The 49,131-nt window shown below is 72.2% G+C and carries 28 protein-coding genes and 1 pseudogene; 5 read left to right on the top strand and 24 right to left on the bottom strand.

The genetic code is table 11. From position 1 onward, the window contains the following. Positions 1 to 487: 487 nt before the first annotated feature. Entirely contained in the window at positions 488 to 742 is a 255-nt protein-coding gene (locus ACLQ2V_RS17045; protein ID WP_425719460.1) for an SCO4848 family membrane protein, read from the bottom strand. Positions 743 to 873: 131 nt separating this feature from the next. Between ACLQ2V_RS17045 and ACLQ2V_RS17040 the strand changes: the two genes are divergently transcribed. Continuing rightward, the gene (locus tag ACLQ2V_RS17040; RefSeq protein WP_425719475.1) at positions 874 to 1,401 is read left to right on the top strand and encodes a DUF6244 family protein; all 528 of its coding nucleotides are present in this window, start codon (positions 874 to 876) and stop codon (positions 1,399 to 1,401) included. On the opposite strand, the gene ACLQ2V_RS17035 is transcribed toward ACLQ2V_RS17040, so the two are convergent. Both ACLQ2V_RS17035 and ACLQ2V_RS17030 read right to left on the bottom strand, forming a co-directional pair. After that, a complete protein-coding gene (locus tag ACLQ2V_RS17035; RefSeq protein WP_425719459.1) occupies positions 1,298 to 1,513 on the bottom strand; it encodes an NAD(P)H-dependent oxidoreductase in 216 nt (71 codons plus the stop codon). The two genes, ACLQ2V_RS17040 and ACLQ2V_RS17035, sit on opposite strands and share 104 nt — an antisense overlap. A gap of 70 nt (positions 1,514 to 1,583) precedes the next feature. Further along, positions 1,584 to 1,682 (bottom strand): annotated as a pseudogene (locus tag ACLQ2V_RS17030) (NADPH-dependent FMN reductase); the annotation flags it as partial. Between the two features lie 37 nt (positions 1,683 to 1,719). Here ACLQ2V_RS17030 and ACLQ2V_RS17025 point away from each other — a divergent pair. Then, positions 1,720 to 1,923: a hypothetical protein gene (locus ACLQ2V_RS17025; protein WP_425719458.1), complete on the top strand. Its 204-nt coding sequence runs from the start codon at positions 1,720 to 1,722 to the stop codon at positions 1,921 to 1,923. Between the two features lie 114 nt (positions 1,924 to 2,037). After that, the gene (locus ACLQ2V_RS17020; RefSeq protein ID WP_425719457.1) at positions 2,038 to 2,499 is read left to right on the top strand and encodes a PaaI family thioesterase; all 462 of its coding nucleotides are present in this window, start codon (positions 2,038 to 2,040) and stop codon (positions 2,497 to 2,499) included. Here the strand turns inward: ACLQ2V_RS17020 and ACLQ2V_RS17015 are convergent. The 17 genes from ACLQ2V_RS17015 to ACLQ2V_RS16935 form a co-directional block, all read right to left on the bottom strand. Continuing rightward, positions 2,475 to 4,091, bottom strand: a complete 1,617-nt coding sequence (locus ACLQ2V_RS17015) for a polyketide synthase (protein WP_425719456.1) — start codon at positions 4,089 to 4,091, stop codon at positions 2,475 to 2,477. The two genes, ACLQ2V_RS17020 and ACLQ2V_RS17015, sit on opposite strands and share 25 nt — an antisense overlap. Then, a complete protein-coding gene (locus ACLQ2V_RS17010; RefSeq protein WP_425719455.1) occupies positions 4,091 to 5,176 on the bottom strand; it encodes a branched-chain amino acid aminotransferase in 1,086 nt (361 codons plus the stop codon). The genes ACLQ2V_RS17015 and ACLQ2V_RS17010 overlap by 1 nt, the downstream gene beginning before the upstream one ends. Further along, positions 5,173 to 6,432, bottom strand: a complete 1,260-nt coding sequence (fabF, locus tag ACLQ2V_RS17005) for a beta-ketoacyl-ACP synthase II (protein WP_425719454.1) — start codon at positions 6,430 to 6,432, stop codon at positions 5,173 to 5,175. Before fabF ends, ACLQ2V_RS17010 begins: the two co-directional genes overlap by 4 nt. A 103-nt stretch (positions 6,433 to 6,535) precedes the next feature. After that, a complete protein-coding gene (locus tag ACLQ2V_RS17000) occupies positions 6,536 to 8,368 on the bottom strand; it encodes a condensation domain-containing protein (protein ID WP_425719453.1) in 1,833 nt (610 codons plus the stop codon). Next, positions 8,361 to 9,656, bottom strand: a complete 1,296-nt coding sequence (locus tag ACLQ2V_RS16995) for a cytochrome P450 (RefSeq protein ID WP_425719452.1) — start codon at positions 9,654 to 9,656, stop codon at positions 8,361 to 8,363. Before ACLQ2V_RS16995 ends, ACLQ2V_RS17000 begins: the two co-directional genes overlap by 8 nt. A gap of 58 nt (positions 9,657 to 9,714) precedes the next feature. Beyond that, entirely contained in the window at positions 9,715 to 11,508 is a 1,794-nt protein-coding gene (locus ACLQ2V_RS16990; protein WP_425719451.1) for an ABC transporter ATP-binding protein, read from the bottom strand. Further along, entirely contained in the window at positions 11,505 to 13,610 is a 2,106-nt protein-coding gene (locus ACLQ2V_RS16985; RefSeq protein WP_425719450.1) for an ATP-binding cassette domain-containing protein, read from the bottom strand. Before ACLQ2V_RS16985 ends, ACLQ2V_RS16990 begins: the two co-directional genes overlap by 4 nt. Beyond that, the gene (locus ACLQ2V_RS16980; RefSeq protein WP_425719449.1) at positions 13,607 to 15,682 is read right to left on the bottom strand and encodes an FAD-dependent oxidoreductase; all 2,076 of its coding nucleotides are present in this window, start codon (positions 15,680 to 15,682) and stop codon (positions 13,607 to 13,609) included. The genes ACLQ2V_RS16985 and ACLQ2V_RS16980 overlap by 4 nt, the downstream gene beginning before the upstream one ends. Next, positions 15,679 to 16,473 carry an SDR family oxidoreductase gene (locus tag ACLQ2V_RS16975; RefSeq protein ID WP_425719448.1) on the bottom strand — a complete coding sequence of 265 codons (795 nt, stop codon included), beginning with the start codon at positions 16,471 to 16,473 and terminating at the stop codon, positions 15,679 to 15,681. Before ACLQ2V_RS16975 ends, ACLQ2V_RS16980 begins: the two co-directional genes overlap by 4 nt. Next, positions 16,470 to 17,618 carry an acyl-CoA dehydrogenase family protein gene (locus ACLQ2V_RS16970; protein ID WP_425719447.1) on the bottom strand — a complete coding sequence of 383 codons (1,149 nt, stop codon included), beginning with the start codon at positions 17,616 to 17,618 and terminating at the stop codon, positions 16,470 to 16,472. The genes ACLQ2V_RS16975 and ACLQ2V_RS16970 overlap by 4 nt, the downstream gene beginning before the upstream one ends. Next, positions 17,615 to 20,563, bottom strand: a complete 2,949-nt coding sequence (aroA, locus tag ACLQ2V_RS16965; protein WP_425719446.1) for a 3-phosphoshikimate 1-carboxyvinyltransferase — start codon at positions 20,561 to 20,563, stop codon at positions 17,615 to 17,617. The genes ACLQ2V_RS16970 and aroA overlap by 4 nt, the downstream gene beginning before the upstream one ends. Before the next feature lie 40 nt (positions 20,564 to 20,603). Then, positions 20,604 to 21,485: an SDR family oxidoreductase gene (locus ACLQ2V_RS16960; protein ID WP_425719445.1), complete on the bottom strand. Its 882-nt coding sequence runs from the start codon at positions 21,483 to 21,485 to the stop codon at positions 20,604 to 20,606. Then, a complete protein-coding gene (locus ACLQ2V_RS16955; protein ID WP_425719444.1) occupies positions 21,482 to 21,739 on the bottom strand; it encodes an acyl carrier protein in 258 nt (85 codons plus the stop codon). Before ACLQ2V_RS16955 ends, ACLQ2V_RS16960 begins: the two co-directional genes overlap by 4 nt. A 31-nt stretch (positions 21,740 to 21,770) precedes the next feature. Next, on the bottom strand, positions 21,771 to 22,901 hold the full coding sequence (locus ACLQ2V_RS16950; RefSeq protein WP_425719443.1) for a radical SAM protein: 1,131 nt from the start codon (positions 22,899 to 22,901) through the stop codon (positions 21,771 to 21,773). A 23-nt stretch (positions 22,902 to 22,924) separates the two neighbouring features. Further along, positions 22,925 to 23,647 (bottom strand): Phenylacetic acid catabolic protein, encoded by a 723-nt coding sequence (locus ACLQ2V_RS16945; RefSeq protein ID WP_425719442.1) that lies wholly within the window; start codon positions 23,645 to 23,647, stop codon positions 22,925 to 22,927. A gap of 65 nt (positions 23,648 to 23,712) precedes the next feature. Then, a complete protein-coding gene (locus ACLQ2V_RS16940) occupies positions 23,713 to 25,335 on the bottom strand; it encodes a class I adenylate-forming enzyme family protein (RefSeq protein ID WP_425719441.1) in 1,623 nt (540 codons plus the stop codon). Continuing rightward, on the bottom strand, positions 25,328 to 25,549 hold the full coding sequence (locus ACLQ2V_RS16935; protein WP_425719440.1) for an acyl carrier protein: 222 nt from the start codon (positions 25,547 to 25,549) through the stop codon (positions 25,328 to 25,330). The genes ACLQ2V_RS16940 and ACLQ2V_RS16935 overlap by 8 nt, the downstream gene beginning before the upstream one ends. Before the next feature lie 246 nt (positions 25,550 to 25,795). Here ACLQ2V_RS16935 and ACLQ2V_RS16930 point away from each other — a divergent pair, with 246 nt between their 5' ends. Further along, a complete protein-coding gene (locus tag ACLQ2V_RS16930) occupies positions 25,796 to 26,833 on the top strand; it encodes an IS630 family transposase (RefSeq protein ID WP_425719439.1) in 1,038 nt (345 codons plus the stop codon). 118 nt (positions 26,834 to 26,951) lie between these two features. Here the strand turns inward: ACLQ2V_RS16930 and ACLQ2V_RS16925 are convergent, their stop codons facing one another. Then, positions 26,952 to 27,842: a zf-HC2 domain-containing protein gene (locus ACLQ2V_RS16925; protein WP_425719438.1), complete on the bottom strand. Its 891-nt coding sequence runs from the start codon at positions 27,840 to 27,842 to the stop codon at positions 26,952 to 26,954. A gap of 275 nt (positions 27,843 to 28,117) precedes the next feature. On the opposite strand from ACLQ2V_RS16925, the gene ACLQ2V_RS16920 reads away from it, so the two are divergent. Then, entirely contained in the window at positions 28,118 to 28,774 is a 657-nt protein-coding gene (locus tag ACLQ2V_RS16920; protein WP_425719437.1) for a response regulator transcription factor, read from the top strand. Positions 28,775 to 28,813: 39 nt separating this feature from the next. Here ACLQ2V_RS16920 and ACLQ2V_RS16915 read toward each other — a convergent pair whose 3' ends face one another. The 3 genes from ACLQ2V_RS16915 to ACLQ2V_RS16905 form a co-directional block, all read right to left on the bottom strand. Further along, the gene (locus ACLQ2V_RS16915) at positions 28,814 to 30,874 is read right to left on the bottom strand and encodes a hypothetical protein (protein WP_425719436.1); all 2,061 of its coding nucleotides are present in this window, start codon (positions 30,872 to 30,874) and stop codon (positions 28,814 to 28,816) included. 55 nt (positions 30,875 to 30,929) lie between these two features. Further along, the gene (locus ACLQ2V_RS16910; protein ID WP_425719435.1) at positions 30,930 to 46,343 is read right to left on the bottom strand and encodes a hypothetical protein; all 15,414 of its coding nucleotides are present in this window, start codon (positions 46,341 to 46,343) and stop codon (positions 30,930 to 30,932) included. A gap of 99 nt (positions 46,344 to 46,442) precedes the next feature. After that, positions 46,443 to 48,800, bottom strand: a complete 2,358-nt coding sequence (locus ACLQ2V_RS16905) for a hypothetical protein (RefSeq protein WP_425719434.1) — start codon at positions 48,798 to 48,800, stop codon at positions 46,443 to 46,445. Positions 48,801 to 49,131 lie beyond the last annotated feature (331 nt).

Here is a 49,131-nt window from a genome sequence, read left to right as displayed (position 1 = left end):
CCTCAGCAGGAGCCCGTCCGGGGCTTTTCCGTACCCGCACCCGGCGCTTCCGCGCCGGGCACTTTTACTACGTTACCTCACCGTCTCGGCCGTGTCAAACCGAATGTTCCGGTCTGTCATGCTTCGTACGGTTGGTGCGCCGACGACCACGCAGCGGCGAACCGCTGTGCTTGTCGTCGGATTTGGCAGGCCGGCCGTCGTGGTCTCCCACGATCCCGCCCGGTTCCCTGCCGGTCGCCAACCCTACCCGGTCGGTTGCGCCGCTCCAAATCCGCCTCGCGGCGAATCGGTGGCCCCGCCCGTCCGTGCTCCGAGGTGCACAACCCTCGACGCCCGGCAGTTGTTCCGGCGCTCCGGCCTCCGGGGCTTTCACCCTGTTCGTCCGTTCCGCGCTGGCAGAGAGAAAGTTACGCGTCCGTGGGTTTGATCGTCAAATCGGCGGGTAGCGGTCCGCGTCACATCATCCGCGACGAAGAATACGCCCAGGTCAGGGGCGTCCCTTCCGACGCGCCGCCCGCCAACCCCGAACGCCCAGGACGCCGACCACCGTGCCGATCGCCAACGACGCCCCGATCAACAGGGCGTGCACCCAGAGGAAGCCGGTCGGCGCACCCTGCGCCACCGTCCCGCTCGCCCAGGCGCGCGGGTCGTTCCAGATGGCGACGGCAAACCGGGGCCAGATCACCCAGGTCCAGACGCCGACCCCGACGAGGAAGAGGGCCCAGCCGCGCGACAACACCATGGTTGGCGAGTATGCCAGCGCGAGGAGGCACACCGTCCGTCTTCGCGCCCGTGGGTCGGGCCTGTCCCATCGGCACGGGCCTCGATAGGTTGAGCTCCTCAGGAGTCTTCGTGGAGGGGAAACCCGGGCCCGTGTCGCACATCGAGAAGATCACCGATGAACTTCGGGCGCTCTCCACGGGCGTGGAGCGGGCGCGGGGGCTGGCCGGCGCAGCCCACAAGCAGGCCCAGGAGGTGGCGCTACGGGCCGCCGGGGCGGGCTTCGCCGCCGTGGCCGCCGGGATGGTGCGGGTGCAGGGGTCGATCTCCGAGATCCAGGGCGGGCTGGGTGGCCTGGCCACCTCGATCGCCGAGGCGACGAAGGCCGCCGCCGCGGTGCCCGAGCGCGCCACCGCGCAGGAGACCATCGCCGGCCTGGCCCCGGTGCAGAGCGCCGTGGACGGCGTACGCGACGGCACCGCCGCGACCATCGCCCGCGTCGGCGAGGTGCAGCAGCTCGCCACCATGGTCCTGCAGGGCGGTCAGCCGGGCCCGATGCTGTCGGGGCTGGAGAACATCAAGCAGGTGCTGACCATGCTGGCGCAGCGCACCGGCACCGCCCGGCAGGCCGTGGAGGTCGCGATCGTCGAGGCCCGACAGCTCGGGTCCTCGGGAAACTGACCGCCGTCGAGTGCTCCACGGCGCCTACCCCGCCGTCGAGGCCGTAGCTGACGAAGCCCGCCGACTTGTTGTGCCACTCCCCGTACAGGTAGTCGATCGCGTTCTTGAGCACGCCGGGGAATGGAGTGGTTGTACTCCGGCGTGACGAAGACGAAGCCGTCGTACGAGGCGATGGTCTCCGCCCACCGCCTGGTGTGCTCGGCCGTGTAGTGCTGGGTGCCCATGGCCGCGGGGACCGCCTCGTCGAGGTGCGGCGGGTGGTGGTCGGCGAGGTCGACGATGTCGTAGTCCGCGTCCCCCCCGCTGGGAGGCCAGCTTGTGGACCCACTGGCCCACCGCCTCGCCGCGCCGTCCGGGCCGGGTGCTGCCGATGACGTCCCGTCCCATGCCGACCTGGAAGAACAGCGGCATCACGATCAGCCCGCCGCCGCCCAGGACGAGCTTCTCGACGGCTTCTCGACGGCCGAACGGCACACCTTCGAGACCCTGCTGCGCCGCCTGGCCGACATCCCGCCGCCCTGACCAGCACCCCCTCGGGCCGCAGTCCCAGCGGGCCCGCGACCGCCCCGGCGCGACGACGAAGGGCCTCGAAACAGGCCGGCCGACCCGGCGGCCATCGACGCCTATAGTGTTTCCATGCGCTCACAACCGGTGATGTCGATCGACGAGGCGCGTGCCTGGCTCGCCCAGATCATGCCCGACCTGCACCGGCTCCGAGTGGAGACCCTCGACGGCAACCGCCTCGTCTGCGCCGCCGGCCCCGACGGTCTGGAGCGCCGGATGAACGGCACGCTCTCCGGGCCGGCCCTGTTCTGGGCCATGGACCTGACCGGCTTCGTCGCGGTCAACGTGCTGCTCGGCCCCGCGCCCGCGACGGTGCTCGCCAACAGCAGCATCAGCTTCCTGGAACCGGCCGAGCCCGGGGTGCTGCGCGTCGCCGCGGAGGTGGTCAAGCTCGCCAGCCGGTCGGCGGTCGTGGACGTGCGTACCAGCGACCACCGTGACCGGCTGGTCGCCATGGCCACGCTGCACTTCGCCCTGCCGTCGCGGGCGACCCGGGCGGCGCTCGCCGATCAGGCCGCGGCGGCGGCGACGTAGGTGCCGCGCTGCCACGGGTAGCTCGGCAGCGAGACCACCGCCCGGCCGGGGGCGACCGGCACCGGCTCGTCCGGGGCGAGCGTACGCACGGCGGGGTGGGTCGAGCCGGCGGCGAGCGCCGCCAGGGCCGCCGCCGCGTCGCCCGGCGCGACCGCCCGCACCCAGACCGCGTGCCGGAGCCGGGCCCGCCCGGCGTTGGCGGTGCAGGCGAACGCCGGGTAGTCGGCGTCCGGCAGGGCGGCCAGGTGCGCGGCGTAGCGGCGGGCCAGCGCGGCCAGCGCGGCCGGGGTGGCGGCCGACACCAGGATCCCGTCCGCCGCCGGCACGGTCCCGGCCGGCTCGGGCGGCGGGGCCGGCGACAGCACGGCGTACGCGTTGGTGCCGCTCATGCCGTACGAGCTGGTCGACGCGCAGCCGCCGATCCGGTCGTCCCAGGGCACCGCCGTCACCGGGAACTCGATGCCGGTGCCCGGCAGGTCGATGCGGGGGTTGGGCGCGCGGAAGTTGGCCTGCGGCGCGATGGTGCGATGGTGCAGGCAGAGCACGGTCTTGATCAGCCCGAGCACCCCGGCGGCCGACTCGGTGTGGCCGACGTTGCCCTTCACCGAGCCCACGTAGAGCGGTCGGCCGTCGTCGCGGCCCAGCGCCGCGCCGACCGCCGCCAGCTCCAGGGGGTCGCCGAGCGGGGTGCCCGTGCCGTGCGCCTCGTGGTAGCCGACGTCCTCGGCGCGCAGGCCGGCCGCCGTCAGCACCGAGTCGACGAGTCTCGCCTGGGCCGCCACGTTCGGCGTGGTGAACGTCGCGGTCCGCCCGTCGTGGTTGATCCCGGTCCCGCTGATCACGGCGAGGACCCGGTCGCGGTCCCGGCGGGCGTCGGCGAGCCGCTTGAGCAGGAGGATGCCGCAGCCCTCGCCCCGGACGAACCCGTTCGCGTCGGCGTCGAAGGGCCGCGACCGGCCGTCGGGTGAGAGCGCGCCGGTCTGCCCCACCGACCGGGTGGTGTCCGGGGCCAGGATGAGGTTGACCCCGCCCGCGACCGCGACGTCGCAGTCACCCGCCGCCAGCGCCCGGCCGGCGGTGTGCACGGCGACCAGCGACGACGAGCAGGCCGTGTCCAGCGCGAACACCGGACCCCCCAGGCCCAGGGTGTACGCGATCCGCCCGGCGGCGAAGCTGTGGCCGTTGCCGATGGTCCAGTACGAGTTCGGGTCGCCGCCCAGCCACTGCCAGTAGTCCCGGCCGGTGATGCCGACGAAGACGCCGGTGGCCTCGGCGACGCCGGCCACCGGGATCGCGGCGTGCTCGAACGCCTCCCAGGCGACCTCCAGCAGCAGCCGGTGCTGCGGGTCGAGCACGCGCGCCTCCTTCGGCGCGATGCCGAAGAACTTCGGGTCGAAGTCGAAGGGTGCGTGCAGGTAGCCGCCCCGGGTGACCATGCCGTCCCACTGCACACCGAACGGCCCGCGCCGATCCTCGGGCAGGTCGCCGGTGAGGTCGCGGGCCTCCAGGATCGCCGACCAGTACGCGTCGAGGGTGTCGACGCCGCCCGGCGCGCGGACGGCCATCCCGACGACCGCGATCGGCTCGGCCACTACAGCACCCGGCGCATCCAGCCGTGGGCGTCCGCGACCCGGCCGTACTGGATGTCCAGCAGATGCTGGCGGAACTGCTGGGTGTGCTCGCCGGGCTGGCCGTCGCCGACCGTGGCGGAGAACTCCTCGCTCTTGAAGCCGACGATCGGCGTGATCACGGCCGCCGTGCCGGCGGCGAACGCCTCGGTGACCGACCCGTCGGCGAGCCCGTCGCGGATCTCGTCCAGCCCGATCGACCGCTCGATCGGCTTGAGGCCGTGGTCGGCGGCGAGGGTCAGCACGCTGTCGCGGGTCACCCCGTCGAGGATGGTGCCCAGGCCCGGGGTGATGAGCTGCTTGTCGGCGGTCACGAAGAAGACGTTCATCGTGCCCGACTCGTCGATGTCGCGCCGCTGCTCGCCGCCGAGGTAGAGCACCTGCTCGCAGCCGTGCTCCAGCGCCTCGCGCTGCGGTTGCAGGCTGGCGGCGTAGTTGCCGCCGCACTTCGCCGCCCCGGTGCCGCCGATCGCCGCCCGGCTGTACCGGGTGCTGATCCAGAGCGTCACGCCGGTGACGCCGCCGGGGAAGTACGACCCGGCCGGGCAGGCGATCACGCAGTAGGTGACCCGGGTGGCCGGGCGCACCCCGAGGAACGCCTCCGAGGCGAACATGAACGGCCGCAGGTAGAGGCTCTGCTCGCCGCCGTACGCCGGCACCCACTCCTGGTCGGCGCGGACCAGCGCCGCCGCGCTCTCCACGAAGGTCTCCTCGTCGAGCTCGGGCAGGACCAGCCGCCGGGCGGACAGGGCGAAGCGCCGGGCGTTGAGCTCCGGGCGGAACAGCCAGACGCTGTCGTCCGCGCGCCGGAATGCCTTGAGCCCTTCGAGGATCTCCTGCGCGTAGTGCAGGACCGCCGCGCCGGGGTGCAGGGTGAACGGGGCCAGGGCACCGACGCGGTGGTCGTGCCAGCCCGCCTCCGGCGTCCACTCGGCGGTGACCATGTGGTCGGTGAAGTGCCGGCCGAACCCGGGGTCGGCGAGGATCTCCTCCCGCGTCGGCTGCGGGGTCGGGTGGTCGGTTCGCGTCAGCGGGAACTGGACGGTCATGCGAACTCTCCTCGCGGGGGTCGGTCGGTGAAGACGGCGACGCAGTTCTGCCCGCCGAAGCCGAAGGCGTTGGTCAGCGCGGCCCGCACGGGCAGCTCCCGGGCCTGGTGGGGCACGTAGTCCAGGTCGCACTCCGGGTCCGGCTCGTGCAGGTTGACCGTGGGCGGCACGACCTGGTCCCGGATCGCCATGGCGCAGACCAGGGCGCCGAGCGCCCCGGCCGCGCCGATCAGGTGGCCGAGCATCGACTTGGGCGCGCTGACCGCGACCCGGTCGGCCGCGTCGCCGAGGGCGGCCCGGATCGCGATGGTCTCCGTCCGGTCGTTGGCCTTGGTCGAGGTGCCGTGGGCGCAGATGTAGTCGACGTCGTCGGGGCCCAGCCCGCTGTGGGTCAGGGCCCGCCGGATCGCCGCCGTGGCGTGCACGCCGCCGGGTGCGGGCGCGCTGACGTGGAAGGCGTCGCTGGTCAGGGCGCCACCGGCGAGGACGGCGTAGTGGCCGGCGCCGCGCCGGCGGGCGTGCTCGGCCGACTCCAGCACCAGCACCACGGCGCCCTCGCCGAAGACGAACCCGTCCCGGTCGGCCGAGAAGGGCCGGCTGGCGCCGGCCGGGTCGTCGTTGCGCTGCGACATCGCGCCCATGCTGACCAGGCCCGCGAACATGACCGGGGTGATCGCCGCGTCGGTGCCGCCGCAGACCACCACGTCGGCCTCGCCGCTGAGGATCAGCCGGCGGGCGTCGAGCAGCGCGTACGCGCCGCTGGCGCAGGCCAGCGCGCTGGCGTTGACCGGCCCGTGCGCGCCCAGGTCGATGGCGACCTCGCAGGCGGGCATGTTGGTCAGCGACGACGGCACGAACTGGGCGCTGGGCGCGGCCGGCACGGGTGCCAGCAGTTGCCGGGTGGCTGCCTCGACGGTGTCGAAGCCCGCGACGGCGGCGTTGACCACCACGCCCACCCGGTCGGCGTTGCCCTCGTCGACGGTGAGCCCGGCGTCGGCGACCGCCTCCCGGGCGGCGACCACGGCGAACTGGCTGAACCGGGCCATCCGGCGGGCCCGTTTGGCGGTGAAGTGCTGCCCCGGCTCGAAGCCCCGCACCTCGGCGGCGATGCGGGTGGGCAGGTCACCGGCGTCGAAGGCGGTGACCGGGCCGACGCCGGACTTGCCGGCCAGCAGGGCGTGCCAGGTGCTCTCGCGGTCCAGGCCCAGCGGCGTGACCGCGCCGATGCCGGTGATGACGACGCCGCCCCCTACCATCCCGCCTCGGCCTCATCTCTCTGGCGTCGAACGACTGACAGCACCCTATCAATCGCCGTCAGTGCGCGGAATCCGTGCGGGGCTGCGGAAACGTCCCCGCTGCTCACGCCGGGCACCCGGATTCGCGGGCGGTCACGGGGGCCGCCCGCCACCCGTCGGGCCCGGTCCCGGCGGGCGGGGCGGCCGCGCAGAGCACGTACTCCGTCGGGGCCGCCACCCCGGTCCGGCCGGGCAGCAGGTCGAGCACCCGCCGGTGCAGGGCCTGCGGGGCGGCCGCCGGGTCGGCGACGTACGCGGTCAGCTTCCCGGTGCCGCCCGGGTCGGCGAGGACGGCCGCCTCGGCACCGTCCGCCGCCCGGCGGACCAGCTCCGCCACGTCGTCCGGGCGCACCCAGCCGGTCGGGGTGCGGACCCAGTCGGGGCCGCGCCGGGCGGGGGTCAGGCCGATGCGGGCGGCGACCTCGCCGACGCGGACCTCGCCGGCGACGGCGTCGCAGAGCAGCGTCTCGATCCCCGTCAGGATCGTCGCGCCGAGCGACCCCGGCAGGTACGCGGTGTCGACCAGCAGCCCCAGCCGGCACACCCCGTCGCCCTGGTTGCTGGCGGCCACCATGAACTTCATGTCGCTGCGGGGCAGCGGGTCCAGCCGCGTGTACGCCGAGCGGCCGCGCAGCTCGGTGAGCCGGGCCGGCGTGGCGTCCGGGCTGGTCGCGGCCCAGTCGTTGCCCCGGTGGCCGTTGTTGAAGTACGTGGTGAGGTCGAGCGACGCGCCCCGCCGCCGGCCGGTGGCCTCGATTAGCTCCGCGACGGCGGCGGGGTCGCACTGGGCCCGGCGGTACGCGTCGAACGCCGGCCGGTGCATCCGCCGGACGGCGGTGAGCAGGTCGACGTCGGCGTCGGGGGCGTCGACCGCCAGCAGGGCGTCCAGCGTGTTGAGGGCGATCAGGTCGCGGCTGCGCCGGTCGAGGCGGTTGCCGGCGATCAGCTTGAACACCGCCGTGTCGTGGCCGTTGTAGGCGGTCAGGACGACCGTGGTCAGGCAGAGCAGCACCGTCGAGAACGAGGTGCGGGTGCGGGCGGCCAGCGTGGCCGCCGCCGCCGTGACCGCCGCCGAGTCCAGTAGGTGCCGCTCGATGGGCTGCTCGCCGGTCTGCGCGCGGGGCAGGTCGAACATCGAGGCCGGCGCCGTCGCCAACCCCTGCTCCCAGTGCCGCAGCCCCAGCCGGCTCTGCTGCCGCCCGGCCGCCGACCGCTCGAAGGCGGCCTGCTGCAACGGCTGCGGGACGCCGGCCGGTTTCTCGGCGGCCGACTGCGGGACGCCGCCGCCGGCCGGTTTCGAAGGGGCCGACTGCGCATTGCCGCCGCCGGCAGCCGGGGTGCCCGGTCGGCCGGCGGTGGTGGTGAGCGGGTCGCGCAGCAGGTTGACCAGGGCGTTGAATGACCAGCCGTCGAGGGCCAGGTGCGAGCCGACGAGCGCGACGGCGGTGACCCGGCGCTCCCCGTCGACCACGCAGCCGACCCGCAGCGGCCACTCGGCCTCGTGGTCGAAGGCGGTCTCGGCCAGCCGGGCGGCCAGCTCGCCGCCGGTGCGGGCCGGGTCGGCGTGGTCGTCGGCGACCGTGACCGGGTACGTCCCCGACGCGGCGACCTCCTGCCGTGGCCCGTCCGCCCGCTGCACGTAGTGGGTCCGCAACGTCTGGTGCGTCTCGATCAGCTCGCGCAGCGCCGCCAGCAGCCGGTCCTGCCCCACCGGCTCGGGCAGCGGGAGCGCCTGGGCGATGTTGAACTGGTTGGCCTGGGCGCCGTACCACTGCATCGGCCCCCACATCACGCTCTGCGCCCAGGTCAGCGGCCCGGACTCGGCGGCCTCGCCGGTGTGGAACGGCAGGCCGACGGGGGCGAGCACCGCCGCGTCGCCGCTGGTCGGGTCACTCACCGGGGTTCTCCCGCCGCGCTTCGACCGGGCGGACGCCGGTGGTGGCCGGCGCACCGGCCGGCGCGGACTTCGGGGTCAGGCGCAGCGGCAGGTGGTCCAGCCCTCGGAACGCCGGGCTGGGAATCTTGACCAGCTCGCCGATGAGCGCGATGTCGTCGGTGCGGTCCATCAGCATCCGCAGGAAGGTGGCCGCCTGGAGCCGGGCCAGGTGCCGGCCGACGCAGGTGTGGATGCCCGCGCCGAAGCCCAGGTGGTCGTCCATGCGCCGGTCGATCCGGTACGAGTCGGGGTCAGGGAACTTGCGCGGGTCGCGGTTGGCCGCCGCGAAGGACAACTCGACCCGGGCGCCCTCCGGGATGGTGGTGTTGCCGACGAGCACGTCCGTCGTGGCGGTGCGGAAGACGTTCTGCACCGGCGGGTAGAAGCGGGCCGTCTCCTCGATCGTCGAAGCGACGAGGTCGGGGCGGCTGCGCAGCAGGCGGAACTGGTCGGGGTGGTGCAGCAGGGCGTCGAGCATGCTGCCCAGGAAGTGCGTCATCGTCTCCTGGCCGCCGACGAGCAGGGTGAGGCAGAGCCAGAGGATCTCGTTCTCGGTCACCCCGCCCCGCTCGGCGGCGGCGAAGAGCTTCGTGATCACGTCCCGGGCCGGCGGCCGGGTCCGGCGTTCCTTGATCAGGCCCCCCAGGAAGGTGGAGAGCCCGGCGACCGAGGAGAGCGCCGACTTGGCGGCCTGCAACCGCAGCGCGTTCTCGTCGGGGTCATCCGGCGCCGACTCCCCCACCTTCGCGTTGGCCACGAAGCTCTCCAGCACCCCGGCGGTGAGCTTGAGCTTGGCGATGTCGTCGCCGGGCAACCCGACGATCGTGGTGACCACCTTCACGGGCAGCAGGATGATCGCCTGCTGGACGAGGTCGATGTCGCCGGTGGCGACCGCCTCGTCGAGCAGCTCACCGCAGGCCTGCTCGATGAGCGGACGCCAGAACTGCACGCCCTCGGGGGCGAAGTCGTGCCGGACCAGCCGGCGCAGCCGGGTGTGGTCGGGCTGGTCGAGCCCGAAGAGCACGGGCAGCGTCGAGCGGTGGTAGGCGATCCCCTCGGCGGAGGAGAGGGCCGCGTGGTCCTTCGCCGCCACGCGCACGTGGTCGTACCGGATGACCAGCCACATGTCGCGCTCCGCGAGGTACAGCGGCTCCTCGGCCCGCAGCAGCCGGGCGTACGCGGGGTAGGGGTCGTCCATGGCGCTCGGGGAGAAGGGATCGAACTCGTCGGTGTGCGTCGCGCTGGTCACGGGCGGATCCTCCGGGGGTTGGCTGTTGCGCTGGGCCGCGCGTGCTCGCCGGCCCGGTTCACCGGTACGCCCCGGCCTGCAGCTCGAACATCTCCGCGTACCGGCCGCCGGCGGCGAGCAGGTCCGCGTGGGTGCCGAGCTCGGCGACCCGCCCGTCGGCGAGGACCACGATCAGGTCCGCGAGCTGCACGGTGGAGAAGCGGTGGGACACGAAGACGCTGACCGCGCCGGTCCGCGCGGCCACCCGGGCGGCCTGCTGGCGGTAGCGCTCGAACAGGGCGTGCTCGGCCTCGGCGTCGAGGGCCGCGGCGGGCTCGTCGAGGACCACCAGCAGCGGCTCGTCGCGCATGAACGCCCGGCCCAGCGCAAGCTTCTGCCACTGCCCGCCGGAGAGCTCCACCCCGTCGGCGTAGCTGGTGCCGAGCTGGGTGGCCAGCCCCGCTTCGAGCGCGTCGACGACGTCACCGGCCCCGGCCCGGTCCAGCGCGGTACGCACCGCCGGCTCGTCGTCGCGCCGGGGCAGGTCGCCGAGGCCGACGGTCCGCCCGGCGGGCAGTTCGAACCGGACGAAGTCCTGGAAGCCGGCGGCGATCCGGGCCCGCCACGCCGGCAGGGAGAGCTCGCCCAGCTCGGTGCCGTCGACGAGGATCCGGCCGCCGGTCGGGCGCAGCAGACCGCAGAGGAGCTTGACCAGCGTGGTCTTGCCGGCACCGTTGTCGCCGACGATGGCGACCGTCGCGCCGGCCGGCAGGCGCAGGTCGAGGCCGGCGAGCACCGGCCGCTCCGCGCCGGGGTAGCGCAGCGTGACGTCGGCCAGCCGGATCCCGTCGCGCAGCCGGGTCGGCGGCGGCGGACCGGCCGTCGCCGACGGCGGACCGCCGGCCCGGATCAGCTCGTGCACCTCGTCGAGGCGCTGGTAGACGCTGCGCAGCCGTTGCAGGTCCTGCAACGCCCCGACCGCCGCGGCCACCTGCTGGTTGACCTGCGCCGCGATGGTGACCACCAGGATCACGTCGCCCGCGCCCCGGCGCCCCGCGACGGCGTCGCGGAGGATGAGCAGGACGGCGGCGACGTAGCCGGCCGCGAACGCCAACTGCCCGGACATCCGGACCAGGCTGGCCGCGCTCTGGGTGCGCCACAGCCGGCGGGTGCTGCCCTGCCAGAGGAGCCGGTGGCGGCGGCGGACCTCCGCTTCGAGGCCGAAGACCCGCAGTTCCCGGCCGGCGGCGGCCTGGGTGGCGAGGCGGAACAGGCCCAGCGCCCGGCGGGTCGACTCGGCGCTGGACTCGCGGGCCCGGTCCACCATCCGCTCCGCCCACCGGCCGGCCAGCAGCGGCGGCACGGCGACCAGCGGTAGCAGCAGCAACACCGGGTCGAGGGAGGCCAGCACCACCGTCGTCAGCGCCATCGCCACGGCCAGCCCGACGCCGGTCAGCACGGCCTGCAACCCGACCCGCAACTGCTCGACGTCCTCCTCCAGCACGGCGACCTTGTCGGCCAGCTCGGGCCGCTCGTAGTGCGCCATCCCCGGCGAGCCGTTGGTGGCCTCCATCAGGTCCTGGTGCAGGTGCAGGACGTCGAGCTCGGAGAGCTCGAAGTAGGCGATGTGCGCGAAGTGGCCGAGGGTGAGGCCGGCGATCAGCAGCACCGCCACGGCGACCCCGGCGAGGCTCGCGGCGACCGGCCGGCCGGCGTTCGCGGCCTCGAAGAGCACCCGCAGCATGAGCGCCACCAGGGGCCAGGCCACCGCGCCGGCGACGACCAGCACCAGGGCGGTGACGGCCTTGCGGCGGTCCTGGCGCAGCGAGGTACGCCACAGCGACCAGGCGGCCGAGAGCACTCCGCGACTCATCCGGCGCTCCGTTCCGGCCCGGCCGCCACCGGGACGTCGTCGTCGGCCGACCGGCCGTGGTCGTTAACCGGCCGGTCGTGGTCCGGCGGCCCGGCCCCGCTCTCCGGCCGGTCGGCGAACCGGGCCGCCTGCAGGGCGAACAGGCGGGCGTACCGGCCGCCCTGACGCCGCAGCTCCGCGTGCGTGCCCTCCTCGACGACCCGCCCGTCGGCCAGCACCACGATGTGGTCGGCGTGCCGGACGGTGGCGAAGCGGTGCGAGATCAGCACCGTGGTCACCCCCGCCGTGGCGGCGATGATCTCGTCGAAGAAGCGGGCCTCCGCGCGGACGTCGAGGCTCGCCGTCGGCTCGTCGAGGACCAGCACCGACGCGCCGTGGCGCAGGGCGAAGAGCGCGCGGGCAATGGCGAGGCGCTGCCACTGGCCGCCGGAGAGGTCCACCCCGCCGCGAAGCTGACCGGACAGCGGGGTGTCCAACCCCAGCGGCAGCTCGTCGAGCGCCCCCAGGATGCCCGCGGCCTGCGCCGCCGCGCGCAGGCCCGCCAGGTCGTCGGCGTGCGCGGCGGCCCCGAACGCGATGTTGTCGGCGGCGCTGGCCTCGTAGCGCAGGTAGTCCTGGAAGATGACGGCGAAGTTGGCCCGCCACCGCGCCACCTCGATCTCGTCGATCGCCCGCCCGCCGACGGTGATCCGCCCGCCGGTCGGGGTAGCCAGCCCGGTCAGCAGCTTGACCAGGGTGGTCTTCCCGGCGCCGTTGAGCCCCACGATCGCGGTGCACCTGCCGGGCGCCAGGGTGAGGTCGAGGCCGGTGAGGACGGGCGCGGCGCGGTGCGGGTAGCGGTACGACACCGCCTCGAACCGGATCTCCGCCGATCCGGCCCGAGGGCCGCCGGCGGCGGCGACCGGCGGCCCGTGCGGCTCGCCACCCGCGCCCGGTGCGGGCGTCAAGGGGGGTACGGGTGGCGCGGCGGGTACGGGTGGCGCGGCGGGTACGGGTGGCGCGGCGGGTACGGGTGGCGCGGCCGCCCCGCCCGGCGGGGTCGACCGGGCGGCCATCCCGGCGCGGAACGCGCCGACCGACCGGTAGGCGTTCATGCCGAACTGGGTCTGGGTGTCGGCCTCGGGGTAGAACTCGCCGAGCTGGATCGCCGCGAGGACGGCCTGGACCACCAGGGCCAGCCCGGTGAGGTCGACCTGCCGCTGGCCGCCGGCCCGGCCGAGCGCCGCCAGCAGGGTGACGAGGACCAGCAGCCCGATCGCCGTGTAGCCGAAGTAGGGCTTGAGGTAGACCCGGCGGCGCTCGGCCCACACCGGGCGCATCCAGTCCAGGTACGCCGAGCGGTACTGCTCGCGCAGCCACGGCAGCAGGCCGAAGACCCGGATCTCCTTCGCGGCCGACCGGCCGGTGGCGACGTGGCGGAAGTAGGTCAGCCTGCGTACCCGGGCGATGATCGTGCCGTAGATCGCGGCGTACTTGCGCAGGCCGCCGCGCTGCCCGTGGCGGAACGCCAGGACGGCGACGAGCAGGCCGGCCCCGGCGAGCCAGGAGAACGCCGCGCCGACGATCGCCGCGTAGCCGGCGAGCTGGCCGTAGCGGGCGAGCAGGGCCAGCATCCCGGCGCAGGCGGCACCGGGGCTCTGGATGCCCTGCTCGACCTCGCGGGCGGCCTCGCTGAGCTGGTCGGTGAGCGCCCGGTCGTCCAGCGGCTCCATGCTGGGGCTGCTCAGCGCGGCGGTCATCAGCTCCTGGGCGACCCACCCGTCGACCCGGCGCTGGACCAGCAGCCCGGTGGTGACCTGCGTCTGGACCAGCAACTGCTGGGCGCTGAGCGCGGCGGCGGCGATGACGAACGCGGTCACCAGCCGCCCGAAGGCCGGCGAGTCGACGCCGTCGCGCATGGCGGCGGGAAGCCGGCCGATGAGCAGGCTCGTCTCGACGACGAAGAGCACGGGCGCGGCGGCCAGCAGCAGGTTGTTGAGCACGGCGGCGGTCAGCGCCGCCCAGCCGGCGCGCGGCAGCAGCCGGACGATGCGCCAGCGGTCCACGGCGGTGCCCCGCAGGGCACCGAGGGCGGCGGCCGCGCGCGGCCCGTCGATGGTCATACCCGTTCCTCGATCTCGATGGTGTGCCCGGCGCGCTGGCGGGCCCGTTGGAACTCCAGCGCCGCCGCCCGGCCCTGGTCGAAGGCGCGGACCGCGTCCAGCCCGGCGGTGTCCCGGGCACCGCCGACGACGCGGTGCCAGACGCCGGCCCGGCGCACCGTCTGCACCAGCCCGTCGTTGGGCAGCTGGCCGGCGGCGACCACCACCGTGTCGGCGGGGATCGTGCGGGTCCGGCCCTCGGCGTCGGTGACGTGCACCCCGTCGCGGCCGATGCGCGGGTCGCGGACGCCCTGCACGAGGTCCACCCGCTGCCGGCGCAGCTCGGCCAGGACCGCCCACCGGGTCGAGCGCCCGAGTCGGGGCCCGAGCCGGGTGCCCCGCTGGACGATCGTCACCTGCCGGCGCGGGCCGGCGGACCGACCGCCCCGCCCGTCGCCACCGGGGGCCGGGCCGCCGTCACCGCCCCGGCCGCCGGGGCCCACCGGGCCGTCGTCGCCCGAGCCGTCGTGGCTGGCCAGGTGCGCCAGGTCCACGGCGATGCCGCCGCCGCCGATGATCACGACCCGCTCACCCAGCGCCGCGTCGGCGAAGGCCGAGGGGTAGTCGAGCACGTGCGGCAGGTCGGCCCCGGGAAGGTCCACCCGCCTGGGCAGCACCCCGGTGGCGACGATCACCCCGTCGAAGCCGCCGAGCAGGCCCTGGTCGGCCGGGGTGACGGGGCGGCCGGTGTGCACCGGGCAGCCGAGCCGGGCCAGCTCCTCGGTCAGGTACCGGATGGCGTCGAGGTAGTCGGCCTTGCCCGGCACCCGGCCGGCCAGCCGGAACTGGCCGCCGGGGTCGGGGTCGGCCTCGTAGACGGTCACCCGGTGCCCGGCCAGCGTCAACTCGTGCGCGGCCTTCAGCCCGGCCGGACCCGCGCCGACGACGGCGACGGCGCCGGGCGTCACGCCGGGTGGCGGCGGCTCGTGCTCCCGGCCGACCCGCGGGTTGACCATGCAGGAGACCGGTTCGTCGACCAGCGAGCGGTCGATGCAGGCCTGGTTGCAGGCGACGCAGACGTTGACCGGCCGGCCGCGCCGGGACCGCTCGACCAGCGCCGGATCGGCGAGGAACGGCCGCGCCATGGAGACGAAGTCCAGCGCCGTGCCGGCCAGCACCGCCTCGGCCTGCGCCAGCCGGTTGATCCGGTTGCTGGCCAGCACCGAGGTCGCGCCGACGGCCGCCTTGACCGCCGCCGCCACCGGCACCCAGTGCCCCGGCGGGACCACGGCCTGCACCGTGGGGACGGGGGACTCGTGCCAGCCGACCCCGACGTTCAGGGCGTCCGCACCGGCGGCGACCAGCGCGCGGGCGTACGCGCAGACGGTGGCGCGGTCGGTGCCGCCCGGCATCAGGTCGTCGCCGGTCATCCGCATGACGACGGGGAAGTCGGGGCCGACGGCGGCGCGGACCGCGCGGACCAGGGCCACCGGGAAGCGCAGCCGGCGGGCCGGGTCGCCGCCCCAGTCGTCGTCGCGTCGGTTGGTCAGCGGGGAGAGGAACTGGTCGACGAGGTAGCCCTCGGATCCCATGATCTCCACGGCGGCGAAGCCGAGGTCGCGGGCGTGGGCGGCCCCGCGCGCGAAGTCCGCCAGCGTGCGTTCGACCTCGCCCGGGGTCAGCGCGTGCGGGGTCTGCCGGGAGAACGCGCTGTGCACCGCCGAGGGCGCGACCGGTCGGGGGCCGTGCGCCGCCGGCCTGGCGTACCGGCCGGCGTGGAACAGTTGCAGGGCCAGCAGGCCGCCCGCCTCCCCCACCTCGGCGGCGACCCGCCGCAGCCGGGCGCGGAACCGCGCGTCGTCGAGCACCCCGTAGCCGGGGCCGCCGGCCCCCGCCGGGCTCACCGCCGCCCCACCGGTGACCATCAGCCCGGCGCCGCCGCGCACCCGGGCGAGGTAGAACGCGGCCAACGCCCGGCCGTCGTCGTCGCGCGTCTCCCAGCCCAGGTGCATCGCGCCGGTCACGATGCGGTGCGGCAGCACCAGCCGGCCGATGCGGCCGGGGCGCAGCACGGTGGCGAGGGCGGCGGTCATGTCAGCGGGGCGCTGAGGTCCTGCATGAACGGCGGCGCGACGATCGAGAGGCCGCCGTCGGCGACGATCGTCTGCCCGGTGATGTATTCGGATGCCGGCGAGAGCAGGAAGGCGATGACGTCGGCGACCTCCTGGGCGGTGCCCATCCGACCCTTCGGGATCTTGGGCAGCACCCCGGCCAACGGGGCCATGCCCGGCACGTCGTAGAAGTACCCCGAGGACTCGGTGTCGATGATGCCGCCGTTGACCGCGTTGACGTTGATGCCCCGCCCGCCGAACTCCACGGCCATGTAGCGCACCCACGCCTCGATCGCGGCCTTCGCCGCGCCCAGGTTGGCGTAGGTGGGGTAGGCGCGGATGCTGCCGTAGCTGGAGAGCGCCACGATCCGGCCGCCGTCGGGCATCAGCCGCACCGCCTGCTGGCAGCCCAGCACGAAGGCCCGCAGGTTCATCGCGTACGAGCGGTCCAGGTGGTGCTGCCGCAGGTCCATGATGTTCTTGAAGGCGCTCGCCGCCGCGTTCGAGACGAAGAAGTCGAGGGCGCCGAACTCGGCCGCCACGACCGCGAAGAGCCGGTCGATCTCCTCGGGCTGCTCCACGTCGGCGGCCACGGTGAGCGCCCGTGCCCCGAGCGCCTCGACCTCCTTGCGGACCTGGTCGGCCAGCTCGGCGTTCTTCTTGTAGTTGACCACGATCGAGCAGCCGTCCCGGGCCAGGGTGAGCGCGAGCGCCCGCCCGATGCCCCGGGAGCTGCCGGTGATCAGCGCGGTCCTGCCGTCGTACGTCGTCATCGTTGGCCCGCCAGGATCTCTCGTGCGATGACCGTCTTCTGGATCTCGTTGGTGCCTTCCTCGAACCGCTGCGCGCGGGCGTCGCGGTAGACCCGTTCGATGGGGCTGCCCTCCCAGTAGCCGATGCCACCGTGCACCTGAAGGGCCTTGTCGGTGACCCGGGTCAGCATGTCGACGGCGACCAGCTTGGCCATCGAGGAGAGCGCGTCGGCGTCGGACGCGCCGCCGGACCACCGCCGGGCGGCATGCAGGGTGAGCTGCCGGGCCGCCTCGATGTCGGCGGCGTTCTCGGCCAGCGCGAACGCGACGGCCTGGCGGGCGGCCAGCGGCTTGCCGAAGGTGACCCGCCGGCCGGCGTGGGCGATCGCGAGCTCCTGGGCGCGGCGGGCCAGGCCGACGCAGGTCATCGCCACGCCGATGCGGCTGGGGGTGAGGAACCCGCCCAGCGCGACGGCGAGGCCGGCGCCCTCCTCGCCGAGGCGGTTCGCCACCGGCACGGGGGCCCGGTCGAAGGTGAGGTGGGCGTGGTCGGTGCCGCGCACCCCCATCGTGTCGGCCATCGACTCCACCCGGACGCCGTCGACCCGGCGGTCCACCATCAGGGCGACCGTGCCGTCCTTGCCGCTGGTGCCGGCGAGGCGGGCGAAGAGCAGCCAGTAGTCGCAGCTCACCCCGAAGGTGATCAGGTGCTTCTCGCCGGAGAGCAGGTAGCTGTCGCCGTCGCGGACCACGCTGGCCCGCAGGTCCGCCCCGGTGCCCGCGGTCGGCTCGGTGAGGGTGAACGCCACCCGCAGGTCCCCGGCGACCTGCGGCAGGACGAAGCGCTTGCGCTGCTCGTCGGTGGCGAACTGGTCCATGGCCCGCCAGACGCCGTTGCAGACGTGCACGATCATCCGCAGTGAGGCGTGCGACATCGAGAAGAGTTCGAGCAGTCGCAGGTACTGGCTGAAGGAGAGGCCGGCGCCGCCGTACTCGGCGGGCGCGGCGAGCCGGAGGTAGCCCCGGTCCCGAAGGTCGTGCCAGAGCTCCGGCGGCACCGTGCGGGTGCGTTCGATGGCCTCGGCGTACTCCTCGCCGGGCCCGCGTACGAACGCCTCGACCTCGCGGGCGAGGGTCGCGAACGCCCCGCCGTCGTCCTGGGTCACTGGGTCTCCTCGCTGATGATCGACGTGATCCGGTCGCGCAGCACGAACTTCTGCACCTTGCCGACGACGTTGCGGGGCAGCTCGTCGACCAGTTCCAGCCGCTCGGGCCAGTACTGCCGGGCGAGCTTGTGCTCGTCGAGGAACTGCCGCATCCCGGCGAACGTCAGCGGCGCACCCGGCACCGTCGGCGCCACGAAGGCGCAGGCCCGCTCGCCGAGGCGGGCGTCGGGCATGGCGACGATCGCGACGTCGCGGACCGCCGGATGGGTGTGCAGCAACTGCTCCACCTCGGCCACCGGAATCTTCTCCCCGCCCCGGTTGATCACGTCGCGCACCCGGCCGGTGATCCGCACGAACCCGGCGTCGTCGACGACCGCCAGGTCACCGCTGCGGTACCAGCCGTCCGGGGTCAGCGCCGCCGCCGTCTGGTCCGGGCGGTCCAGGTAGCCGACGAAGAGGCAGTCGCTGCGTACCTCGAAGTTGCCCTCGGTGCCGGCGGGCAGCACGGTCCCGGCGTCGTCGGTGATCCGGACCCGGACGTCGCGCAGCGGGCGGCCGTCGGTGCCCCAGGCGCGGGCGGGTTCGTCGGTGGGCGCGGCGAGGGTGCCGAGGCAGGACTCGGTGGTGCCCCACGCGCCGCAGACCGCCGCGCCCAGGGTCCGGGTGGCGCGCTCGGCGAGGGTACGCGGCACCGCCGCGCCGGTGGCGACGAAGACGCGCAGCTCCGGTGGCGCGGTGCCCCCGTCGGCGACGGCGTCGACCAGGTCGGCGAGGAACGGGGTGGCGGCCTGGACGAAGGTCGCGCCGGTGCGGTGCAGGGTGGCCAGCGCGCCCCGGCCGGACCAGACCGGCTCCAGCACCACGGTCGCGCCGAGCAGGCAGCCGACCCACATGCCGTAGAGGAAGCCGGTCTGGTGCGCCAGCGGCGACGGCACGTAGAGCCGGTCGGCCGCGCTCAGCCCGAGGTGGCGGGCCTGCATGGCGGCGGCGCGGTTGAGGGTGTCCAGGCGGTGCAGCACGCCCTTGGGCTCGCCCGACGTGCCGGAGGTGAAGAGCAGTTGCACCAGGGCGTCCGGCGCGGGCCGGCGGGCGGCCAGGGCGCGGGCGTCGGGGCGTTGCCGGGCCACCGCGTCGGCGTACCGCTGCCATCGGGTCTTGGCCGACTCCGGCAGCGGGTCGGCGCCCCCGACGACGAGGACGTGCGCCACGCCGGGGGCGTCGGGCCCGGCCAGCACGGCGACGGTCTCGGCGACCCGGTCGCGGCCCCGGAACTCGGCGCAGACCACGAAGACCCGGGCCCGCGAGCGGCGCAGCACGTCGTCGATCTCCCGCTCGCGGAAGAACGGCATCAGCGGGCAGCAGAGCGCGCCGATGCGGGCGGCGGCCAGGGTGAGCACCACGAACTCGTGCCAGTTGGGCAGCTGCCAGGCGACCACGTCGCCCGCCGTCACGCCCAGTTCCAGCAGCAACGACGCCGCCTCGTCGGCCCGCCGGTCCAGCTCCCGCCAGGTGAGCGCGCCGCCGGGGCGGCCCGGCGAGGGCGCCTCGAGCACCGCGTCGTGGTCGGGGCGGGTCCGGGCGTGCCGGCGTACCAGGTCGGTCAGCCGGACGGCGGCCAGCCGGGCCGGGGACGGCAGCGTCGGCGCGGTGGCCGGCGGCCGGGCGGCGGCCCGGTCGACGGACATGTTCATCCCGATGTTGTTCATCTGCTCGACGAACGTCGGGTACGAGATGCGGTGCGCGTTCGGGTACGTCAGCCGGCTCTCGCCGCCGGCCCGCGACGCGGCCACCGCCAGCGCCATCAGCACCCGGTGGTCGTTGAACGACGACAGGTCGGCCTCGCGCAGCCGTGGCACGCCCGCGCAGACGAGCCGGTCGCCGTCCAGCCGCACCCGCCCGCCCATCCGGTTGAGTTGCAGCATCGCCGTCACCCGGTCGGACTCCTTGAGCCGCACGTGCGCCACGTTCTCCAGCACGGTCGTGCCGTTGGCGTGGGTGCCCAGCACGCTGAGCACCGGCAGCATGTCCGGCACCGCCCGGCAGTCCACCCGCGCCGGGTCCAGCCGCGAGCCGTCGTGGCGCACCCGCAGCCAGCCGGTGCCCGGGTCGCTCAGCAGCGGCAGCCCCATCCGGCGCAGCACGTCCAGCAGGTCGGCCTCGGGGTGGTCGAGCCCGTCGGCCCCGGCCGCCGGCAGCCCCCGGAAGAGGACGTCGGACGGGTGCAGGGCGGCGGCGGCCAACCCGAAGGCGGCGGCCCCGACGTCCGGCGGCAGGTGGACCACCGCCGGGGTGGCCCGCTGGCCGGGGTCGATCTCGAAGCGCCGCCCGTCCGCGCGGACCGTCACGTGCAGGCCGAACTGCCGCATCATGGCGATGGTCAGGTCCACGTAGGAGCGCTCGTTGAACGGGCCGACGACGTCGACCACCGTGGGGCCGGTCGCGAACGGGCTGACCAGCAGCAGGCTGGAGATCCACTGCGAGAGGGTGCCGGGGATCTCCACCCGGCCCCCGGTGGGTGGGCGGGCGGCGACGCGGATCGGCAGCAGCCCGCCGGCCGAGTCGACCCGTACGCCGATGCCGGCCAGCGCGTCGAGCAGCGGGCGGATGGGGCGGCGGCGGAAGTACTTCTGGCCGGTGATGGTGACCGGCGTCGCGGCCAGCGCGGCGAGCCCGGCCAGGAAGTAGAGGGTGGTGCCGGAGCTGCCGACGGAGACCTCCGGGCGGGCCGGCCGGTACGGGCCGCCGCGCACCACGAACGTGTCCCCGTCGACGGTGACGCCGGTGCCGAGGCCGCGCAGGGCGGCGATGGTGTGCCGCACGTGGCCCGCACCGCAGGTCCCGTGGATGTGGCTGGTCCCGTCGGCCAGCGACGCCAGCATCAGCGCGCGGTGGGCGTGGTACTTCGAGGCCGGGATGTCGAGCCCGCCCGCGAGGGGCTCGCTCACCCCCTTGACGACAAGACGCACGTTCGCTCCCCCAGTGGTGTCAGACGGTCGCGCCGGGGCCGGGGTCGGGCGGCACCGTTGCCGCCGGGGGCAGGCCGGGGCCGGGCGGTGCCGTCGCCGCCGGGGGCAGGCCGACGCCGCCGAAGACCGCGTGCATCCCGCCGTCGGCGTGCAGCACCTGCCCCGTGGTGTACCGGGACAGGTCCGAGAGGAGGAAGAGGACCGCGCCGACCACCCGCGCCGGGTCGGTGCGGTCCCAGCCCAGCGGGGCCCACCGCTCGTACTGCTCGGCCAGCTCGGCGAAGGTGCCCACGCCGCGCGCCGACACCGTCTCCACCGGGCCGGCGGCGACCAGGTTGACCCTGATCCCCGCCGGGCCGAGGTGCAGCGCCAGGTAGCGGGCGACGGCCTCCAGCGCCGACTTGTACACCCCCATCCAGCCGTAGCCGGGCAGGGCGCGGGTGGAGTCGACGGTCAGCCCCACCACCGCGCCGCCGCCCGGCGCGGCCCGCAGCAGCGGCGCGAGCGCGGTGGTGAGCTGCTGCAACGAGTACGACGACGCCCGGAACCCGGCGAGCACCCCGGCGGCCGGGGCGCCGACGAAGCCGGTGCCCAGCGCCTCCGGCGGCGCGGCGGCGATGCTGTGCAGCACCCCGTCGAGCCGTCCCCAGCGGCGCTGGACCTCGGCGGCCAGCGCGGCGACGCTCTCGTCGGACATGACGTCCAGGTCGAGCACCTCGGGGCGGGTCGGCAGCAGGTCGGCCACCTTCCGGGTGATCCGGGCGACCCGCCCGAACGAGGTCAGGACGACCTCGCAGCCCTCCCGTTGCAGGGCGGCGGCCACGTGCCAGGCGATCGACTCGTTGTTGAGGACCCCGGTGACCAGGTAGGTGCGCCTGGCCAGGCCGAGCGGCGAGGTCAATGCGACGCGCCCGCGAGGATCCGCTCGACGAGTTGCCCGAGGGTGACGTCGGCCAGTTCGCTGCGGGGGATCTCCACGTGGAACTCCTTGGCCACCATGGCCATCAGGTCGGCGATGTCGAGCGAGTCGATCTCCAACTCGTCGAACTTGGCCTCCGGGATGATCGCCTCCTCGTCGACGCCGAGGTCGATCAGCTCGGCGCGCAGCCGCTCCTCGACGACGGACGCGGTGAGCTGGGAAGAGGGAGAGGACATGCGGGCACTCCTTCGGGTGGGGGTGAGGGGGCTACGCGGCCAGCGGCGCGCGGCGGGCGAAGTTGTCGGCGTGCAGTTGCGCCCAGTACCACTGACGCCAGTAGCTCTCCGCCAGGTCCAGCCAGGTCTCCAGCCGGTTGGCGTCGTCGAGGAACCGGTTGAGGCTGACCAGCAGCCAGCTGTAGACGCCCTGGCTGTCGCGGCAGTCGGAGCAGTTGCCGGAGGTGCAGCAGAACTGGAGGGTCTCGTAGTCGGCGCCGTAGACGGCGAAGCCGTCCAGGACGGGGTTGCCGTTGCCGATTCGCTCGGCGTGGTCGGGGTGGTCCACGCTGATGCTCGGGCAGACGTCGTACCCGAACTGCCCGCCCCAGTGGCTGCGCCCGGTGATCAGCGTCTCGATGAAGTACGGGTGGCTGACCACGGTCTCCGGGTACTTCTGCTGGATCCGCAGCGCCTCGGCGAGGGTGCGCTGCTCGTTGTCGATCCGCAGCGCGTTGTCGCTGCCGTGCTCGGAGTAGAAGTTGAAGGTGACCTGGTTGCCGTTCTCCCCGATGGCCCGCACCGTCGGCTCGACGTACTGCAGGCCCTCCTCCGACAGGGCGTACACGAAGATCACCCGGGGGTCGTTGCGGTAGTGCTTGAGGGCGGTCTCGAAGAGCCCGCTGAACGACGACCCGTTGGGGCGGTAGCCGCGCAGGGAGTCGTCCAGCGGGCCGCCGCCGAAGAGGCTGATCGCCACGGCGACGTTCTCGAAGCCGGCCCGGGGCAGCGGCCGGATGCCGTTGGTGGAGATCGTCACGTACGGCAGCCGCTCGACGAACGGCCGGACCCGGGGCAGGACCAGGGTGGGCTCGCCGCCGATCAGGGTCGCCTGGGTGAAGCCCCGCGCGACGAGGGAGTCCACGAAGTCGGAGATCACCTTCGGGTCCGACGTCTCGGGGACGGCCGCGTCGAAGCCGCCCTCGAAGTACCAGCAGCCCTTGCACCGGATGTTGCAGGTGGTCGTCAGGTGCACCTCGGACGCCTTGACCCGCAGGCCCATGTCCCGGACGACGTGCAGCCGCCGGGCCAGGTCCGGGCGGCCGGCCAGCAGCGACTGCAACTGGGCCTTGGCCTCCCGGCGGGAGGGCGGCCGTGGATTGATCGCAACAGGAGTGGGCATGGCGCGGTCGTCCCTTCCGGTCGTCAGTTCGGTACGACGAGTCCGAGCGCGTGGATCCGCGGCGTCACGGTGTTGATCCACTTCTCCAGGGCCTCGCGGTTGTTCGTCTTGCGCAGCCCGAACCTGACCGCCCGCTTCGAGCGCTCCGAGTCGGGGGTGCCGAAGAGGCCCAGGAACACCGGCCACAGGCGGTTCAGGGCCGCCTGGAGCTGCTCACGGCCCTCCTCGGTGGCCGCCAGGTTGCGGCACACCCGCGCGCCGTGCGCGATGTGGATCTTCTCGTCGAGGATGATCGTGCGGACCGCGTCCGCCCACGGCTTGTAGCTGCCCTCGGCGAACTCCTTGATCATCAGAAGCGCGCTCTCCTCGCCGATGTAGGAGTAGATCCCGCGCTCGGCCCAGGTCGTGCACTCGTGCAGGCGCTTGTCGGAGAAGAGCCGGCGCTCCTCGATCGTCTGCGCCTCCATGTACGAGGTGTCGATGCCGATCTCGGCCAGTACCCGCTTGCCGATCTTGTAGTGGTCGTACTCCTCGGCGGCCCGCTCCGCGCAGACCTGACGCTCCTCGGCGTTGGGCGCCATCGGGAGGAACATCATGGTGTAGTCGTCCCCGCCGGAGAGCTCGCCCTCCGTATTGATCATGATCTGGCTGATCAGTGCCTTCTGATACGCGCGAGGCATCCGCTTCAGCTCTTCGGGGGTGCGGACCACCACTTCCTCGTCGTCGAGAATCTCCACCGACGTCACGCAAACCACCTCCTGTCGACTGCCACACCATTTGCCGGAAATTCGAGCCGCCCCGCCGGAGCGACTCATACCAACCGCTCGATCGCCAGGCGGCGCACCTCCGCCCTCTGGATCTTGCCGAGCGGGGTACGGGGAAAGCCGTCGACGCCGATCTCCTTGAGCGGGACGAAGCGGCGAGGCACCTTGAAGGGGCTGAGGAACGTCAGCAGCGTCGCCCGCCACCCGTCCTCGTCGGCCCCGGCACCGGGCAGCAGGCTGTAGACGAGGACCAGCTCCACACCGGTGACAGGGTGCGGCAGCGCGGCCACCACGCCCTCGTCGACGCCCGCCAGGTGCGGCACGGCGTTCTCGATCTCGGCGGGATAGACGTTCTCCCCGCTGACGATGACCATGCTGTCGATCCGGTCGACGATGGACAGCTCGCCGTGGGCGTCGACGTGCCCCAGGTCGCCGCTGCGCACCCAGCCGTCGGCCAGCCGCCGCGCGGTCAGCTCCGGGGCCTTCTCGTAGCGGGTGAAGATGCTCGGCCCGCCCAGCAGCACCTCGCCGTTCTCGCCGGCCGGCAGGTCGCGCCCGTCGGCGTCGACGACGCGCACGGCGGCGAACGGCACGGGCGGCCCGGCGGTACGCGGCCGCCCCGGCGCGCGGTCGCGCGGCTCGACCGTCGTCAGCGAGGTCATCTCCGTCATGCCGTACACCTGGTACACCGGGATGCCGAAGGTCTCCTCGAAGCGGTGGATGAGCGCCGGGCTGAGCGCCGAGCCGCCGGCGAGGACGCCCTTGAGGCGGCTCGCGGCGGGTCGTTGCGGGCGGTCCGCCAGGTTGGCGAGGTAGGCGTTGACCACCAGCGTCCAGGTCGGGGCGTGCCGGTCCACGTAGGTCCAGAACCGCACCAGCGCCGTCTCGGAGCGCACGCAGATCGACCGCCCGCCGCTCCACAGCGGGGTCAGCGTCGGGAACCCCTGCCCGCCGGCGTGGAAGATCGGGATGACGTTGAGGAAGACGTCGTCGGGGCCCGCGTCGGCCCAGCCGACCATGGCCAGGGAGTTGGCCAGCAGGCTGCGGTGCGACAGTACGACGCCCTTGGGGACCCCGGTCGAGCCGGAGGTGTAGACGATCTCCGCGTCCGCCGCGCCGTCGCCGGCCAAAAACAGCTCGCCCTCGTACGCCGCGCCCCGGGCGAGGATGTCGCCGAGCAGGGCCTCCGCGTCGTCCACGCCCACCCAGCGCGGGCCGGTCCCGCGCTGCACCTCGGCCCCGACCTGCACGGCTGGTTCCGCCTGCGCGGCGGTCGACGCCGGCCCGATCTTCTCGGCGACCGCCGCGGGCCCGAGCACGAGCGCGGGTTCGCAGTGCGCCAGCAGGGCGTCCAGCTCGCCCGGCCCCGACCTCGGATTCAGCGGCACGAACACCCGCTGCGCGGCGACGATGCCGATGAAGAGCAGCGCCGCCAGCGACGAGTTGTGCAGCACCGTCGCCACCCGCGCGCCCGGCGGCACCCCGTACGCGTCCAGCAGTGCGGCGCAGCCCCTGGTGAAGGTCAACACGTCGGCGAAGCTCACCGTCCGCCCCCCGGGCTCGGCCGGGACGAGGTACGGGCGGTCGCCGTGGCGGGTCGCCGCGGCCGAGACGAGGTCGAGCAGGTTGGCGGTCGCCGCGAGGTCCGGCTCGCCCAGCGGATCAGGCATCTGTCACGCCACTGAGGGTGGCCCCCCGCACCACGTCGCAGAGGCGGCTCACCGTCGGGGTGTCGAAGATGACGTCCACGACGTCCACGCCGTAGGTCGCCTCGACGCTCGTCACGATCTCCACCGCGGCCACCGAGTCCATGCCGAGCGCGACGAGGTCCTCGTCCGGCCCGACGGTGTCCCGATTGAGCACCTTGGCGCAGATGGCTGTCATATCCGCTTGAAGATCATTGGTGGTCACTGAGGTGAATCTCCATGTCAGGTCATTCCACGGGCCACCGCGACCTTGCAGTAGCGAGCGTTTCCGTCGCTCCGGGACTCGTCGGGACCATACCCACGGGCATCGATGACTGTCTAGAAGTAGCGGTGTCGTGACGGGCGGGTCGACGAGGGTCGGAAGAACGCGCCGAAAATTCGTTCACATTGATGTAGCGTCGGTCACGTGGGTAGAGGACGGTCGATGTCCGAGCTGGCTCTCACCGATGTGGAGCGGGCCGCGCTGCTGCGGGGGGCCCGCGCGGCCCGCTCGCCCCAGGCGTACGCGCTGCGCTGCCGGATCGTGCTGGCCTGCGCCGACGGCGCCACGAACGCCGAGGTGGCAGCTCGGCTCGGCGTCTCCCTGCCGACGGTGGGCAAGTGGCGGTCCCGCTTCCTGACGCGGCGGCTGGCCGGGCTCGTCGACGAGTCCAGGGCCGGCCGGCCGGCGACGATCCGCCCGGAGCAGGTGGCGCGGGTGGTCGCCGACACCCTGGGTCCCGCCCCGGAGCAGGCGAAACGCTGGTCCCGGGCGTCGATGGCCGCGCGCAGCGGCGTATCCGCCTCCACGATCGGGCGGATCTGGCGGGGCGCCGACCTACGCCCGCACCTGCAGGACGGGCTCCGGCTGAGCCACGACCCGCGCTTCGTGGCGCGGGTCGTCGACGTCGTCGGCCTGTACCGGGGCCCGTCGGGACGGGCGGTGGCGCTCGGCACGGCCGAAGGCCGGCGGGGGCACGACGAGGACCGACGCGCGCACGACCCGGCGGCCGCGCCCGGCACGGACGAGGCCCGGCCCACCCACGGCCCGGGGGCGACGCTCGACGGGGCCGGGGCCGGGGCCGGGGCCGCCGGGCCGGGCCGGTCCCGCCCGGCACCGCCGGGACGGCGTACGCCCGCCCGCGAGTACCGCGCGTTCCTGCACGCGCTCCATGCCGCCGTCCCCGCCGACCTGGACGTGCACGTCGTCTGCGACAGCGCGGCCCTGCACGACTCAACGCCGGTGCGTGGCTGGCTGGCCGGTCGTCCCCGCTTCCACCTGCACCTCATCCCGGCCGGCCCGCACTGGGCCGACCAGGCCGAGCGATGGTTCGCCCTGGTCGGCGGCCCTCCCCCGCACCTCGTCACGGGCATCGGCGCGCGGCCGGAGCAGGCCGAGGAGCGCGCCGACGATGCGGAACCCGTCGTGTGGGTCAAGAGCACCGAGGAGATTCGTCATCCACCGGCCGGAGGACGTCAATGAACTTCTGGCGCAGCGTACGCGCGGTGGCGTCGGCGCGGGGCGCGGGCGGAAGCACCGAGTCCCAGTGGGCGGTCACCGCGAAACGCGCCCGCCCGACGGGACGGACGGACCGACGGGGTCAGCGGGACGGCGAGGGGGGCACCTTCACGTACGCCGAGAGAACCGCGGTGCCGTCGGCCCGGGTGACCGCGAAGAACGACAGCGCGGAGACCGGCACCGGCACCTCGCCGGTGACCTCCCGCGCGTCGGCCGAGCCGGGCCAGGCGGCGACCGGATGGGTGGCCCCGTCCGTGGTCACCGCGTGGAGCTGGTACCGGACGCCGGTCTTCAGGCCGGTGACGGTGGCCCGCACGGTGACCGAGCCGTCCGGCCCGGCGGCGACGACCGAGAGGGTCGCCCCGTCCGTGCTGGCGGCGGCGGAGGCGGCGAGCGCCACCTCCACCGGTGCCGTCGGCTTGCCGCCACCGTCCTCGCCCCCGCCCGCCAGGCCGATGAAGGCCACGGCCGAGGCCAGCACCACCAGCACCGGCCCGGCGATGCCGAGCAGGCTTCTGACACGTACCCGGCGTCGATTCTTCGGCCGGCTGGCCGGGGCCGACGAGGGCCTGCGGTGGGCGGGCCCCACGACGCTCGCCGGCGATCGGCCGGGCGGGACGGCGTCGGTGGTCGGTCGGTCCGGCCCCGGAGGGATTGCCGCCACCGTCCGGGTCACCTCCGACGCCAGCGGGGTGGCCGCCGCCAACGGACGGGGGGCCGGGGCCGTCGCGTTCGCCGGCTCGGGGGCCGCGAGCGGGGGCGCGCCGAACTCCTCGACGATCTCCCGCCCGTCCTCCTCGGAGATCAGCGCCAGCATGGCGACCACCTCGCCGAGCTCGTCACACTCCGCGAGGCACGCGGGGCAGACCGCGAGGTGGTGCTCCACCGCGTCGCGTTCCCGCGCATCCAACACGCCCAGCAGGTACGGCCCCAGCAATTGCCGCACGTGCGATTCGTCGGCGGAATCCGTCATTCGGCATCCGATCCTCAAGCCACCCCGATTTGCTGTTTGTTGAGACGGCTCCCGCCGCCTGCGGGTTCACGAAGCAGGGGTGCGACTTCGCCGGCGTTCACCATCTAGGGATTGACCCAGTGCGGGAAACCACCGCCGACGTTATCGCCGTCACGGTCGAGGGCACCGGAGGTCCCCGATCGGGGGACATCATAGGCCGACGGGAAAGTGACCCGGCCCGTGAACCACGGTGCGGAGCGGTCCGTCTTCAAGGCGGCCAGATACCCAGGTAGGCCGTGGAGGTGGATGTGTTCAGCGTCGCGATCGTCGACGACCAACCGGTGTCGCGGGCCGGCATGGAGAAGCTCGTCTCCGATGATCCGGAGTTGGAGGTGGTGGCCTCCGTCGGCACCGTCGACGACCTGCCGCACGCCGGCCGGGACGCGTACGGCGTCGTGATCGTCGACCTGCCGCAGCGCGGCGGCACCGCCGTGGAGATCATTTCCAGGGTCGCCGGCATCGGCCGACCGCTGGTCTGCGCGTCCTGGGAGCAGCCGCCCACGCTGCTGGCCACGATCCGCGCCGGGGCGCGGGGCTGCATCACCCGGCACACCGAGCAGACCGCGTTCCGCGACGCGCTGCGCATCGTCGCCGAGGGCGGCTTCTACCTCTGCCCCCGGCTGGTCGGCCGGTTCCAGACCGAGCTGACCCGGCAGGCCGACGACGACCCGAGCGGCCTGGCCCCCCGGGAGGTCGAGACGCTGCGGTGGATCGCCCTGGGCTTCACCCACGCGCAGGTCGCCACCCGGATGGGCCTGTCGCAGGCCACGGTGAACACCTACGCGAAGCGGATCCGCGCCAAGCTGAACGTCAGCAACAAGGCGGAGCTGACCCGGATGGCGATCGAGCTGGGGCACCTGACGGAGAGCCGGCAGTCCTACCCGGCCGCGTAGCCGCCGCAACGGCTACGCGACCGGCATCCCCACTGGGGCTCATTCCGGGCATCTCAGGATTATCGTCCCGATCTCCTCCAGCCCTGCTCTGTGCTCCACCGGGAGCCTGTCCTGAAGCTCACCGATCCGGCGCACCCAGTCGAGTCGGCCCTCCGTGGGCAGGTGGTCCTTGAACTGCCAGACGCTGTCCCGGACCTGGTCGGGCGTCATCGAGCCGTCGAGCTGGCCGGCGATGGCCGTCAGGATCCCCTGGCTGGCGAAGTCCTTCATGCCGCCGCCCGCCAACGAGGCGAGGTGCGGCAGCAGGGTCCGGACGGTGGTTTCCCGCGCCTGCGCGGTGTCGCCGTCGGCCCTGACGAGGGGATCGAAGATGGCGTCGCCGCGCTTGTCACCCGCGTTGAGATAGCTGACGACGGCTTCGCCCTTGCCCAGCTCGGCGAGCTGAAGGGTGGCCTCGTGGGCGGTGAACGACGGGTCGCGCCGGGCGATCTGCTCCACCAGGGGCCGGAGGGCCTTCACCCCCTGAAGATCCTGCGCGAACCTGCCGTCGCCGACCCGCGCGGCCAGCGGCGTGGACAGGAAGGTGGCCACCTGCTCCGGCGGGCGGTCGTACTTCGCGATGCGGTGCCGGCCGCCGGCATCGGCCAGCAGCGCCGGCGTCAGCTGAGGGTTCACGGCGGGCTTCGCGCCGCTCACCGTGGCGTCGCCGGGCTGGCGGACCCTCCAGCTCGACGATGGGCCGAAGTTCACCGACAGCCCGCCGGTGGCCGGCGACGGCGACGAAGTCCTGACCTTGTGCACCAGCGGCGCGCCGTAGCTGTCCAGCACCGTCAGCAGCTCGGCGTCGGCCCGGCCGCGGGTGACCACCACCGGCACCTTGTTCCGCCAGCCGTACTGCTCCAGCAGGGTCCGCACGGCCGCGACCCGCTCGGGGGAGGGCGACGCCCAGTTGGTGTCCACGCCCAGGACGATCACCGGCTGGTCGAGCTTGTCGATGGCGGCATGCGCCGTGTCGAGCAGGCTCTTCTCGCTCTCCTTCGTACCGACGACCACGACCTCCCGGTCGGGGCGGGTGCCTCCGCCCGTCACGGCCGCCTCGTCCGGCCAGCGGATCGGCCAGGTCGCCGGCGGCTCGGCCGCGTACCGCGCGGCGTCCAGCACGTCGAGGCGGTCCCCCAGCCGCATGGTGTCGGGCAACACGGTCAACTCGATCCGGGTCGGGTCGCCGGGGAAGGTCGCCGCCCCCGCCGACCCCGGATCGAGGAACGACACCCCGGCACCGTCGCGGTGGGCCAGGTACACCGCGGAGTCGACCCCGTCGGCCACCGTGACCAGTGCCTGACTCTCCGGCGGCAGGCCCTCGACCCGCCGCATCAGGTCGACGTACCCGTCGACCTGCACGATCGACGCCACCCCCTCCGACCGCGCCGCGGCCACGTCCGCCTGCTCCAGCGGCCGGCCGACCCGCGCCAGCGTGTCACCGAACCACGACTTCACCAGACCCGCCGGTACGCCCAGCTCGGCACCGTCCGGGCCGAAGACGATCCGCCCGGAGAGGTACGGCCGCCCCGCCATCAGCTGTGCCACCTCGGGCACCGGGTTCGCGTGGGCACCCGCCGCGAGCGACGTCCTCGGCAGCACCCGGATGCTGTGCGCCCGGTCGTGGGTGGTGACTCGGCCCGCGTCGTCCAGCGGAACGACCCGGTGCTGCCCGGACGGCGGCGTCGGGCCCGGTGCCACCTGCGCCGCCGACAGTTGCACCGGCAGGCCCAGCGTGTCTGCCCACCGCGCCAGCTCGGCCGGGTCCGGCAGCCGCCCCAGGCTGCTCGTCGGCGGCACGTACATCATCCGATCGAGCGCATCCGGCCCCTGACGACCCACGAAGTTGGAGGTCAACTGATGGCCCACACCTTCGGGTACGAAGCTGAGCGGGGTGATCTGCGGTATGCGTGGTCGACCGTCGACCTCCACCAGGACGGTGTCGGCGTGGATCTGGTCCCGGGGCCCCAGATGGAGGTGCATCCCGCCGGAGCGCAGCGGTACGGTGCGGCTGTCGGCGCAGAGCTCCGACATCCGGCGGAGCAGCAGCGGCAGGTTCATGGTTTCTCCAGCGAGACGGTGAGACGGCGGAACGGGTACGTCGGCTCCGGGTGCGTCAGCAGTTCACCAGCTTCTCCAGCAGTTCGTTGAGGAGTTCAGCGTGGCGCGGTCGGCCACCGTCCGTCACGCGCCTGCTGAAGTCGTCGAGCCGCGCCACCCAGTACATCCGGTCGACCGGGTCGACGGCGCAGTTCAAGATGGCATCCGCCAGCTTCTTGAACGTGGGGTTCTCGTGCGAACGCACGTCGGCCACCTGCTGCGGCATCCGCATGACCTGGGCGATGGCCTCGAAGACGGTCGCGTTGCCGGTGCCGGAGGCACCTTGGGCACCCGCCCTCGCCAGGGCCACCATCTGCGGGCCGGTCAGCGCCTTCATGTCGTACAGGCGCAGCAGCACGTCGTCCCAATGTTTGCGCTGCAGCCGGGTCGGCTTCGGCTGCAGGTAGTCCAACGCGAAGGTCACGGTCCGCGGCCCGTCCAGCCTGACGTCGGCCTGGACGTGGTTGCTGGCGATGGTCGGATCGGGCACGAACCTGCCCGCTTCCGCGTCGGCGAGGCCGCCATTGGCGCGCACCAGCTCCAGCACGGTTCGGGCCGCCTCCGCCAGCTGCACGTCCTCGCCTGCTGGCAGCCCGGCCATCCTGCCGTCGTCGTCCGCCGCGAGCACCGCCGTGACCTCGGGCGCGAGCAACTCCTTGACATGTGTACGCAGGTAGGCCTCGCGCTCCGGCCACGTGTTCTGGGAGAGCCAGTCGGCCAGCGCCGGCGGCAGCTTCTGAGCGGCAAGCTGGGTGGCGAACCGCCCGTCGGGCCGACCACCGGCCCTGGCGATCGTGTCGAGCACTACCGACATGTCCTTGTTGTTCGCCGTCAGAATGCCGTCCGGGCCGGTGACGCGCCACGTGACGTCGTCGATGTTCATGACGCTCCGCTGGACCGCCCTGAACACATGGTTCTCCTGACGGAGTTGCTCCAGCAGACCGCGAGGGGTGGTCCGGAGCACGACGGTCGGCATCACACCGATCCGGGCGACCCGCTGCAACGTGGTCCGTAGCTGGTCCAGGACGAGTTGGTCACCCTTGTCGTCGCTCGGATTCGCGGCGATCACGATCCCGGGGTGCTTGGTCGACCAGGTCCCGATCCTCGCGAGTTCGTCGACGGACGATCCTTGCCACGTGCCGAGCACCAGGGTGTTCCCGTGCCAACGGCTGCCCTCCGGTGCCGGCACCGGCGGCACGGCCGGCGCGTCCGGCAGCTGCGGCGCGTCCGACACCTGCGGCGCGTCCGACACCGGCGGCGCATCCGACACCGGCGGCGCGTCCGACACCGGCGGCGCATCCGGTTCGACGGCCGGCGTGCCATTCGGCCCTGAGCCCTTGGGCTTCCGGTAGTCGCCCGGCTCGATCCGGCCAGTCGGGAAGATCCGGTCGATGGCCGTCTCGGGATCCGACCCCGCCCGGGCCCGCTCCTCGGGCGTCACCAACTCCCGCAATCGGTAGCCCCCCTGTCGGACCACGACGTGGGTGTCCAACCGGAAGGCGATCTCCTGTGCCTGGTACAGCGGATCGCCGCTGAGCACGCCCACGACGCTCGGCAGCTCCACCTTCGGCAACGGGCGGTCCAGCGTCTTCTCCATGGCCGTCGCCATGAGCTTCCGCACTTCCTCTCGACCCTCGTATGCCTCGGCCAGGGCCTGCACCCTGTCGAGCTCCCCGCGTCGCTTCTGCTCCGCCTCGGCACGCGCGCTGGACGGCCCGTCGGCGTACTCCTGCGTCCTCTTGATGATGGCCGCCGTGAGCACTCGCACTTCTTCCACACCCGCCTTGGTCTCGACCAGGGCCTTCACCCTGTCGAGCTCCCCGCGTCGCTCCTGCTCCGCCTGGGCACGCGCGGCAGCGGAGGCGGAAGGCCCGTCGGGGTGACGGATGTCGAGCTCCCACTTCGAGACCGCATCGTAGGTCAGGTAGGCGCGCCGGCCGACGTGGGTGTTGAGGACCACCGCCGGTTGATCCGCCTGCGGCTGACGTATCGTCCGGGCCACCTGGCCGACCGGGTCCTCACTGCCGTGTTGCGCGGCATCGAACAAGAGCCGGTCGAGGTCCACCTGCTTAGCGGGCCTTTCCGCTGGGGGCCAGGGGCGCTCAGGTTCCGTCGACGGGGACCCCCGATAATGATCGATATCCTTCAGGATCTCGTCGATCTGCTCGGCGAAGGCGTGGATGTAGCCCTGGCCGAAGATCGGCGCGCTCCGCTGGATGGTCCTACTGCCCGCCTTCTTCCCCGACCCGAAGAGTGGCTGCACGAACGGGGCCATTTCGAGGAAGAACCGGCCTTTCACCTCGACCAGATAGGTCGGCCCCAACTGCTTGGAGTGCTGTTCCGCGCGTTGCGCGAGATTTTCCGCGGTGCTGACGCCCGGCGGGGCCTGACGGGAGAAGGGGGACGCGCCGTTGAGCTTGTCAGGCATCTGTTCCGAGCCGACCTGCCTCTCGTTCACCGTCCCGCCCTGGGTGACCTCGAGGCTCCCGACGACGTCCGGCTTGTCCAGCGTGACGTTGACGCTGTTCTTGCTGATGTCCTTGGCATATCGACCGGTGCCGGTGCCGCTGTCGATCACGCGCACCACTTTGAGGTCGTGCAGTTCGCCCCAGATGGTGAGAACGGCCCGGTCGCTCGAATGACCCGGCCTCAGCAGCAGGGGGGACAGCCGATGCCGCTGCCCGCCGAGCATCTTGTGCAGGTGGTTGCTGACATGGTGGGGGGAGAGCAGGGTCGACAGCGAAAGGCTGGCCCGATAGTTGTCAACATCCGCTCCGAACGCCAGTTTCGCCAGCTTGTCGCCGAATATCTTTCTCATGGTCGACTCGCCGAACGTCTTCTTCAGGAGGTCCTCTGCGATCGGCAGCGCGTCCTCGAGCCGGAACGAGGTGACCGCCACGTCGGCGGGCAGCTTCGGCACGGGCCGCTGGGTCGGCATCGGCTGCGGCCCCTGCAGTGGCGGCGCCTCGGCCACTCCCTGCGGGATCTTTATGACCAAATCGCCGAGGTAACTGGGGGCAGGTGACGGCGACGCCGGGGCACGGGACTTGGTGAGAACGTTGTTGAGGGGCCGACCCTTCATCATCTGACGACTGATATCGATCTTCAGCGTGATCGGAACCTGATAGTGGTAGACGGAATTCCAGGCATAGACGGTCGACTCGATGAGCTGCTCGGTGGTCCGCGTGTTGGCACGGCGTTGGCCGCCAGTCACCTGGGCGGACCCGCCCACCGTGGTGCCCGTGGCGGTGCCGTTGCTCGAATAGGTGGGAGCGAAGTTTCCCTTCAGGGTGGCCGAGTAGCTCGAGTCGCGACCCTTGCCCTGCGTCTCCAGTTGGTAACCGTGGAAGTAGTTCTCCACACCGGTGTCGGGGACCATGTCGACGACCGACGGTTCGCCGCGCCACTCCAGGCTCAGTTTCACGTCGATCACGTCCGCACGGAACCAGCCCCGCGGGTTGGTGACGGTGAACCTGAGCGGTGAGTCGCCCAGCATGTCCTCGATCAGTGGTTGGTCGCGCCCACCGGCCAGCATGGCCTGCAGCCCGTCCAGCCCCCCCGGCACCCGGCCGATCATTGACTTCCCCGGATTACCGACCCGCCACTCGGTCCAGACCTGCGCGTTGCTCCACGCCGACCGCTCCTTGCCGAACAGCCCCGGCGCGACGTCGTCCAGCGCACGACGGAGCAGGTCGTACGTCGTCGTGCGCCCGCTCTCCGGAGCCAGCGGGTCCGTGTAGGTGAGCGAGTGGATGCCGGCGTGACCGAGTGCCCGGTTTCCGCCGCCATTGAGCAGGTAGGGGGGGACGTAGGCCTTGCGGGCCGTGTTCGGCAGGTCCTCGTCGAGCGCGACGGGGGTCAGGGGGATCGTCGGAAAGGTCTTCTCGAAGAGCGTGCGGTCGGCGGGGTCGTGGATTCGACCGGTGTTGTTCCGGTGCTTCTCGGCAAGTTTCCGCGCCCAGGACTCGCGTTGGTTCAGGTATGCATCCGGTTCCGCGGAGCCGACCAGGGAGCTGTGCCACTGCACCAGGGCGCCGACGAGGCCCTTGATACTGAAATCCGACTTCCCGCTGCTCCAGCGACCGAACACGTCCGCCAGCTGGCTCTCGGGGAGATCGACCCACCCTGCGGCGAACACCTTCAGGGCATCCGGTTCGGACAGCGCGTACCGCACGTGACCGTCGGTAACCTGCCTTTCCGCACTGACCTTTCCCGAATTCGGCAGCACCTTCGCGCTCTTCTCGAGCACGGCCTGCACGGTGAAGTCGATCGGCGCGTCGAACACGTACACCCGCCCGAAGTTCAGATCCAGGAACTCCTTGCCACCCGTCTGCCGCGCACCGTGCCTCTTGGTATAGGCCCAGTTGTAGCCAAGCGCCGGACCCGCCGCCCCGCCGTAACTGGTGGCTGCGGCGTCGGGCGCAGCCGCGCTGCCGCCCGTCGCACCCGGACCGTCGCCCATGCCGTGGCCCGCGACGCCGCCGCGGTTCGTGGCGTCCGGGCGGGGGGGTGCGGTGTTCCCGCCGAAGGTGGCCTCCGCGTTCACGCCGTACTTGTTGGACCTGTTGGCGTCCTGGGACGACTGGCTCAGCGCCAATTTGATCAACCCGAGGGTGTACTTGTCCTTCGAGGTGCCGACGAAGGTCGAACTGCCGAGCGTCGCCTTGATGCCCAACGCCGCTTGGCTGGAGCGAATCCATCCGGCCTTGAAGAGACTGTCGGTGGTGTACTTGTCCTGCAGAAGTTCCTTGGTGTGCGCGTGCAGGTCGACGTTCGAGGCGAATTTCGAGAGCGCCTCGTCCGCCTCCCCGCCGGGCCCGGTGAGCTCGGGCAGGAGAAGTCGCGCCTGTGGCAGCACCCCCGTGCTGTCCAAGTGCAGGACGGCCGCGTTGTCCAGGGCCTGGGCCGGGGTGGATGGTGGGGCTTGGCCACGCGTGGGCGAGGCCGTCGTCGCCACGTTGAAATCCTCCATGAGGTGAACGTTGGCCCTGGCGTCGATGGCGTCGCTCGTCCAGGCTGTGCCGGATCCGAATTCGAGCTTGACCGTGTAGTCGGAGGGAATATCCACCTCATGCGTCTTTGCGGTGGACTCCTGGAGCTGAGGCATGTTCGTCACGATGTTGTTGGACTCGACTGCGCCGACGGCTCTGGTGTACGAGAGGCCGGCGCCCGCCCTGAACACGAATCCCTTCGCCAGGCGGAAGTACCCGCCGATCCCGAATGAAAGGCTCTTGCCTCCCCCGACGCTCTGCCCGGCGGAGTCCAGGCCCATGGCCAGGTTGACGGTCGAGTAGTCGTTGGTCAGGTTCTTGATGTGGACGGAACTGTTGTTCGCCTTGTCCACCACGTCGGTCAACCGGCTCTGCGTGGCCTGGACGGTGACGCGGACGACGGTTTCGGTGCCGAAACGGCTCTGCCGATGCAGCGTCAGGGTCAGGCCATCCTGATGGATCTGGTCGTAGTGGGAATCCAGACTGTCCGAGGAGAAGAGCAGTCGCAGCGCACGTTCGTTGCTCTGCCTGCTCTTCATGGCCGCGGAACCCTCGGTCCGCATGAAGTCGGGCAAGGCGGCGGTGGGGCCGACGTTCTTCGGCTGCTTGACGTACGGGTGGTCCAGATCCTCGGTCAGGAAGCCATGGTCCTGGAGCCTCTTACTGACCGCGTCGTAGAGCTTGTCGGGCAACTCGGGGTCGACCTCTACCAACGCGTGGCCCGCCCCCCTTCCCCTGAGGAGAAATTTGGGTAGCTGGGCGTCCTTGACCGTGTTCTCGGCACGGGAGTCACGCACCGCGTCGTTGATGAACGGAATGCCCTCCTCCGTGCTGCGCACGTTCGCCTTGAGGGCCTCCCGGTCGACGGGGAAGCGGTAGTCGAACGCGTCCGGCTCCGGAATCCGCAGCAGCGTCTCGCCCGAGGTCGGGGCAGGGAGCCTGAAAGTGTCCTTCGGCTTGTGCCGCACGGTCAGTTCCAGGTCGAACTCGAGATCGACACGGTACGCCACGGTATAACCCGTGTAGCGAGACACCAGCACATTGAGCCCGTTACGGCCCGCCGTGTTGCCGTCGGTGTTGGTCGTCGTCCACGTCGTTCTCGCCTCGGGCCCGGCAGCGATCAGCGGCGCCTTGACGATATCGAACGCGAGGTCGGCGCCGAGCGCGCTTTCGTTGGTCAACTTGAATCCGGTGCTGTGCGCGGAGATCGCGGTGCGCACCTTTTCCAGGTGCACCTGGTTGCTGGGCGTTCCGATCGGCTGGGGCTGGCCCTTTCGCCTCGCCCGCGTGACGAGTTGGCCGACCTCCTCGCCCAGGTCGTCGTGCAGTGGAACGCGGTAGCCGCGGGACTGGTTGATCGCCTTGTCCAGGTGGGTGTCGAGGTTTCCCAGGGCACGCGCCAACTGTTCGAGCAGGCTCTCGGAGGCGACCGGAAGCCCGGCTTTGTGAAAGAGGTTGGCCCCCTCCGCGTAGAGCTCTGGTATCCCGCCCAGGCCGGAGGCGAAGAAGATCCTGGGGATTCGTTCGCCGTTCTCCTTGAACTGCTGCGTTCGCTTGGCGAGGTCATCGGGCTGCACCGGCGTGTCATCCGGCGACGGGGGAATTGCCGTCACCAGGTCGGTTCCGGGCCGCCCCAAGTTGTGTCGCCCCATCCACAGGAGCAGTGGCTGCTTGTCCCCGTCCACCTGGACGGTCTCCGACGGAGTCCAGTAATAGCCCTGGCTCTCGTGGATCCCACCGATCTTGAAGGTCCAGGTGGGTTCGACTTCGAGCAGTACGGATTCCGAACGCGTGTCCTCGACGTGAGCGGCCTCGGCGGTCATGAAGTGGCCGGTGGTGCGATCCACCTTGTTCGCGGTTCCGGTAACGCGGCCGCCCACCCTGGCCGACGCGACTTTTACCATGGGGACCGTCCCGTTCAGGCTGAGCGTCGCACGCGTTGCGGCCGTCTGACCTGTTGTGCTCCCCCCGTGGCCGCCGGTTGCCACGGTCGCCTGGATCATCCCGACGCTCTTGATCTGCGACGGCTCCTGGACATTGTTGTCCTCGGCCGGCCCGCTCTTCGCAGACGTGTCCGACGCTTGGCGTGCCACCCGAGGGTTGTCCAGCACGAGTCGGAACTGCACGTCGATCTGACCCAGGCGTTCCTGGTAACCGCTCGGTGAGCTGACCTTCCGGTAGTTGGTCAGCAGCCGCTGCCTCAGCTGCGCCCACTCGGTGTCGCCCATCAGCGTCTCCGAAACGCTCAGGGCCTGTTTCACCCGATCGGTCACCAGATCCAGGTACGGCAGGCTGTCCTTCGGGATGCCCATCGGATACGCCGCGCGGTCCAAATGGACCGGCTCGCCGGGGGCCGGAACCTCCACGGGCTCCGGAGCGGGCCTGCCCTGCGCAGCGGACGTCTCGGGCGCGGACGTCTCTGGCGCGGTTGTCTCGGGCGCGGACGTCTCGGGCGCGGTTGTCTCGGGCGCGGTTGTCTCGGGCGCGGTTGTCTCGGGCGCGGTTGTCTCGGGCGCCGCGCCGCTGCGGCCCGTCTCCGTCTTCGGGCTGCCACCACGCTCGGCTACCGGTCGCCCGCTCTGCACCGCCGGGAGGATCGCGTTCTCCAGATGCCGCACCATGCCCGCATCGGCGGAGTCGGCCCGGGCCGTGGCCATGACCCGCCCGTCCGCGTCGATCACCAGTTGCAGCGACTGCCAGTCCGGATCGACCATCGCCCCGCCGAGCCGCACGTCCGGCTCGACGAGCATCACGTTCACCCCGAACAGCTCCGCGACGGCGCGAGCCAACCGCTGCGGGGTGTCCCTCGGCTCGGGGGCTCCCGCCGTGGACAACTCCCTGACCCAGCGGAGCAGTTCGTCCCGTCTGCTGCCGATCTCGTGCCGCCCCACCCCCAACAGCGGCCATTCGTCACCCGCAGCCGCCAGGTCAGCCCGCAACAGGGTGCCGAAGATCGCGCGTAGTTCCCCCGCCGACCAGTTGGTTAAGGGCAGCAACCGAGGCTGGTCGTACTCGGCGACCTGCAACAGCGCATCGAAGAAGCCGTTCGGCCCCGCCGGGTTCCACATCGCGGACCGTCCGCCGTCGGCCAGGTGCCCGGCCTGGGCGGCGGTCAGCTCCGGATTGCCCTGCCCGGCGGGCACCTGCCGCCACCTCGGGGGCTGGCTGGGCGGTAGCCGGCTGGCGTTCTCCGTGACGGCGTCGCGCATGTCGGACAGGAGCTTGGTCAGGCCCGGCCCGTCCACCAGACCGTCTGGCTCGCGCAGCGCCGCCACCCGCAGCCGTTCGGTTAGATCCGGTGGAAGGGTGGACCGCGCGTCGCCGGACACCGCCGTCAGGAAAGCGGCCAGGTCCTTGAAGGCAACCCAGTCATCGGGCATTCCGACCGGCAGACCGGCCGACGCGACCGGCCTGACCAGGTTGCCCTCATCCGCCGCCAGCAACGCCGGCAGGGCGTCGGCCGGCACCGTGCCCAGCACACCGGACGAACTCTCGACCAACGTGATGACCGGGTGCTCGGCGACCGCCGCATCGGAAGGCTTGTACGACTCGTCCGTACCGTCGGCCCGGACCAACCGGATCTGCCGGGCCAGCGCCGGGGCCGTCAACCGCAGCAGCACCTCGGTTGCGGCCGAGGACGGCGGCAGGTTCTCGGTCAACGCGCCCGGCACCCGATCCGGGTCCAACCCGCCCGCGATCCACTCGTCGATCTGCGCCACCGTCGCGGGATCGGGCTCCGGCACCCCCAGCAGCGGCCAGTTCTGGGCCTCCCGGAGGCTGCTCGCGTAGTCCTGGACCCTGCTGCGGACCATGTCGGGATCCAGGTCGCCCAGTGCTTGGTCACCCTGGTAGCCCGCCGACACCGCGACCTTCGTGAACAACGTCGTCTTCGGCTCGTCCGCCAGCCCACGCAAGCCGTCGACGATCAGGGCCTGCCGCACCGGCGCGGGCACCATGTCCCCCGCCGGGACGGAATTCCAGCCCGACTTCGCCATCCCGCCCAGGCCCTTGATGTCACCGATACCCAGGGCGGCCAGGCTGGCGGGGATGGCAGTGGGCCGAGGCGCCTCCGTAGGGGTGGCGCTCTGAGGCTGGCCCTCGGGGGCCTTGCCTTTCCCCTTCTCCGGGGCCGGTCGGCTGCCGAGGGATGCGGTCTGATCGCGCGGGGTGATCGGCAGGCCGGTCGCGTTGGGGCTCGGCGACACCTCGCTGGCAGCGGTCGTCGCGATCCGTTCAAGATGCCGTTGCTGCAACCGCGGCTGAGCGGCCGGGTCCGTCGTGGCCATCAGGGAGTTGTCCCCGAAGACGGCCGACGACCGCGATTTGCTCAGCAGCACCCGCTGCTCGTCGCCCGCCTGCTCGACGTACTCGTCGGGTAGACCGAGGTAGTGACCGATCTCGTGGGCATACCGCAGGCCGCTGTCGGTTACCGACCACTCTGTCTGGGTGGTCCTGGGATCCGATTCCCCAAAGAGGTCCACGATGGCATGCGCCGACGTGCGATCGTTCGTGAACTCGACGTTGACGTGGAGTTGTTCGGCTTCGATCCGGAAGCCCTGGTTGAACACGTTGTCAACGGCGTCCAAAACGCGCTTACGCACCTCCGGTTCCGCCTCACGAGCGGTGGCGTCGCGCGGGTTGAGGTGCAATCTGACGGTGAAATCCCGCACTGTGCGGCCGTCGGAGGCCGATAGGAGACGATAGTCGTAGGCCACGGGGCCCTCGACAGGGATCAGGTTGGGCCGGGGCGGGTTAGCCACCGGCGGGTCGAGCCCCTTTTCGAGATAGGAATCGATGACCACCTGGGGCACGTTGCGCTCGGTGGGGGTCCGCGCGACGACGTCGTACGCGGACGTGTTGGCGGTCTGCGGAGGCACGCCGGGGCGCAGCGCGTCGATCTCGGCGCGGTCGACCTTGCGGTCCACGGTCGCCGGGCCCTCGCCGAGGGCACGCACCCCATCCGAGTCGTCCGGGCCGGTCGGCGCCCGCCGGCTCCGCGGCCTTTCGGTGATGGCGCTGGCTGTTGAGCTGCGCGCAAAGTGGTCAGCGACGCCTTGGCCCACAGCCGCCGTGCTCAAATCTCGGGCGTAGTGGTACGCCTCGCGCTCCTGGTGGACGAGCTCTTCCGTGTACACCTCGGCGGTAGCCGCATCTACCTGCCGGTCCTTGTAGGCCCGAACCTCGACGACGAGCCTCGGCAAATCCATCCTCGGGTTGATAGGAGCACGGGTCATGCCGAACTTTTCGCCGGGTCGGCTCGGTCCTTCCCGCCGCTGACCCAGAGCGTCGCGGATGTCAGCATATAGCTCCGCACGCCAATCATAATTCATCAACTCTGGGGACAGTCCGTGCCGCGCGACGAATGTGGCCTTGAACCCTTGGATGATGTCACCGCCGCTGACCGTGAAGAATTCCCTGATTCGGTCGGGAAGTGCCTCGTACACGGCCTGCGGATCATTCCGCAGAAGAATCGCGGCGTCGTTCTTGCCAACCCCACGCCCTTCATCGAATCCGATTACATCGGACCATTCGTGCCTGGCGGGGATCACAAACGTCATGTAGTGCAGGGCGATGACGCCCCGAATCGTCTCGGTGTCCGCGTGGGGCTGATCGAGCAGGGCCTGCGGGTCTACCGGCGATCCGCTGATCCAATCAACGTAACGGGCGGCGGCCTGAAGCCCGATCCTCAGGCCATCCTCCAGATACTCCTTGGCCCAGTGTGGATGCCCGGTCGCCGCCGTCCGCCAGGTGTTCTGCGCGACGTACTCCATGAACCTCGCGGCTCCCGCGAACGGCACGTCATGGTTGTACTGCATCAGAATGCCCGACCAACCGCCGATCAGGCGCTGCCCGACCCGAACTTGTTCCCACTCAGGTTGGACGTCCCACCCCATCTCCGGCGTCAACAGGTCCGACAGTAGCGGCGGTTGTGGGCTGTGGTGCGCGCGATCAAATGCAGCTGCCACCTGCCTACGCACCTGGTGAATGGCCTGCCTGTCCTGGCCCCGCTCCTCCCCCGGAAACGAACTCGAGATCGGAGCGACGAACTCAGCCAGGAACACATCGTCAGGATCTCCGACGTAGCCACGCGGCCTGTTGGCCGAGAACGGTGGTTCCCCGTTTTGGCCGTAGGCGCCCCGTTTCTCCACGGTCAGCTCGATACCGTGGGGCCCTGTAGCAATCACATCGCGTGGGTCCGGCCAGACGTCCCCGTCCAGGAGGACGTTGCTGAACTCGCCCTCGTCGGCCGACCCCAGGTAACGCAGCCCGGGCGAGGGATCAACGAGCGCGTTCGCCGTGGTCGCCCCAGTGACAACCGGACCCACCTCACCACCGGCGAACGGCACCGCAACCCCATCAGGACCGGCCACGATGACCCGCGCCCCCAACAACCCCGGCATCCACGCCGGAGCCACCGGCCGCCCCGCCCCATCAACGGCATCCCACACCCGCTGCCCCACAGGATTCTGCGTCTCGACAGCGAAGACACCACCACCCCGAGCCGTCAGCACAATCCCATGACGCGGACCCACCGGCGGAGCCACCAACACAAACGCCGCCGCACCATCACCCAACCCCCGCAACCGCATCACCAAAGAATCAAACGAATCCCCCACCGGCCGCCAATCACCACCCAAAGCAGCCGCCAACCGATCCTGCAACCGCCCCGTCCCCAACCCCGCATCATCAACCGCGACCGGCGCACCGAACCAACCCCGACGAACCGCCTCCAACCGATCCAGACAATCCTCCAGAGCAACCCCCACATCCCGCCCCGGCGGCAACACCTTCGCCAGATCAACCTCCAACCCACGCCGAACCCCCGCCAACGACCCCGACAGGTCCCACCCGACCGACCGACCAACCGAATCCACAGGTGCCACCCGAGTAGCGGCGTCACCCAGCACCCCAGCCCGCCAGCCGTCGGAGTCCGGGTCGCGCGGCGAAGTCGGCAGGCTGGGATCGGTGGGTTGCGGGGAGACCTCGCTGGCGGCGGGCGGGGCCATCCGTCCGACGTGCCGTGACTGCAACTGCGGCTCATCGGCCGGCTCCGTCGCGGAAGGCCGGTCGCTGCCCACAGAAGACTGAAAACTGTCCATGAACCGCACATCCGGCACCCCGTACGAATCCGGCGCGAACGGCATCGCCGACGCCGACAACGCAGGCGGGTCCGGCACGCCGTACGAATCCGGCGAGAACGGCATCTCCGACGCCGACAACGCCGGCGGGTCCGTAGGGCCCGCACTGGGCAGCGTGCCTCTACCGGTTTCCAAGTTGGACTGAGCCGCCACATTCGGATCAGGATGCGAGGTACCGCCATACGGCCGCTCGGAGGCGGACGCCGGCAGTACCGAGAGACCCCCGGACGTCCTCCATAAAGGACGGGGGGCCAAATCGTCAGCGACGCCCACACCCGCCTCCAAGTCCGACAAAGCCCTCACATCCGGATCAGGATGCGAGGCGCCGGGATAGAGCCGCTCGGAGGCCGACGTGCCATCGAAATAATTGGTGAAATGGTCACCGACGCCCTGGCCGTCCGAGATCGTCGCCGTCAACCGCTCGGCGTGGGTGTACGCCTCGATCTCCTGACTGACGAGCTCTTCGGTGTAGGCCTCGACGGTGCGGGCGTCCCCCTCCCGGGCCTTGTAGGCCCGAACCTCGATGACGACCCTGGGCAACGGCATATCCCTGTTGATGGGGACGATCGTCATGGTGTCCACCGTGTCGGCGTCCGGATCTACGAACTCTTTGCCATCCGGTTCCCCCACTCGCTCGGTGTGCGAGTCTCCAACCCCCGCGAGCTTGCCCAAGCCGCCGATGACGTCAGGATGCGCCTCGATGTCCCAATTCCGGGTAAGATAATCTTCGGGAAGGCCTAACTGCGCCTGAAAGGCCGCCTTGAACTGGCTCAGGATGTCAGCGCTCTGGTCCGCGAAGAATGTCCTGATCCCCTCGGGCAGTTCCTGGTAGATGAGCCGCTTGTCATTTCGCACAAGAACTGCGGCCTCGTTCTTGAGGGTTCCCCGGCGGTCCCAATCTGGATGATGTAATATGAATTCCCGCGAACTGCCCATCGCGAACGTTTCGTAGTACAGTGCGATGACGCCCCGGATCGTCTCGGTTTCCACGTGGGGTCGATCGAGCAACTCCTGGACGGGCACCTGGCGACCGGTGCGCCAGTTGACGTAGTCGGCGGCTACCTGAAGCCCAACTCCCAGACCATCCTTCAGGTGCTCCTTGGCCCAGTGCGGATGCCCGTCCGCCTTCGTCCGCCAGGTGTTCTCCGCAACGAACTCCAGGAACTTCGCGACTCCCGCGAACGGAACATCGTGGTTGTACTGCGGCAGAATATTCTGCCAACCGCCGATCAGACGCTGCCCGACCTTGATATTCGGCCGGTCCGGGTGAATCGTCCACCCCATCTCCGGCGTCAGCACCTCCGAGAGCAACCGCGGCACTCCGCTTTCATGCGCCTGCCGAAACGCTTCTTCCACCTGCCTACGCACCCGGTGGATTTCCTGCCTGTCCTCGCCCCGCTCACCCTCGAACGAACTCGACACCGGGGCGACGAACTCGGCCAGCCCCACCCGGACCTCATTGGTCGTGGGTGTTGAGGGCTTGGATTGCCAGAACGACGTTCGCCCGCGATTGACATAGGCCGATCGAGTTTCGAGCGTCAACTGGGTGCCGTGGGGCCCCGTAGCAAGCGGCGCGTGTGGCCTCGTCCCGTCGGGCACACCGTCGAGGACGTTGCTGAACTCGCCCTCGTCGGCCGACCCCAGGTAACGCAGCCCGGGCGAGGGATCGACAAGCGCATTCGCCGTGGTCGCCCCAGTGACAACCGGACCCACCTCACCACCGGCGAACGGCACCGCAACCCCATCAGGACCGGCCACGATGACCCGCGCCCCCAACAACCCCGGCATCCACGGCGGAGCCACCGGCCGCCCCGCCCCATCGACGGCATCCCACACCCGCTGCCCCACACCATTCTGCGTCTCGACAGCGAAGACACCACCCTGCCGAGCGGTAAGCACGATCCCATGACGCGGGCCGACGGGCGGAGCCACCAACACGAAAGCCGCCGCACCATCACCCAACCCCCGCAACCGCGTCACCAGAGAATCGAACGAATCCCCCACCGGCCGCCAATCACCACCCAGGGCAGCCGCCAACCGATCCTGCAACCGCCCCGTGCCCAACCCCGCATCATCGACCGCGACCGGCGCACCGAACCAACCCCGACGAACCGCCTCCAACCGATCCAGACAATCCTCAAGGGCACCCCCCACATCCCGCCCCGGCGGCAACACCTTCGCCAGATCAACCTCCAACCCACGCCGAACCCCCGCCAACGACCCCGACAGGTCCCACCCGACCGACCGACCAACCGAATCCACAGGTGCCACCCGAGTAGCGGCGTCACCCAGCACCCCGACCCGCCAGTCGTCGGAGTCCGGGTCGAAGGCGACCGGCAGCAGGTTCCCGTCGGCCTGCGGCTCCACCCACCACAGCCCTGGCGCGTCGCCGTCACCCGACATCAGCCAGGCGGTCCGGGTGCTCCCCCCGGCACCCGAACGCACCAACGCCGCCGAGCCGGGCACCTCGCGCAGTCCGCGGATCAGGGTCGCGGCGTCGGCGGTCACGGGGTCGACGGTCGCGGCGTCGGGGAGGAGCCCGGCCACCGCGGCCCTCGGCAGCGTCGACCGGCGCACGGCCTCCACGTCCAGCCCGGGCGGTACGCCGTAGCGACCGAGGTACGCGACGACGGCATCGATCTCGGCTGCCGCCGCCGCTGCGGCGGGGGACCTCTCCAGCGATACCTGGAAACGGTCCTCGGTCGCGGCCGTCATCGTGAGCACCTGCGCCAGGCGTTGCATGGACGGCGGCTGGGCACCCATGGCGATGTCGAGCGCCTCGTTAAGGGCGACCCGGGCGGCGGCCTGCGGGCGGTCCAGCAGCCGTACCGCCGCCGCCTCCGGCCAGGGCACCTCCCGGCCGTGACCGTCGATCGGCACCGCGCGCGGCGACTGGCTCAGCTCCGGGGCCACCGGCAGTTCGACGGGGAGGTGGTAGATGTCGGTCAGCTCTTCGAGGGCCTGGACCCCCGCGGTGCCCAGCCCTTCGACCAGGGCCGGCGCCGGCACGACGACGAGGTGGACACGAATGTTGTCGGGCAGCCCGGCGAGGTAGTTCAGGGCGATCGAGGAGCGGTGCGCCCCCGGGGCCAGGTGCACCAGGGTGGCGTCCGACCGTGGTTCGTAGAGCGACGCCCGGGCCAGCGCGACCGGGTCGGCCGGATCGGCGGGGTTGGCCGGGTCCGCCGGGTCCGGCAGCCTGCCCCCCGCACCGCGCTTGTGCACGTACGCCCCGCTGGCCACCGGAATGACCCGCCCGTCGGCGCAGATCACTCCCCCGGACGCACCGATGCCAGCCATGCCGCTCCCTCATCATCGTGGAAACGCCGTTACCGTGAAACGGTTGCCCAGGGAGCTAGGTTCACCCCGGCCGTGGCGAGAGCGGCCCAGCCGCAGCGGTCAACAGGTCACGACCTGCTCGGTCAACGTGTCGATGTCGTCGGCCCGGCCGGGGAGGGCGTCGCGCAGTTCGCCCAGCCAGCGCACCCAGTCGAGTCGCTGCCGGCCGACCAGGGCGGTCCGGTTCTGCAGGACGACCTCGTGCGCCAACGCCGGCTGGTCGGCCAGGAGGAGCCGGATCGCCTCGAGTATCGCCGCGTTGGCGTGCTGCGACGGGCTCGCATCCGCGCCCCCGCGGAGGGCAACCGGCGGCGGCAGGCTGGGCCCCACCTCGCGCAGCAGCGAGGTCATCTGGTTCCCGCCCACCTCGACCTGGACCGCGGCGAGGTGGTGTTCGGCGAGGTCGTGGTGACCGAGGTTGTCCAGCTGGAACGCCCGGGCCGGGGACGCGACCACGGGCGCGACGGTGGCCTGGCCGGTGGCCTGCGCCACCCACGTCCGGGTCGTGGCGGTCTGGACGGCAAGGGTTCGCTCGGCGTCGATCACCCGCGATCGTTCGGCCTGGTGCACGACGTGCTCGGAGGGCCACTGCCTGCCGCGCAGGTGGGGTGGCACCCAGGCGGCCGACAGCGGGTCGTCGCCGCGCCGCAGCACGGCCCGGTTCCGCACGCCGGACGGCAGCGACCCGAGGATCGTCCCGACGGGCACGTCCCTGCCGACCTGGATGAGCGTCACGTCCGGTGCCGGCGGGACGTCCCGCGCCCCGGCCAGCTCCGCCGGCGTCGCCGCGTCCGCGCCCCGAACGACCAGGTGGCCCGCCGGGAGCTGATGGGCGGTGAACCCCGGTGGCAGGTTCTCCCGCACGGCGGCGTTCTCCAGCGCACGCATCCCGTCCGGCTCGCCCGCGAGGCTGACCTCCACCGGGCGGCCCGCCCGCAGCCCCTCCAGCACGGTGAACAGGCCGGCCCGTTGGGACTGGTTCGGGGTGCCGTCGACCCTCACCCGTATCGCGTCCGAACGCGCCGAGCCGGTCGACGGCGTGGGCTGCAGCGCGACGTCGCGGGGCGCGATGTGCACCATGTCCGGGTTCGTCGTGTCGACCACCCAGCCCCGCAGACCGGGCAGGTCGATGCCGAACCGGCCGGTGCCGTCACCGGCGGTCAGGCCCGCCGGCAGCGACTCGCCCGGCGTCGCGTCGGACCCGTACACCCGGTAGTGGTCGGCGAAGTGCGGCAGCGTGCGCACCGGGCCCGCCGGGCCCCACATCATCGGCACGAACCCCGGCGCGGACGCCGGCGGCAGCTCGGCCAGCCGCACCACCGGCACCACCACGGCGGGCACCCCGGTGGTACGCGCCGGCAACATGCCGCTGAGCTCGGCGATCCCCTGCCACGACACCGCCGCGCCCGACGCCGGCTGCACCACCACCCGACCCCGCAACGGCTCCGGCAGCGCCGCCACCAGCTCCGCCACCGACCGGGCGCCCGCCGCCGCATCCACGAACAACACCTGGGAATCCGGGTACGACGCACGGATGGCCGCCACGCCCGGATCCGCTCCGGCCGCCCGCCCTGCGGTGACGACCCAACCGACCGGGACCGGATGCGCCTGCCAGCCCTTTGGCAGCGCGGCGCGGACGTCCGCCAACTGCTGCCGTTGCCCGCCGGTGAGAGTCTGCCCCAGCAGCCCCACCTCGGTGGGCGGCGCGACCGCACGAATCTGGCCGAGCTGCGCCATCACCTCATCCGGCACCAACTCGCCCGCCCGGCCGACCAGAATGGGCACCGGCCCGTCGGCAGCGGCGCGCCGGGGCGCGACGGTCTCCGGCAGGTGCCGCCCGACCCACAACGCGTCCGGGCTCCGGGCATCGACGAACCAGCCGGGTGTCAGCTCGTACGTGCCGTGCCGCGGGCCGGGCGTAAGCCCGTACGGGGACGGGGTGCTCAGCACGGGCACACCGTTGCCCGTCTCCGCGTGAAAGCGGAAGGCGGCGGCGGTCGCCGTGAAGGTGGGGTTGCCGCTGCCGTCGACGGGCACCACCCTCGGGTTCGGTGCCGGGCGTTCGGCCAGCCTGTTCGCCGGCACCTGGAGCGCGGCGGTGGGGTGCAGGTCGCCGAGCAGGTCGTTCGCCATCGACTCGGCCTGCTCCGGGGTGCGGCTCGGCGAACGGTCGGTGACCTGGAGGGTAAGCCCCGGCCGGAACTCCGGACGCAGCTGTCGCAGGGCCTCCGGCACCCGGGCCAACTGCGGCCCGTCCAAATCGAGGGTGACCATCAGGCCGGCACGGGAGCCGCGTGGCTGGTCGGCCACGGGCAGCGTCGGGGCCGGCCCCTCGTGCAGGATGACCGCCCGGCCGCTGACGCTGGCCCTCAGCCCGTCGAGCGGGCCGGCGAAGTAGTCGGACCCGCGCGGCGGCACTGGACTTGCCGGCCGGGGAAGCGGTGCCGGCGCCGGCGCCGGCCTGGGGATGGACGCCGGTCGCGGCAGGTGCCCGGGACCGGACCCGGGCGGGAGCACCGCCGCCTGCGGTGGCACGGCAGCAACAGGAGCCGGGGCAACGACCGGCGTGGGCTGGCGCGGTGCAGGAACAGGCGCAGGAGCCGGGGCGACGACCGGTGCCTTCGGGCGCGGCGCAGCAGCGGCAGGAACGGGCGCAGAAGGCGGGGCAACCACCGGCGTGGGCGGGCGCGGCACGGCAGCAACAGGAGCCGGGGCGACGACCGGCGTGGGCGGGCGCGGCACGGCAGCC

Origin of the sequence: Micromonospora sp. DT233 (assembly GCF_049841815.1) — a bacterium.
Lineage (GTDB): Bacteria > Actinomycetota > Actinomycetes > Mycobacteriales > Micromonosporaceae > Micromonospora.
This window is presented reverse-complemented; position numbering and strand designations above follow the sequence as displayed.

Excerpts from the sequence above, each read along its gene's own strand:
- ACLQ2V_RS16930 (WP_425719439.1), top strand. The coding sequence starts at position 25,796 with ATGTCCGAGCTGGCTCTCACCGATGTGGAGCGGGCCGCGCTGCTGCGG.
- ACLQ2V_RS16910 (WP_425719435.1), bottom strand. The coding sequence starts at position 46,343 with ATGGCTGGCATCGGTGCGTCCGGGGGAGTGATCTGCGCCGACGGGCGG.
- ACLQ2V_RS16940 (WP_425719441.1), bottom strand. The coding sequence starts at position 25,335 with ATGCCTGATCCGCTGGGCGAGCCGGACCTCGCGGCGACCGCCAACCTG.
- ACLQ2V_RS16915 (WP_425719436.1), bottom strand. The coding sequence starts at position 30,874 with ATGAACCTGCCGCTGCTGCTCCGCCGGATGTCGGAGCTCTGCGCCGAC.
- ACLQ2V_RS16935 (WP_425719440.1), bottom strand. The coding sequence starts at position 25,549 with ATGACAGCCATCTGCGCCAAGGTGCTCAATCGGGACACCGTCGGGCCG.
- ACLQ2V_RS16950 (WP_425719443.1), bottom strand. The coding sequence starts at position 22,901 with ATGCCCACTCCTGTTGCGATCAATCCACGGCCGCCCTCCCGCCGGGAG.
- ACLQ2V_RS17010 (WP_425719455.1), bottom strand. The coding sequence starts at position 5,176 with ATGACCGTCCAGTTCCCGCTGACGCGAACCGACCACCCGACCCCGCAG.
- ACLQ2V_RS16925 (WP_425719438.1), bottom strand. The coding sequence starts at position 27,842 with ATGACGGATTCCGCCGACGAATCGCACGTGCGGCAATTGCTGGGGCCG.
- ACLQ2V_RS17045 (WP_425719460.1), bottom strand. The coding sequence starts at position 742 with ATGGTGTTGTCGCGCGGCTGGGCCCTCTTCCTCGTCGGGGTCGGCGTC.
- fabF (WP_425719454.1), bottom strand. The coding sequence starts at position 6,432 with ATGGTAGGGGGCGGCGTCGTCATCACCGGCATCGGCGCGGTCACGCCG.
- ACLQ2V_RS17020 (WP_425719457.1), top strand. The coding sequence starts at position 2,038 with ATGCGCTCACAACCGGTGATGTCGATCGACGAGGCGCGTGCCTGGCTC.
- ACLQ2V_RS16955 (WP_425719444.1), bottom strand. The coding sequence starts at position 21,739 with ATGTCCTCTCCCTCTTCCCAGCTCACCGCGTCCGTCGTCGAGGAGCGG.
- ACLQ2V_RS16980 (WP_425719449.1), bottom strand. The coding sequence starts at position 15,682 with ATGACCGCCGCCCTCGCCACCGTGCTGCGCCCCGGCCGCATCGGCCGG.
- ACLQ2V_RS16985 (WP_425719450.1), bottom strand. The coding sequence starts at position 13,610 with ATGACCATCGACGGGCCGCGCGCGGCCGCCGCCCTCGGTGCCCTGCGG.
- ACLQ2V_RS16990 (WP_425719451.1), bottom strand. The coding sequence starts at position 11,508 with ATGAGTCGCGGAGTGCTCTCGGCCGCCTGGTCGCTGTGGCGTACCTCG.
- ACLQ2V_RS16975 (WP_425719448.1), bottom strand. The coding sequence starts at position 16,473 with ATGACGACGTACGACGGCAGGACCGCGCTGATCACCGGCAGCTCCCGG.